This is a genomic window from Haliea sp., assembly GCF_040221975.1.
In the GTDB taxonomy this organism is placed as follows: domain Bacteria; phylum Pseudomonadota; class Gammaproteobacteria; order Pseudomonadales; family Halieaceae; genus Haliea.
On the sequence record NZ_JAVJWR010000026.1, the window covers coordinates 1 to 56157 of the forward strand.

51 protein-coding genes (1 of these 51 only partly in view) are annotated in these 56157 nt (G+C 64.1%); 25 read left to right on the plus strand and 26 right to left on the minus strand.

Annotated elements, in window-relative coordinates; translation table 11 throughout:
* Positions 1 to 172: 172 nt before the first annotated feature.
* A complete protein-coding gene (gene rho / locus RLO07_RS10160) occupies positions 173 to 1441 on the minus strand; it encodes a transcription termination factor Rho (protein ID WP_462292027.1) in 1269 nt (422 codons plus the stop codon).
* Positions 1442 to 1713: 272 nt separating this feature from the next.
* Positions 1714 to 2040 (minus strand): thioredoxin TrxA, encoded by a 327-nt coding sequence (trxA, locus tag RLO07_RS10165; RefSeq protein WP_462292028.1) that lies wholly within the window; start codon positions 2038 to 2040, stop codon positions 1714 to 1716.
* Between the two features lie 119 nt (positions 2041 to 2159).
* Here trxA and RLO07_RS10170 point away from each other — a divergent pair, with 119 nt between their 5' ends.
* Positions 2160 to 2465, plus strand: coding sequence for a GIY-YIG nuclease family protein (locus RLO07_RS10170; protein ID WP_462292029.1), 306 nt, complete (start codon positions 2160 to 2162; stop codon positions 2463 to 2465).
* On the opposite strand, the gene RLO07_RS10175 is transcribed toward RLO07_RS10170, so the two are convergent.
* Positions 2440 to 4347: an ABC-F family ATP-binding cassette domain-containing protein gene (locus RLO07_RS10175; protein ID WP_462292030.1), complete on the minus strand. Its 1908-nt coding sequence runs from the start codon at positions 4345 to 4347 to the stop codon at positions 2440 to 2442. The genes RLO07_RS10170 and RLO07_RS10175 overlap by 26 nt on opposite strands.
* A gap of 51 nt (positions 4348 to 4398) precedes the next feature.
* Here RLO07_RS10175 and RLO07_RS10180 point away from each other — a divergent pair, with 51 nt between their 5' ends.
* Positions 4399 to 4869: a TIGR02444 family protein gene (locus tag RLO07_RS10180; protein ID WP_462292031.1), complete on the plus strand. Its 471-nt coding sequence runs from the start codon at positions 4399 to 4401 to the stop codon at positions 4867 to 4869.
* 94 nt (positions 4870 to 4963) lie between these two features.
* Complete coding sequence (locus RLO07_RS10185) at positions 4964 to 5728, plus strand: FKBP-type peptidyl-prolyl cis-trans isomerase (protein WP_462292032.1); 765 nt, start codon at positions 4964 to 4966, stop codon at positions 5726 to 5728.
* On the opposite strand, the gene RLO07_RS10190 is transcribed toward RLO07_RS10185, so the two are convergent.
* From RLO07_RS10190 to gshA, 3 genes are all read right to left on the minus strand, one after another.
* Positions 5729 to 6214, minus strand: a complete 486-nt coding sequence (locus RLO07_RS10190; protein WP_462292033.1) for an Rsd/AlgQ family anti-sigma factor — start codon at positions 6212 to 6214, stop codon at positions 5729 to 5731.
* A gap of 84 nt (positions 6215 to 6298) precedes the next feature.
* Positions 6299 to 6793 carry a disulfide bond formation protein B gene (locus tag RLO07_RS10195; RefSeq protein WP_462292034.1) on the minus strand — a complete coding sequence of 165 codons (495 nt, stop codon included), beginning with the start codon at positions 6791 to 6793 and terminating at the stop codon, positions 6299 to 6301.
* Positions 6794 to 6912: 119 nt separating this feature from the next.
* Positions 6913 to 8502, minus strand: coding sequence for a glutamate--cysteine ligase (gene gshA / locus RLO07_RS10200; RefSeq protein WP_462292035.1), 1590 nt, complete (start codon positions 8500 to 8502; stop codon positions 6913 to 6915).
* A 139-nt stretch (positions 8503 to 8641) separates the two neighbouring features.
* Between gshA and RLO07_RS10205 the strand changes: the two genes are divergently transcribed.
* Positions 8642 to 10369 carry a BamA/TamA family outer membrane protein gene (locus RLO07_RS10205; protein ID WP_462292036.1) on the plus strand — a complete coding sequence of 576 codons (1728 nt, stop codon included), beginning with the start codon at positions 8642 to 8644 and terminating at the stop codon, positions 10367 to 10369.
* On the opposite strand, the gene RLO07_RS10210 is transcribed toward RLO07_RS10205, so the two are convergent.
* The gene (locus tag RLO07_RS10210; protein WP_462292037.1) at positions 10366 to 11430 is read right to left on the minus strand and encodes a phosphotransferase family protein; all 1065 of its coding nucleotides are present in this window, start codon (positions 11428 to 11430) and stop codon (positions 10366 to 10368) included. The two genes, RLO07_RS10205 and RLO07_RS10210, sit on opposite strands and share 4 nt — an antisense overlap.
* 194 nt (positions 11431 to 11624) lie before the next feature.
* Here RLO07_RS10210 and RLO07_RS10215 point away from each other — a divergent pair, with 194 nt between their 5' ends.
* The 3 genes from RLO07_RS10215 to RLO07_RS10225 all read left to right on the plus strand — a co-directional run bounded on the left by RLO07_RS10215 (position 11625) and on the right by RLO07_RS10225 (position 17000).
* Complete coding sequence (locus RLO07_RS10215; protein WP_462292038.1) at positions 11625 to 12668, plus strand: efflux RND transporter periplasmic adaptor subunit; 1044 nt, start codon at positions 11625 to 11627, stop codon at positions 12666 to 12668.
* Positions 12669 to 12670: 2 nt separating this feature from the next.
* Entirely contained in the window at positions 12671 to 15775 is a 3105-nt protein-coding gene (locus RLO07_RS10220; RefSeq protein WP_462292039.1) for an efflux RND transporter permease subunit, read from the plus strand.
* An 82-nt stretch (positions 15776 to 15857) separates the two neighbouring features.
* Positions 15858 to 17000, plus strand: coding sequence for a PilT/PilU family type 4a pilus ATPase (locus RLO07_RS10225; RefSeq protein WP_462292040.1), 1143 nt, complete (start codon positions 15858 to 15860; stop codon positions 16998 to 17000).
* Between the two features lie 15 nt (positions 17001 to 17015).
* Here RLO07_RS10225 and RLO07_RS10230 read toward each other — a convergent pair whose 3' ends face one another.
* The 4 genes from RLO07_RS10230 to moaA are packed head-to-tail and all read right to left on the minus strand — an operon-like array spanning position 17016 to position 20683.
* Complete coding sequence (locus RLO07_RS10230) at positions 17016 to 17222, minus strand: hypothetical protein (RefSeq protein WP_462292041.1); 207 nt, start codon at positions 17220 to 17222, stop codon at positions 17016 to 17018.
* Between the two features lie 6 nt (positions 17223 to 17228).
* The gene (locus RLO07_RS10235; protein ID WP_462292042.1) at positions 17229 to 18659 is read right to left on the minus strand and encodes a VWA domain-containing protein; all 1431 of its coding nucleotides are present in this window, start codon (positions 18657 to 18659) and stop codon (positions 17229 to 17231) included.
* Positions 18660 to 18678: 19 nt separating this feature from the next.
* The gene (locus RLO07_RS10240) at positions 18679 to 19617 is read right to left on the minus strand and encodes an AAA family ATPase (RefSeq protein WP_462292043.1); all 939 of its coding nucleotides are present in this window, start codon (positions 19615 to 19617) and stop codon (positions 18679 to 18681) included.
* 55 nt (positions 19618 to 19672) lie between these two features.
* The gene (moaA, locus tag RLO07_RS10245; protein WP_462292044.1) at positions 19673 to 20683 is read right to left on the minus strand and encodes a GTP 3',8-cyclase MoaA; all 1011 of its coding nucleotides are present in this window, start codon (positions 20681 to 20683) and stop codon (positions 19673 to 19675) included.
* Positions 20684 to 21579: 896 nt separating this feature from the next.
* Between moaA and RLO07_RS10250 the strand changes: the two genes are divergently transcribed.
* Entirely contained in the window at positions 21580 to 22650 is a 1071-nt protein-coding gene (locus RLO07_RS10250; RefSeq protein ID WP_462292045.1) for an SMP-30/gluconolactonase/LRE family protein, read from the plus strand.
* On the plus strand, positions 22647 to 24026 hold the full coding sequence (locus RLO07_RS10255) for an SLC13 family permease (RefSeq protein ID WP_462292046.1): 1380 nt from the start codon (positions 22647 to 22649) through the stop codon (positions 24024 to 24026). Before RLO07_RS10250 ends, RLO07_RS10255 begins: the two co-directional genes overlap by 4 nt.
* A 55-nt stretch (positions 24027 to 24081) precedes the next feature.
* On the opposite strand, the gene RLO07_RS10260 is transcribed toward RLO07_RS10255, so the two are convergent.
* Positions 24082 to 24561: a redoxin family protein gene (locus RLO07_RS10260; protein WP_462292047.1), complete on the minus strand. Its 480-nt coding sequence runs from the start codon at positions 24559 to 24561 to the stop codon at positions 24082 to 24084.
* A 50-nt stretch (positions 24562 to 24611) separates the two neighbouring features.
* Between RLO07_RS10260 and RLO07_RS10265 the strand changes: the two genes are divergently transcribed.
* A complete protein-coding gene (locus RLO07_RS10265) occupies positions 24612 to 25262 on the plus strand; it encodes a class I SAM-dependent methyltransferase (RefSeq protein WP_462292048.1) in 651 nt (216 codons plus the stop codon).
* A gap of 5 nt (positions 25263 to 25267) precedes the next feature.
* Here RLO07_RS10265 and RLO07_RS10270 read toward each other — a convergent pair whose 3' ends face one another.
* From RLO07_RS10270 to RLO07_RS10280, 3 genes are all read right to left on the minus strand, one after another.
* Positions 25268 to 25930: a TetR/AcrR family transcriptional regulator gene (locus RLO07_RS10270; protein ID WP_462292049.1), complete on the minus strand. Its 663-nt coding sequence runs from the start codon at positions 25928 to 25930 to the stop codon at positions 25268 to 25270.
* Positions 25931 to 25953: 23 nt separating this feature from the next.
* Positions 25954 to 26439: a phasin family protein gene (locus tag RLO07_RS10275; RefSeq protein ID WP_462292050.1), complete on the minus strand. Its 486-nt coding sequence runs from the start codon at positions 26437 to 26439 to the stop codon at positions 25954 to 25956.
* Positions 26440 to 26565: 126 nt separating this feature from the next.
* Positions 26566 to 27237 carry a hypothetical protein gene (locus RLO07_RS10280; RefSeq protein ID WP_462292051.1) on the minus strand — a complete coding sequence of 224 codons (672 nt, stop codon included), beginning with the start codon at positions 27235 to 27237 and terminating at the stop codon, positions 26566 to 26568.
* Between the two features lie 218 nt (positions 27238 to 27455).
* Here RLO07_RS10280 and RLO07_RS10285 point away from each other — a divergent pair, with 218 nt between their 5' ends.
* Together RLO07_RS10285 and RLO07_RS10290 are read left to right on the plus strand one after the other, a co-directional pair.
* Positions 27456 to 28649, plus strand: a complete 1194-nt coding sequence (locus RLO07_RS10285) for an efflux RND transporter periplasmic adaptor subunit (RefSeq protein ID WP_462292052.1) — start codon at positions 27456 to 27458, stop codon at positions 28647 to 28649.
* A gap of 2 nt (positions 28650 to 28651) precedes the next feature.
* On the plus strand, positions 28652 to 31768 hold the full coding sequence (locus tag RLO07_RS10290; RefSeq protein WP_462292053.1) for an efflux RND transporter permease subunit: 3117 nt from the start codon (positions 28652 to 28654) through the stop codon (positions 31766 to 31768).
* 181 nt (positions 31769 to 31949) lie between these two features.
* On the opposite strand, the gene RLO07_RS10295 is transcribed toward RLO07_RS10290, so the two are convergent.
* Together RLO07_RS10295 and hslO are read right to left on the minus strand one after the other, a co-directional pair.
* On the minus strand, positions 31950 to 33527 hold the full coding sequence (locus RLO07_RS10295) for a phosphoenolpyruvate carboxykinase (protein WP_462292054.1): 1578 nt from the start codon (positions 33525 to 33527) through the stop codon (positions 31950 to 31952).
* 128 nt (positions 33528 to 33655) lie between these two features.
* Positions 33656 to 34552, minus strand: coding sequence for an Hsp33 family molecular chaperone HslO (gene hslO, locus RLO07_RS10300; protein WP_462292055.1), 897 nt, complete (start codon positions 34550 to 34552; stop codon positions 33656 to 33658).
* A gap of 208 nt (positions 34553 to 34760) precedes the next feature.
* Here hslO and RLO07_RS10305 point away from each other — a divergent pair, with 208 nt between their 5' ends.
* The 3 genes from RLO07_RS10305 (at position 34761) to RLO07_RS10315 (ending at position 36895) form a co-directional block, all read left to right on the plus strand.
* The gene (locus RLO07_RS10305) at positions 34761 to 35627 is read left to right on the plus strand and encodes a TIGR03619 family F420-dependent LLM class oxidoreductase (protein WP_462292056.1); all 867 of its coding nucleotides are present in this window, start codon (positions 34761 to 34763) and stop codon (positions 35625 to 35627) included.
* A gap of 80 nt (positions 35628 to 35707) precedes the next feature.
* A complete protein-coding gene (locus RLO07_RS10310) occupies positions 35708 to 36583 on the plus strand; it encodes a DMT family transporter (protein ID WP_462292057.1) in 876 nt (291 codons plus the stop codon).
* Positions 36584 to 36619: 36 nt separating this feature from the next.
* Positions 36620 to 36895: a polyhydroxyalkanoic acid system family protein gene (locus tag RLO07_RS10315; RefSeq protein WP_462292058.1), complete on the plus strand. Its 276-nt coding sequence runs from the start codon at positions 36620 to 36622 to the stop codon at positions 36893 to 36895.
* Here the strand turns inward: RLO07_RS10315 and RLO07_RS10320 are convergent.
* Both RLO07_RS10320 and RLO07_RS10325 read right to left on the minus strand, forming a co-directional pair.
* Positions 36888 to 37958, minus strand: coding sequence for a patatin-like phospholipase family protein (locus tag RLO07_RS10320; protein ID WP_462292059.1), 1071 nt, complete (start codon positions 37956 to 37958; stop codon positions 36888 to 36890). The genes RLO07_RS10315 and RLO07_RS10320 overlap by 8 nt on opposite strands.
* Positions 37951 to 38949, minus strand: a complete 999-nt coding sequence (locus tag RLO07_RS10325) for an AraC family transcriptional regulator (RefSeq protein WP_462292060.1) — start codon at positions 38947 to 38949, stop codon at positions 37951 to 37953. The genes RLO07_RS10320 and RLO07_RS10325 overlap by 8 nt, the downstream gene beginning before the upstream one ends.
* A gap of 115 nt (positions 38950 to 39064) precedes the next feature.
* On the opposite strand from RLO07_RS10325, the gene RLO07_RS10330 reads away from it, so the two are divergent.
* Positions 39065 to 40246, plus strand: a complete 1182-nt coding sequence (locus RLO07_RS10330; RefSeq protein WP_462292061.1) for a ferritin-like domain-containing protein — start codon at positions 39065 to 39067, stop codon at positions 40244 to 40246.
* Positions 40247 to 40345: 99 nt separating this feature from the next.
* Here the strand turns inward: RLO07_RS10330 and rpsT are convergent, their stop codons facing one another.
* Positions 40346 to 40615, minus strand: coding sequence for a 30S ribosomal protein S20 (gene rpsT, locus RLO07_RS10335; RefSeq protein ID WP_462292062.1), 270 nt, complete (start codon positions 40613 to 40615; stop codon positions 40346 to 40348).
* 164 nt (positions 40616 to 40779) lie between these two features.
* Between rpsT and RLO07_RS10340 the strand changes: the two genes are divergently transcribed.
* Both RLO07_RS10340 and RLO07_RS10345 read left to right on the plus strand, forming a co-directional pair.
* Positions 40780 to 41454, plus strand: a complete 675-nt coding sequence (locus RLO07_RS10340; RefSeq protein ID WP_462292063.1) for a TetR/AcrR family transcriptional regulator — start codon at positions 40780 to 40782, stop codon at positions 41452 to 41454.
* Positions 41455 to 41529: 75 nt separating this feature from the next.
* On the plus strand, positions 41530 to 42525 hold the full coding sequence (locus RLO07_RS10345) for a tyrosine-protein phosphatase (RefSeq protein ID WP_462292064.1): 996 nt from the start codon (positions 41530 to 41532) through the stop codon (positions 42523 to 42525).
* 11 nt (positions 42526 to 42536) lie between these two features.
* Here RLO07_RS10345 and RLO07_RS10350 read toward each other — a convergent pair whose 3' ends face one another.
* Positions 42537 to 42809, minus strand: a complete 273-nt coding sequence (locus RLO07_RS10350) for a hypothetical protein (protein ID WP_462292065.1) — start codon at positions 42807 to 42809, stop codon at positions 42537 to 42539.
* A 270-nt stretch (positions 42810 to 43079) separates the two neighbouring features.
* The gene (locus tag RLO07_RS10355; RefSeq protein ID WP_462292066.1) at positions 43080 to 43301 is read right to left on the minus strand and encodes a hypothetical protein; all 222 of its coding nucleotides are present in this window, start codon (positions 43299 to 43301) and stop codon (positions 43080 to 43082) included.
* Between the two features lie 166 nt (positions 43302 to 43467).
* On the opposite strand from RLO07_RS10355, the gene RLO07_RS10360 reads away from it, so the two are divergent.
* Complete coding sequence (locus tag RLO07_RS10360; protein ID WP_462292067.1) at positions 43468 to 44637, plus strand: 1-acyl-sn-glycerol-3-phosphate acyltransferase; 1170 nt, start codon at positions 43468 to 43470, stop codon at positions 44635 to 44637.
* The gene (dinG, locus tag RLO07_RS10365; RefSeq protein ID WP_462292068.1) at positions 44631 to 46763 is read left to right on the plus strand and encodes an ATP-dependent DNA helicase DinG; all 2133 of its coding nucleotides are present in this window, start codon (positions 44631 to 44633) and stop codon (positions 46761 to 46763) included. Before RLO07_RS10360 ends, dinG begins: the two co-directional genes overlap by 7 nt.
* A 58-nt stretch (positions 46764 to 46821) precedes the next feature.
* Here the strand turns inward: dinG and nhaR are convergent, their stop codons facing one another.
* Positions 46822 to 47709, minus strand: a complete 888-nt coding sequence (gene nhaR / locus RLO07_RS10370; protein ID WP_462292069.1) for a transcriptional activator NhaR — start codon at positions 47707 to 47709, stop codon at positions 46822 to 46824.
* Between the two features lie 172 nt (positions 47710 to 47881).
* Between nhaR and purE the strand changes: the two genes are divergently transcribed.
* The 5 genes from purE to RLO07_RS10395 are packed head-to-tail and all read left to right on the plus strand — an operon-like array spanning position 47882 to position 51071.
* Complete coding sequence (gene purE / locus RLO07_RS10375) at positions 47882 to 48382, plus strand: 5-(carboxyamino)imidazole ribonucleotide mutase (protein WP_462292070.1); 501 nt, start codon at positions 47882 to 47884, stop codon at positions 48380 to 48382.
* On the plus strand, positions 48379 to 49485 hold the full coding sequence (locus tag RLO07_RS10380) for a 5-(carboxyamino)imidazole ribonucleotide synthase (RefSeq protein ID WP_462292071.1): 1107 nt from the start codon (positions 48379 to 48381) through the stop codon (positions 49483 to 49485). Before purE ends, RLO07_RS10380 begins: the two co-directional genes overlap by 4 nt.
* Positions 49472 to 50425 (plus strand): sodium-dependent bicarbonate transport family permease, encoded by a 954-nt coding sequence (locus RLO07_RS10385; protein WP_462292072.1) that lies wholly within the window; start codon positions 49472 to 49474, stop codon positions 50423 to 50425. Before RLO07_RS10380 ends, RLO07_RS10385 begins: the two co-directional genes overlap by 14 nt.
* A gap of 2 nt (positions 50426 to 50427) precedes the next feature.
* Entirely contained in the window at positions 50428 to 50730 is a 303-nt protein-coding gene (locus RLO07_RS10390) for a P-II family nitrogen regulator (protein ID WP_462292073.1), read from the plus strand.
* Positions 50731 to 50750: 20 nt separating this feature from the next.
* Positions 50751 to 51071, plus strand: a complete 321-nt coding sequence (locus RLO07_RS10395; RefSeq protein WP_462292074.1) for a YqcC family protein — start codon at positions 50751 to 50753, stop codon at positions 51069 to 51071.
* A 38-nt stretch (positions 51072 to 51109) separates the two neighbouring features.
* On the opposite strand, the gene fadA is transcribed toward RLO07_RS10395, so the two are convergent.
* The 3 genes from fadA to RLO07_RS10410 form a co-directional block, all read right to left on the minus strand.
* Positions 51110 to 52285, minus strand: a complete 1176-nt coding sequence (gene fadA, locus RLO07_RS10400) for an acetyl-CoA C-acyltransferase FadA (RefSeq protein WP_462292075.1) — start codon at positions 52283 to 52285, stop codon at positions 51110 to 51112.
* A gap of 26 nt (positions 52286 to 52311) precedes the next feature.
* Complete coding sequence (gene fadB, locus RLO07_RS10405) at positions 52312 to 54459, minus strand: fatty acid oxidation complex subunit alpha FadB (protein ID WP_462292076.1); 2148 nt, start codon at positions 54457 to 54459, stop codon at positions 52312 to 52314.
* Between the two features lie 144 nt (positions 54460 to 54603).
* A protein-coding gene (locus tag RLO07_RS10410; RefSeq protein ID WP_462292077.1) for an SLC13 family permease crosses the window boundary here: on the minus strand, positions 54604 to 56157 show its 3' portion. 306 nt of this gene lie beyond the right edge of the window; only the last 1554 of its 1860 coding nucleotides appear in the window; its start codon lies off the right edge, out of view — the gene reads right to left on this strand; its stop codon occupies positions 54604 to 54606.

Sequence of the window (56157 nt, forward strand, 5' to 3'; positions counted from 1 at the left end):
ACTCAGCGTTGTGCCTCTTGGTAAGGGAGCCACCCTTGCCGGCAAGCCACGCCTTGATTCGCGCCGGCACAGGCGCTCTGAACGTTACCGAATTAGCCGCGCAGCCCACTAGGGACAGTATAACGCGCCGCGTGCACCGGCAACGCCGGCAGCCGCAGCGGTGGGACAGTTTCTATTTGCGCTTCATGGACAGGAAGAATTCTTCGTTGGTCTTGGTGTCCCTGAGCTTGTCCAGCAGGAATTCGATGGCGGGGCCGTCTTCCATGCTGTGCAGCAGCTTGCGCAGGATCCACATGCGCTGCAGCTCGTCCTCGGCAGTCAGCAGTTCCTCGCGCCGGGTGCCGGAGCGGCGTATGTTGATGGCCGGGTAGACGCGCTTTTCCGCAATCTTGCGGTCCAGGTGCAGTTCCATGTTGCCGGTGCCCTTGAACTCCTCGTAGATCACCTCGTCCATCTTCGAGCCGGTGTCCACCAGGGCGGTGGCGATGATGGACAGGCTGCCGCCTTCCTCAATGTTGCGCGCGGCGCCAAAGAAGCGCTTGGGGCGCTCCAGGGCATGGGCGTCGACGCCGCCGGTCAGGACCTTTCCGGAGCTCGGCACCACCGTGTTATAGGCGCGTGCCAGGCGGGTGATGGAGTCCAGCAGGATCACCACGTCGCGCTTGTGTTCGACCAGGCGCTTGGCTTTCTCGATCACCATGTCGGCGACCTGCACATGGCGTGAAGGGGGTTCGTCGAAGGTGGAGGCAACTACTTCCGCGCCGCGGATACCGACGGTGCGCTGCATGTCGGTCACTTCTTCCGGGCGCTCATCGATGAGCAGCACGATGATGTAGCATTCGGGGTTGTTGGTGAGAATCGCCTGGGCAATGCTCTGCATGATCACGGTCTTGCCGGCCTTGGGGGGCGCCACCAGCAGGCCGCGCTGGCCCTTGCCGATCGGTGCCACCAGGTCGATGACCCGGCCGATGAGATCCTCGGTGCTGCCATTGCCCTTTTCCAGTTTCAGGCGCTTGTCGGCGAACAGCGGGGTCAGGTTTTCGAACAGGATCTTGTGCTTGGCGTTCTCGGGCCGGTTGAAGTTGATGTCGCCGACCTTGAGCAGGGCGAAATAGCGCTCGCTGTCCTTGGGTGGGCGGATCTTGCCGGAGATGGTATCGCCGGTGCGCAGGTTGAAGCGGCGAATCTGGCTGGGTGACACGTAGATGTCGTCGGGGCCGGCCAGAAAAGAGCTGTCTGCCGAGCGCAGGAAACCGAAGCCATCCTGCAGGATCTCCAGGACACCGTCGCCGTAGATATCCTCGCCGCTCTTGGCGTGGCGCTTGAGAATGGCGAAGATGATGTCCTGCTTGCGGGACCGGGCCATGTTTTCGAGGCCGATCTCCTTGGCAATATCAATCAGTTCCTGCGTGGATTTGGTCTTGAGGTCAGTTAGATTCATAGAAGAGTGCTGAGTTGTTGTTCGCGGAAGAAATGCAATGCAGACGGACGTGGCGACCGGGAGTACTGGCCAGGACGACGTGAATGCAGCGTAAAATCTTTGGGTGGCAGAGTTATTATTGCGGCACGGGGCCGTGCAACGTTGGGAAATGTAGCACGGTGCGCAGGGGGCGTCTACCGCTTTTTGGCGCCGCTGCCGATTTCCGGAACCTCTCTACGGGTGGCCTTCCCTGGCCACTACCGAACATTGTGCGCGCAGGATCTGACGATTGCTCAGAGAACTTCCTTGATGAAGTCCACCAGCTGGCTCTTGGACAGTGCGCCAACCTTGGTGGCTTCCGCGCTGCCGCCCTTGAACAGGATCAGGGTGGGGATGCCGCGGATGCCGAATTTTGGCGGAATGTCCGGGTTGGCGTCTACATCCACCTTGCAGACCTTCAGCTTGCCGGCATACTCGCTGGCGATTTCATCCAGCACGGGAGCGATCATCTTGCAGGGACCGCACCATTCCGCCCAGAAATCGACCAATACCGGAATGTCGGCGTTGAGGACATCGGCGTCAAAACTTGCATCGCTAACGTGTACGACGTTTTCGCTCATTGTATGCTCCAGTTGGCGGGATAGCCCCGGGCTCAAGGCCGCGGCTGTGCCCTTGCAGTGAAGGCGCAATGATACCATTGGCTGATTGGGGTACAACCGGCGTCCAGGAGTTTTTCGTTATGACCTTATTCCCGGTGGGGGGCACGCAGTGGGTGGTCTACCTGTTGCAGTGCGCCGACGGCAGCCTGTACACGGGAGTGACCCTGGACCTGCAGCGTCGGCTGGCGCAGCACAATGGCGAGCGCACCGGTGGACCGCGTTATACCCGGGGTCGGCGCCCGGTAGCGCTGCTGTGGTGGGAGCGGGCAGCGGATCGCAGTCTGGCCCAGCAACGGGAGGCGGCCATCAAGCGTCTGCCGCGCGCCGCCAAGTTGCAGCTGCGGGAGGGTGACGCGGCGCCTACTCTGCTGCCAGTTCCGCGTTGAGCTCTTCCAGAGTCTGCTGCAACTCCAGCCAGCGCTCTTCCAGTTGTTCTGCCTGTGTTTTCAGCTCGCCCTCCTTTTTCAGCAGCCGTCCCAGCTCTTCCTTGCTGCCATCGGTGTACAGTTCCGGGTCTGCAAGCTGCTCCTGCAGCGTCGCCAGCGCCTGCTCGGCCGCGGTCATGGCCCGCTCGGTCTTGCTGATGTCCTGCTGCAGGGGGCGCAGCAGGGCGCGCTGGGCTGCGGCCTGCTGGCGCTTTTCCTTGCGGCTGACGTCTGCGGCGGGGGCCGCGCCGGCAGCGGGCCTGTCACTGCTTCGATAGCTGGCCAGGATCCACTTCTCATAGGCCTTGAGGTCGTCTTCGTAGTCTTCCACCAGGCCGTCGTGCACCAGCAGCAGTTCGTCGGCGGTATTGCGCAGCAGGTGGCGGTCGTGGCTGACCAGGATCAGGGCGCCTTCATAGCCCTGCAGGGCCATCTCCATGGCGTTGCGCATGTCCAGGTCCAGGTGGTTGGTGGGTTCGTCCAGCACCAGCAGGTTGGGGCGTTGCCAGACCACCAGTGCCAGCGCCAGGCGGGCCTTCTCGCCACCGGAAAACGGCGCGATGGGCCTGGTGGCGAAGTCGCCGCGGAAGTTGAAACCCCCGAGAAAATTGAGGATCTCCTGCTCGCGGGCCTCGGGGCTCAGGCGCTGGATATGCAGGACCGCGCTCGCGCGCAGGTCCAGGGCCTCCAGCTGCTGCTGGTCGAAATAGCCGACGCGGCAGTGCTCACCCGGCGCGCGGGTGCCCGCCAGCAGGGGCAATTCGCCGATCAGGCTTTTCAGCAGGGTGGACTTGCCGGCGCCGTTCTTGCCCAGCAGGCCGATGCGGGAGCCGGGGCGCAACATCAGGCTGACATTGCGCAGAATCGGCGTGCCCGCGTAACCCAGGGTGGCCTCGTCCAGCCGCAGCAGGGGGTCGCTGCTCTTCCCCGCCGGGGGAAAAACGAAATCAAACGGTGAATCAATGTGCGCCGGGGCCAGCTGCTGCATGCGCTCCAGTTCCTTGATCCGGCTCTGGGCCTGGCGCGCCTTGGTGGCCTTGTAGCGGAAGCGGCGCACGAAATCCTCGATGTGCGCGATCCGCACCTGCTGCTTCTCGAAACTGGCCTGCTGATTGGCCAGCATCTCGGCGCGCAGGCGTTCGTAGTCGGAGTAGTTGCCCTTCCAGGCCTGCAGCTGGCCGCCCTCGATGCTGAGGATGCGCTCGCAGGTGGCGTCGATGAAGTCGCGGTCGTGGGAGATCATCAGCAGGGTGCCGGGGTAGCTCTGCAGCCACTGCTCCAGCCACAGGGTGGCGTCCAGGTCCAGGTGGTTGGTCGGTTCGTCCAGCAGCAGCACGTCCGAGGGCGTCATCAGCGCCCGCGCCAGGTTCAGGCGGATGCGCCAGCCACCGGAGAAGTCGCTCACCGGGCGTCTGGCGGCATCATCGGCGAAGCCCAGACCCTGCAGCAGGCGTGCTACCCGGCGCTCGGCGCTGTAGCCGTCCGCATCTTCCATGGCCGTGTGCAGGCTGGCGGCGCGCTGGAAGTCGCCATCGGTTTCCGCTGCGGCGAGGTCCGCGATCAGCTGTGCCAGTCGGGCGTCGCCCTGCAGCACATAGCGCCCCGCGGTCTCGTCGGTGGCCGCGACTTCCTGTGCCATGTGCGCCAGCCGCAGGTTGTTCATCCCCTCGACGGCACCGGCATCGGCCTGCAGTTGCCCGAGCAGCATAGCGAACAGGCTCGACTTGCCGCTGCCATTGGCCCCGATCAGGGCCAGTTTCTGGCCCGGTTGCAGGGTTACATTGGCGCCCTCCAGCAGCAGCTTGCTGCCCCGGCGCAGTTCGATATCGCGTAATATGATCATCAGGCCGCGCATTCTACTCGCAGCCTTGATCGGTAACCAGCTGGAGAGATGATGAGCAATCCGTTGTGGGAGTTCTCGCTGGAGCTTTACGCCCGTCCCGGGGTGGCCGCGGCCTGTATTGCAGCCCAGGACCGCTTTGCGGCGGATGTAAACCTGCTGCTGTACGCGGCCTGGCTGGCGCAGCAGGGCCTCGAACTGAACCGGCAGCAATGGCAGGCGCTGGCGGCCAGTGTGGCGGACTGGCGGCGGCGGGTGATCCAGCCCTTGCGTGCCCTGCGCCGCGACTGGCAGGGTTTGCCAGCTGCGGCGGCCCTGCGTGAGCAGGTCAAGTTGCTGGAGCTGGCGGCAGAGCAGTCGCAGCAGGCACAAATGCTCGCCTGGCACCGATTGCAGGAACCGCAGCCGGCACAGTTGAACAGCCTGGAGCGGGCGTTGTCGGAGCTGCTGGAAACATCTGTCGAGGAGAGAGACAGCGGCGCTCGGGGAGACCTGGTACGACGACTGCTCTCGCTGCTGGCCTAGAGTGCCGGGGGTGGCGCACTGGCGGCCGCCGGTAGTATGATCTGGCACCTGCAAGATGTCCTGCATGTTCACTTACATACCAATGGAACCCGTTATGAAGAAATTCGCCATCCCGCTTGCCCTGGTCGCTACCGTGACCCTGCAAGCCTGTAACCAGCAATCTGCCCCCGAAGCCGACAGCGCCGCCCCGGAAGTGGTGCTGGAGGATTCCACCCAGCGTCTGAGCTACGGCATTGCCTACGGCCTGGGTCAGCGCATGGCTGCCGACGGTGTGCCGATGGATGTGCCGGCCTTCAGCGCCGGTTTGCAGGATGCCCTGGAAGGCGCCGAGCCGCGCATGAGCGAGGAGGAAATCCAGGCCGAAATGATGGCGTACCAGGAGCGCGCCATGGAGGAACAGCAGGCGCTGGCAGCTGCGGCGGCCGAGGCCAATCAGGCCGCTGCGGAGGCCTTCCTGGCCGAGAACGCGGCCCGCGAGGGCGTGGTGGTCACCGAATCCGGCCTGCAGTATGAAGTCATTGAAGCCGGTGAGGGCGCCAGCCCCGGGCCTGAAGACACCGTGGAAGTGCACTACCGTGGCACCCTGGTGGATGGCACCGAGTTCGATTCATCCTACAAGCGTGGCGAGACGGTCACCTTCGGTGTTGGCCAGGTTATTGCCGGCTGGACCGAGGCTCTGCAGCTGATGTCCCCGGGTGCCAAGTGGAACCTGTATATTCCCGCCGACCTGGCCTACGGTCCCGGCGGTGCCGGCAACCTGATCGGCCCCAATGCGGCGCTGGTGTTTGAGGTTGAGCTGATCAGTATCGCCGACGATGAGGACGAGGCTGCGGCGGAAGACTCTGCCGACGAGGGCTGATCAGCCCGCCTGAGCCGGCGCCTGCAACTGGCGCCGGTGTTGATTGTGGAGGCCGGCGATCAGCCGGTCCTCCAGCACAAACCGCGATTCCAGCAGTTCCCCCAGCGCTGACAGATCCCGCCGCAAAGTCTCGGGATAGTGCTCCCCGCGACCATATTTTTCCTCATAGGCCAGGATCACATCCGTGGTATCAGTGATGTCGGGCATGAGGCCGGCGACCAGGGCGTCGCTGTTGTCGCCAAAGACTTCGGCCTCGTTCAGCAGCTCCGCAAATACCTCGAAGTGCCCCGCGGAGATATAGTCCACCAGCAGCTCACACAGCTCGCGCTGACGCCGGGCGAGCTGCGCTGACGCGGGCGCATCGTCAATGGCGACGACCAGCGCGGTGTAGCGGGCCAGCACGGCCCTGCGCTCCTTGAGCCAGCTGGTCAGCAGGCCTTCGACTGCGTTGAATTGTTCGGCGGGGTTGTTACTGCGATGCGGCATTGTGTGCGGACTCCCGGGTCCATTCCCGAGCGACCACTATAGGCGCAGGCCCATCGCGACCGCAAGCGCGGACGCTGGTATCGCTCAGCTCTTGCGCAGTGTCTGCCAGAGGCTCGCAACGGTAATGACCACAAACAGTATCAGGGTTTGTTCCGGGATGCTGAGGCCAAGCAGAGTCCAGTGGGTTTCGGCACAGTTGCCATCACCCATCAGTACCATGCTCAGGGTCTCGCGGAATGGCAGGGTTTCCAGCATGTACTCCAGGCTGGGGCCGCAGGCGGGCACCTGGTCCGGTGGCAAATGCTGCAGCCAGACATGGCGGGCGGCAACGGCGCCGCCGGCAATGGCGCTTGCGGCGCACAGCAGGCCGTAGACCCTGCGTCCCCAGCCGGCGGGATTGTGCAGGAAGGCGGCCAGGGCGACCACGCCGCCGGCGACCACGAAGAGCCGCTGGGTCATGCACAGCGGGCAGGGATTGAGACCCACCTGGTACTCCAGGTACCAGGCAAACAGCATGGCAAACAGGGCCAGCAGCGCGAGTCCGAAATACACCAGGCGAGGGGACAGGGCTTGCAACATGGCGGAGTGGTTCCTCGTGACTGAAGCGATAGTGATGCGGGGCAGTTTACGTTAGGCGGTTTCAGCCTGCCCCGCAAGCGCAATCCGGGCTGGCGCTGGTGGCCCGCGGAGGGCAGTCGTCAGAACAGTGTCCGATACTGGCCGAAAAAGCGCGCCAGGTACTCCTCGAAGTCGATGTCATCCGCGGCCTCGATCTCCTGCTGTGCGAGCATTGACTGCCGGGTCTCCTGTTCCAGGCGCTGGACTGTATCCGCCGACAGGGCGCGCTGGTGAAAGTGACTGGCCCACTGTTCGCTGTAGTTCATGGCCAGGCGAAAGAAAGGCAGGTCCTGTTCGCGCATCTCCTTCAGGACCCGGGCCGAAGGGGTTAGCTCGGCGTCGTCCACCCGCGCCTGCTGCGCCGCCAGGGACTCCCGGTAAAGACCGCTGTCGTGGGCGTCGTCCAGCAGGTTGGCGATGCCGGTCATGGCGGCCAGAAGCTTGCCTGCGAGTTCCGTCATGGACGTGCTGCCGGTGGGGGTCTGCAGCTGCAGGCCGGGCTCGCGGCCGCGGTTGACCACGGCCTCCAGGTTGGCGGCCTGCATGGCCTGTTCGCTATCGTCACAGGCGGGGCTGTCCTCCAGCAGGCAGTACAGCAGGAAGGTGTCGAGAAAGCGGATCTGGCCGGCGTCGATGCCCAGCGGCGTAAACGGGCTCACATCAATACAGCGAATCTCCACATATTCGATCCCGGCGCGGCACAGGGCAGCCAGCGGCGCTTCACCCGGACGGGTGACCCGCTTGGGGCGGATGGTGCTGTAGAACTCGTTCTCGATCTGCAGCAGGCTGTCATTCAGTTGCTGGTAGTCGCCGCCCTGGCCGGCGGGGAAGGCCTGATAGGGTGGGTGGGGGTGCATGATGGCATCGCGCAGGGCCTGCACATAGTTGCCCAGCGAGTTGTAGCAGACCTTGAGCCCCTTCTGGGCTTCGCTGTTATAGCCCAGGTCGCCCATGCGCAGGGCCGTGCCGTAGGGGCGGTGCAGGGTGCGGCTTTTGTCGTCAAACGGTTCCAGGCCATGGCTGTCGCGGCCGCGGAGAAAGCTGGAGCACACCGCGGGCGAGGCACCGAACAGGTAGATCAGCAGCCAGGAATGGCGGTGAAAGTTGCGGATCAGGCCCAGGTAGCGCCCGGTGACATAATCCTGCAGCGGCCCTGGCCGGCCGGCGTCGTCCCAGGCCCGCTGCCAGTATTCGACCGGCAGAGAAAAATTGTAGTGGATGCCGGCAATGGTCTGCATCAGGCGACCGTAGCGGTGGCCGAGGCCATAGCGGTAGACTTTTTTCATCCGCGCCACATTGGCGCTGCCGTACTCGGCCACCGGAATGCTGTCGTCACCATTGACAATGCAGGGCATGCTGGTGGCCCACAGCAGCTCGTCGCCGAGTTTGCTGTAGGTGAAGCTGTGGATGTCGGCCAGGGTCTCGAGGCACTGTTCGATGCTGGTGTGCACCGGGGTAATGAATTCCAGCAGCGCCTCGGAATAATCGGTGGTGATGGAGGGGTGGGTCAGTGCGGAGCCCAGCCCTGCCGGGTGCGGGGTCTGTACCAGCCGTCCCTCCGGGGTGATGCGCAAACTCTCCTTTTCCAGTCCGCGCTGTATTCGCTGCAGCAGTGCGCGGTAACCGGGACCGTCCAGGGTCTGCAACTGGTTCTGCAAATGAGGGGTCAAGCGGAACTCCTTGTTGGGGGTGCGGGCACGCCGGGAATGTCTCCCACCGCCTGGCGGGCCCAAGTTTAGCCGCGTATTGTGAACGAGTACAGATTTCCGGGCATTGTGGTTTTCATGTGCAAACGGCTATCTTAACCACATGAAGTCTATCCCGAATACCAGGTTGTTGGTCCGCGGGCCTCTCGGGCTGTGCCTGCTGGCACTGTTGCTGACGGCCCCCGACACAGGAGCCGCAGCGGATCCCGGGGTTTGTCGCGAGGCGACTCCCCAGGACGCATCCGCCAGTTTCCGCTTCGAGGACTCCCCCGGCCACGACCGGTTTGCCGACTCCGTCCCGGCAGGCGCCCGCATCGGCAGCATCCGCCAGCAGCGCTTCACCGTTTTTGACACCGAGGATCCACGGGAGGACAAGGCGCTCTACCGCTGGGCCAATGACTTGCACAGCGTGACCCGGGACTGGGTGATCAGGGACCACCTGCTGGTGGCAGAGGGAGAGGAGTACAACCAGGCCCGGGTGGATGAGTCGGAGCGCATCCTCCGCGACCTGGGCTTCATCTACGATGCGACCGTGCGGCCGTGGCGGGTCTGCGGTGAGGTGGTTGACCTGGAGGTCATCACCCGCGATATCTGGACCTTCACCCCGATGCTGTCGGTCAGTCGAAGTGGCGGCGAGACCAAATCCGCGTTCGGGTTTCGGGACGCCAACTTTCTCGGCACCGGCAAGCAGATCGTCATCCAGCACGACAGCGACGAGGAGCGCTCCGGCAATACGATCCGCTATTTCGATCCGTCACTGGCGGGTTCGCGCTGGCGCATGCGGCTGTCACTGGCGGACAACGATGACGGCTACGAGCAGGGCGTGGGCTTCGTGCGCCCGTTCTTTTCCGTGTATGAACGCTGGTCCGCAGGGGTCGGCCTGAACCGCATGAAGCTTGAGGAGTCTCTCTGGTTCCGGGGTGATGAAGTCGCTGAATTCGACCACAAGATAGAATTTGCCAACGTCTTTGGCGGTATTGCCGCGGAAGCGCGGGAAGATGAGCGCGTGGGGCGGTGGCTGTTTGGCTATACGGTGGAGACCCACGGCTTCGATTTCAGCGATTCAGCCATCCCCCCGGCGGAACTGCCGGAGGAGCGCGAGTACAGCTATCCCTACATCGGCTACGAGTCCACCCGCGACCAGTTTGTGGAACTGCACAACTTCAACTATCTGGGTCGCACCGAGGATGTCTATGTTGGCGAGCGCTTCTCCTGGGCCCTTGGCTGGTCAGCGGACGCCCTGGGATCCAGTAAGGACCAGGTGGTTCTGCGCGGCAACTACCGCAATACCCTGCTGGTCGACGAGCGCCGCCTGTGGCAGCTGGACACCAACCTCAGCGGTTTCTGGGGTATCGACGACAGTGAGTTCGAGAATTTCTGGTGGACGGCAGAGACTCGCTACCACCACAAGCAGTCGCGGCAATGGATGGTGTTTGGCAGGCTCAGGGTCGACTACACCGAAGGGCTCACCGGTGAGCGCCAGCTCACCCTGGGCGGGGACAATGGCCTGCGCGGCTATGACCTGAACTACCAGGTGGGCGACCGCTCCATGGTGTTCAATCTGGAGCAGCGCTATTACTCCGACTGGCACCCCTTCAGGTTGGTACATGTGGGGCTTGCGGCCTTCATCGATGTCGGCCGGGCATGGTTCGAGGGTGCGGACAACGGCAGCAATGGCGGCGTACTGGCCAATGCCGGTTTCGGCATTCGCCTGAACTCCAGCCGCGCCGAGAAGAGCAGCGTTATCCACATCGATTTCGCCTTCCCTTTCGTCAAGGACGACGATGTCAGCGGTGGCCAGATCCTCTTTACCGTCAAGGACAGATTCTAGCTGAGCCTCTCCATGTGCTTGCGCAATAGCTGGCAGGCAAAATTGCCCTGCACTTCCGCATCCTGCCCCGTCGCGAGCATGATGCGCGACATGATCAGGCCGTAACGCATGGCGGCAAACAGGACGTAGTAGTCATAGTCCGCTACATCGTAGCCAGTGGCCTGTTGCCACTGTGCCACGGTCTCCTCGTAGGACGGCAGCCCCGGCAGGCGCGGCATGCCCAGGCCCTCGGCGAAGGTGGAGTCGATGTAGTTGAACCAGGCCAGGTCCTGCAGCGGATTGCCCAGCGTCGCCATCTCCCAGTCCAGTACCGCTGCCACCCGGTCCAGGGAATCAGCAAAAATCATGTTGCCGATACGTGCGTCACCCCAGCACAGTGCCACCGGTTCCGCGGCCGGCTGGTTGGCGCTCAGCCAGTCCAGCGCCGCCTGGCCGAGCGGGTGGCCCTGGCCCTCGAGGCCCCAGTCCAGGTAGTCCTGCCAGTAGCGCAGCTGCTGCTGCAGCGGTGTTTGCCCTGGCACCGTCAGGTCGGCAAAACCCAGGGCCTGGTAGTCGAGCTGGTGAAAGCGGGCCATGGTGTCCACCGCGGCCCGCCACAGGGCGGCGCGCTGCGGCTCGCTGGTTTCCTGCAGCAGCCAGCCGTCCATGTTGTAGGGGGGCATGTCGGTGGGGATGCGGCCCGGGATATGCTCCATGATGTAGAACTGCACGCCGAGCAGGTCGGTGTCGGTTTCCAGGCCGCGCAGCGGCGGCACCGGGATGTCACTGTGCGCCTGCAGGCGCTCCATCACCCGGTATTGCGGGGCCAGGTCGTAGCTGGGGAACACGGGTCGCGCAATCTCCGGCTGCAGCCGACCGACGCAGGCCTCCTCCCGGGCGCTCCCGTTCTCGTCCCAGTGCAGGGTAAACAGCAGCGTCACGTTGGACATGCCGGAGCTCTCCGGAATCTTGAGGCTGGAAACGGTCACCGGGTACCCGCGACGTTGCTGGAACCACTGTTCCAGCTTGCGGCGTGTACCTTCAATATCTTCCAGCAACGGAGTGGGGCGAGTGTTGTCCACGGATTGGCTCCTGTTCTGATCGTTTTCAGCTAGTGTAGGGGAGCCGGCGGCGAGTGACTACTATTCGTTAGTTCGAGTAAAAAAATGTAATTTCCCTGTTGTCACCGGGCGGGGTTCCTATAATGGCTCCGCCGCCGGTTTGCGGGTCTCCGAACCTGCCAGCTGGTTGCCAATGGCGTCGAGTGGAGTGCGGCATGAAAAAAGTGTGGGTATTGCTGGTGATTCTCGGCCTGGGTGGCTTGCTGGCGTGGCAGCTGTCGTCCCCGGGAGAGACGCCGGCGCCGCGCACACGTCCACCGGTGCCGGTAACCGCTTACACTGTGGTACCCCAGCCCTTCAACGACGAAGTCCAGGCCCTCGGCACCCTGCGGGCGTGGGAATCGGTGGATATTACCGCCAGCGTGTCGCAGATCATTGAATCGCTGGAGTTCGACGATGGCCAGCAGGTAGAACAGGGCGTGCTGCTGGCCCTGCTGCGCCAGGACGCGGAACAGGCGAGCCGGCGCGAACTGCAGGCGACCCTGGCAGACGCGGAACGCGAGGTGCGCCGGCTGGAAAATCTCGCCCGCCAGAATCAGGTGGCGCAGAATGAGCTGGATCGCGCCCGCACCCTGGTGGCCGTGACCCGTCATCGCATCGAGGAAGTGGAATCGCGGATCGCCGACCGGACCATCGTGGCGCCCTTTGCCGGCACCCTCGGCCTGCGCCAGGTCAGCGAGGGCGCGCTGGTCACCGCGGGCCAGCGCCTGGTCACCCTCGACGACCTGTCGCGCATGCGCCTGGACTTCACCGTCCCGGAGCAGGACCTGGGCTTCCTGCGGGTAGGCCAGGCCGTCGCCGCACACACCCCGGCCTTCACCGAGGCCTACACCGGCACGGTCACGGCCCTGGACAGCCGCGTGGACCCGGTTGCCCGGTCCATCACCGCCCGCGCCGAGCTGATCAATCCGGAGCAGCGTCTGCGCCCGGGCATGTTGATGGAAGTGGTTGTCAGCGGGCCGGAGCGGCAGGCGCTGCTGGTGCCGGAGGAGAGCCTGCAGTCGCGTTCCACCCAGCACTTCGTCTGGCGCCTGGATACTGCGGCAGAACAGGCAGTGCGGGTCGAAGTGGATATTGGCGGACGCCGTCCCGGCTGGGTGGAAATTGTTGCCGGCCTCGAAGCGGGCGATCGGGTGGTCCGCGACGGCGTGGGCCGGCTCTCCGGTGAGAGTGCCGGGGTACGGCTGGTGGAGCACTAGCGGTGCTGTTGTCCGACGTCTCCGTCCGGCGGCCGGTGCTGGCCGTCGTCGCCGCGGCACTGCTGTTCGCGTTCGGCATTCTCTCCTTCGACCGGCTCCCCCTGCGGGAATACCCGGACATCGATCCGCCGATTCTCAATATCACCACCCTCTACCCCGGGGCTTCCGCCGCGGTGGTGGAAAACCGCGTTACCGAGGTCATCGAAGACAGACTGGCGGGCCTGGAGGGCATCAAGACCATGGCCTCCAGCAGCCTGGACGGGCGCTCCAACATCACCCTCGAGTTCGAGCTCGACCGCGACATCGACAACGCCGCCAACGATGTGCGCGACCGGGTTTCCCGAATTCTCGGCAACCTGCCGGATGAGGCCGAGCCCCCGGAAGTACGCAAGAGCGCCAGCGATGAGGAGGTGATCTTCTGGGCTCACCTGGTGGCGCCGGGCATGGATGCGCTGGAGCTGACCGACTACGCCCGCCGCTATCTGGAAGACCGGTTCTCGGTACTGGAGGGCGTGGCCCGGGTGCGTATCACCGGCGAGCAGGTCTACGCCATGCGCATCTGGCTGGACCGCAATGCCCTGACGGCGCGGAATCTGACAGTGACGGATGTGGAAGCGGCGATACGCGCCCAGAACGTGGAGTTGCCGGCGGGAACTCTCAAATCCCTGGAGCGGGATTTCATTGTGCGGGTGGAGCGGGGCTATGAAACCGCCGCGGATTTCCGTCAGCTGGTACTGCGCCAGGCTGACGACGGCTATCTGATTCGCCTCGGCGATGTGGCCCGGATCGAACTGGCCAGTGCCGAACACCGCAGCCTGTTTCGCGGCAATGGCGAGCCGATGGTGGGCCTGGGTGTGATCAAGCAGAGTACCGCCAACGCGTTGTCGGTGAGCGATCTTGTGTGGCAGGAAGTCGAGCAGATCAACCGCCAGCTGCCACCCGGCATGGAGCTGATCGCCAGTTTTGACAACTCCATTTTCGTCCGTGCCGCGATCCAGGAGGTGTATACCACCCTGTTCATCGCGGCGCTGCTGGTGGTGCTGGTGATATTCCTGTTTCTCGGGGATCCCCGCAGCCTGCTGGTGCCGGCCATCACGGTGCCGATCTCCCTGGTGTCTGCTTTTGCAGCGCTCTGGGTGATGGATTACAGCATCAACCTGCTGACCCTGCTGGCGCTGGTGTTGGCGATCGGACTGGTGGTGGACGACAGTATCGTGGTGCTGGAGAACGTCCACCGGCGCCTGCTGGAGGGCGAGACGCCGCTGGTGGCGGCTTTCCTCGGCACCCGCCAGGTCGGTTTTGCGGTGGTCGCGACCACCCTGGTGCTGGTGTCGGTGTTCGTGCCCATCACCTTCCTCGAGGGCGATATCGGCCGTCTGTTCGGCGAATTCGCCATGACCATGGCGATGGCGGTGATTTTCTCCAGTTTCATTGCCCTGACGCTGGCGCCGGCGCTGTGCAGCAAGTTGCTGGATCGGGAGCATATCTCCAACCGCATGGCAGACGCGGTGGAAGCGTTGAGTGAACGTCTGGAACTCGCCTATCAGCGCGCCCTGGGCGCCGTCTTGCCCCACCGCTGGCTGACCCTGTTGGTGTTGCTCGCGAGCGTGGGGGCAACCGCGTGGGCCTTCCAGACGGTGCCCCGGGAGTACGCTCCGGCAGAGGACCGTGGCATCCTGTTCCTCGGGGTGAGTACGCCGGAGGGCTCGTCTTTCGAGTACACCGTTACCCAGATCGAGGAAGTCGAGCGGCGGCTCTTGCCATTGGTGGAGGCCGGGGATATTCGCCGTCTGCTGATACGCGCACCTTCATTCGGCGGTGGCGAGGCGTTCAATGCGGGCTTTGCCCTGATGGTGCTGGCGGACTGGGACAGTGGCCGCCGGTCTACCGCGGAGATCCAGGCCGATGCCCGCCAGCGCCTTGAGGATATCGCCGGCGCGCGCGTATTCATCCGCGGCGGCGGCGGCCTTGGTCGCGGCAGTGGCGACCCGGTGCAATTCGTGGTGACCGGCGACAGTTTCGAGGAGCTGGCGCAGTGGCAGGACCTGCTGCTGGACCGCATCGCCGACAACCCCGGCCTGGTCGGAGTGGATACCGACCTGCAGCCAACCAAGCCCCAGCTGCGCATCAACATTGACCGCAATCGTGCCGGCGACCTCGGCGTCAGTCTCGCCGAGGTCAGCCGCACCCTGGAGACGCTGCTGGGTGCGCGCCGGGTCACCACGTTCATTCTCGGCGGCCGCGAGTACGACGTGATCGTTGAGGGTGAGCGCGAGAACCAGCGCACCCTCGACGATCTCAACAGTATCTATGTGCGCTCCGCCGCCAGCGGTGATCTGGTGCCCCTGGGCAGCCTGGTGACGGTGCGCGAGCAGGCGGATGCCGGCAGCCTGAACCGCTACAACCGCGCGCGGGCCCTGACCATTACCGCGGGCCTGGCCCCGGGTTACGCGCTGGGTGACGCCCTGGTGTACCTGGAGGATCTGGTGCGCACCGAACTGCCCACCAATGCCAACTTCGACTACAAGGGCGAGTCCCTGGAGTACCAGAGCAGCAGCAACGCGGTGGTCTTTACCTTCCTGCTGGCGCTGCTGGTGGTGTATCTGGTGATGGCGGCCCAGTTCGAGTCCTTCGTCCATCCGGCCATTATCCTGCTTACCGTGCCCCTCGCGCTGGTCGGTGGTCTCGGCGGGTTGTGGCTGTTTGGGCAGACGCTGAATATCTACAGCCAGGTGGGCATGATCATGCTGGTGGGGCTGGCGACCAAGAACGGCATTCTTATCGTCGAGTTCATCAACCAGATGCGCGATGGCGGCTGCGAGTTCATGGAGGCGGTGCAGCGTGGCGCGGCGCGAAGGCTGCGGCCCATCATCATGACCGCGTTTACCACGGTGGTGGGCGCGGTGCCGCTGGTGGTGTCCAGCGGGCCGGGGCACGAGGTGCGCACCGTGATCGGGGTGGTGGTCATGTGCGGCGTGACGGTAGCGACGCTCATCACCCTGTTCCTGATTCCGATGGCCTATGCGTTGCTGGCGCGCGGCACCGGGTCACCCCGGGCAACCAGCCAGCAGCTGGACAGGGAACTGGCGCCGGCGCCGGTGGAGTAGCGATTTGTGTACTGGTTCCTTGTCAGTTTCTTTCAGAATGCTAGAGTGAGCCATCTTTGATGCGTTGCCAAAGGGGATCACTGTGCGCATTACCGAATGGCTGAAAACGCTCGCGGCCGAGGGCGGCTCCGACCTCTACCTGAGCACCGGCGCGCCGCCCTGCGCCAAGTTCCAGGGCCAGTTGCGCCCCATTGCCAGTGAGCGACTCAAACCCGGCGAGATCAAGGAGATTGCCTACGAGCTGATGGATCCTACCCAGCAGGCGGACTTCGAGCAGGAACTGGAGATGAACCTGGCGACCTCCATCCCCGGCTCCGGCCGGTTTCGGGTGAATATTTTCATGCAGCGCAACGAGGTCAGCATCGTGGCGCGCAATATTGTCGCCGAGATTCCCAACTACAAGGATCTGCGCCTGCCGGAGATCCTTACCGAGGTCATGATGCGCAAGCGCGGCCTGGTGCTGTTCGTGGGCGCCACCGGCTCCGGCAAGTCCACCTCGCTGGCGGCGCTGATCGACTACCGCAACAGCAACAGCGCCGGCCATATTGTCACCATCGAAGACCCGGTGGAGTATGTGCACAACCACAAGAAATCCATTGTCAATCAGCGCGAGGTGGGGGTCGATACCCGGAACTGGCACAACGCCCTGAAGAATACCCTGCGCCAGGCGCCAGATGTGATCCTGATCGGCGAGATCCGCGACCGCGAGACCATGGAGCATGCGATCGCCTTCGCCGAGACCGGCCACCTGTGTATCTCCACCCTGCACGCCAACAATGCCAACCAGGCCCTGGATCGCATCATCAACTTCTTCCCGGAAGAGCGCCGGCCACAGCTGCTGATGGACCTCTCGCTGAACATCCAGGCCTTTGTCTCCCAGCGTCTCATTCCGACCGTGGATGGCAAGCGCTGCGCCGCCATCGAAATCCTGCTCGGTACCCCCATGGTCGCGGACCTGATCCTCAAGGGTGATATCGACGGCATCAAGGAAGTCATGGCGAAGTCGGAAAACATCGGCATGAAAACCTTCGACGGAGCGCTGTTCGATCTCTATCGGGAAGGCCTGATCAGCGAAGACGAAGCATTGCGCAACGCGGATTCGCCCAACAATGTGCGCCTGAAGATCAAGTTTGCCAAGGAGGGCGGGATACGTGCACCGGATGGGTCACTCAGTCTCAGCCTGGAGAGCCTGGACGACGAGGATGAACCACCGCGGGCCTTTTGAGGGGCCAGTGGCCCACTAGGACAGCAGCCTGGACAGCAACAGCCCGGCAAATACCGCCCACAGCGCAATCAGCACTGCAAGCTGCAACTTGCGCGACTTCGGTTCCGCTTGCTGTAGCTCGCCGATGCCGACGTGGATGTCGAATGAACCACAGGCAGGGCAGCTGCCCGCCGGACTCAGTTTATTGCCCCGATAACTGCATTCCCGACAGTGGTAGCGCATGCCTGTTCACCGATTCAATTTCAGCAATTGGTCCACGACCCGCTCCAGCTGTACAAGATTATTGCACTCTGCGGCAAAATGACAGGCACTCTGGTAGCGCAGCATCTCCGAATCTCCCGTGCCCCAGGCCCGCCGTGATTCCGGGTTGAGCCAGATCACCCGCCGGCTGCGTTGGTAGATGCTGCGCAGAATGTCCAGTCGCGGCTCGCCATTGTTGTTGCGGGCATCGCCGAGAATGATCACCGTGGTGTTGCTGTTGATATCATCCAGGGCCAGTTTGGCAAAATCCTGCAGACTGCTGCCGTAGTCGGTGGCGCCGCCATAGCGCCAGTTCACCAGCTCGATCGCCTTCTCCACCGGGTGCTGGCTGAACAGCTCGCTGACCTCACCGAGGTGGCTGGAAAAGGCAAAGCTGCGCACGCGCGGCAGCACGTCCTGCAGGCTGTAGAGGAACAGCAACAGGAACTTGGCATAGGCCGCCACCGAGCCGCTGACATCGCAGATTGCCAGCAACTGCGGCTTGTCCTTGCGCACCCGGCGCCAGTAGGTGTTGAACATGACGCCGTCGTTGGCGATGCCACGGCGCAGGGTCTTGCCCATGTCCAGCCGGCCGCGCCGAAACAGCCGGCGCTTGCGGGCGTGGCGTTCCGCCAGCTTGCGCGCCATGCGCCGCACCAGCTCCTGCACCCGGTGCATGTAGCGCTGCTCCAGGTGGCTGAGTTTGGTGGTACTGAGGATTTCATCCATGAAGCGGGCATTGTCGCCCTCGGCCTGCAACAGGTACTGGCGGGCTACATAATCGCGTACCTGTTCCCGCAGAATGTCGCGATAACGTTTCAAAGGCTCCAGCGCCGGGCTCTGGCGCTGTTCCAGATCGGCGATGGCGCGCCTGATCTGCTCTTCACCCATGGCATCAAGCATGCGTCGCAGGTACTGGCCCTTCTGGGTGAACATCTGGATCTGGCTTAAGCCCACGCCGGCTGCAGCCTCGCCCATGGCTAGATTCAACGCGGTGCGATCATTGTCGCGCAGCTGCCGCAACAGCTCACCATCCAGCAGCGCCTGCAGCCCGGCATCGTCGGCCGCGGCCTCCTCCAGCAAGCTGTCATCGGGGCTGGCCCGGCCGGCTGCTTCCGGCTTTTCCCCCTGGCCTGAGTCAGGCGGCGTCTCCGGCTCATCCTGCAGCGCGTCGCGCTCCTCCCGGGTGCTGGCAAAGTCCGCCAGTTGCTGGTCGAAAAAGCGGTCGAAGCAATGCTGGAACACCGCTTCCTCCGCCGGCGTTTTTGCCAGGGCCGTGGCCAGCCCGTCCCGCAGTCGCTCGCGACGGGCGTAGCCCAGGGTGACAGCGACATCCATGGCATCCAGTGTTTCCGCCGGTGAGATGCGTACATCGTGGCTGCGCAGCAGGCGAATAAAGCTGACCAGGTGGCTTTGCACGGTGGCCCGAGGCGCTCCGTCAGGCCGTGCGGCGGGGCAACAGCTCCCGCAGGCCGGCACTGGCCACGTCGATATCGTCCTCGAATTTGAGCAGCACGTTGAGTGTGCTGTGGACGGTATCCGCATTCAGTTCGCGGGCGTGCAGCAGCAACAGGCTGCGGGCCCAGTCGATGGTCTCGGAAATGGCCGGTGCTTTCTTCAGGTCCAGGTCGCGCAGGGAGTGGACAAACGCCACCAGCTGGTGGCGCAGCTGCTGGTCGATGTCCGGGACCCGGCTGAGCACGATCCGCTCCTCCAGCTCGACGCTGGGGAAGGGAATGTACAGGTGCAGACAGCGGCGCTTGAGGGCGTCACTGATGTCGCGGGTGTTGTTGCTGGTCAGGAATACCATCGGCGAGACGCTGGCCTTGACCGTGCCGATTTCAGGGATGGATACCTGGTAGTCCGAGAGTATTTCCAGCAGCAGCGACTCGAATTCGTAATCGGACTTGTCCACCTCGTCGATCAGCAGGATTGCGCCGCGCTCCTGCTGCATGGCCTTCAGCAGCGGCCGGGGCTCCAGAAACTGTTCCGAGTAGAAAATATCGCCGAACTGATGCAGGCGCTCCACCGATTCCGCCAGACCCTGGGCGCCCTGCAGCAGGTCCCCCAGTTTTTCCTTCAGTACCTGGGTGTACAGCAATTGCTTGCCGTATTTCCATTCATACAGGGCCTTGGCTTCGTCCAGGCCCTCGTAGCACTGCAGCCGGATCAGCGGCACATCCAGCAGCATGGCGGTGGTTTTCGCCAGCTCGGTCTTGCCCACTCCCGGTGGTCCCTCGACCAGGATGGGCTTGCGCAGCTGGAAGGCGAGGAACACTGCGGTCGCGATCTTGGGGCTGCAGATGTAGCCGAAGGACTCAAAGCCCTGCTCGATGGCCTCGATGGAGGCCAGCTGTGGAAAATTCTGGGTATGCAAGTGGTTACCTCTTCGGGCCAGCTATGGCTGGTCGGGGACGCCCAGTCGGGGGCGCCTAACCGCCGGTCATGTTCATGAAGCGCAGGATCTCGGGTTCCTCGCCATGGGTAAAGTGGTGCTTCTCCGGCTTCAGCGCCATCGCCGCGACGATGGCGCGCTCCAGTTCCACCCGGCTGGAACCGGGAGCGCGCAGCACCGGGCGCAGATCCGCCGAGTGCTCATTGCCCAGGCACAGCAGCAGGCGCCCCTCCACCGTGATCCGCACCCGATTGCAGAGGTGGCAGAAGTTGTTGCTGTGGGGGGAGATAAAACCGACCCGGCTGGGGCTGTCGGCCATGCTGAAGTAACGGGCAGGGCCGGCGCTGCCGTCCGGTTCCCCCAGTGGCTGCAGCGGATAGTGGCTGCCGATACGCTGCTCGAGCTCGGCGCTGCTGCAGAAGCTCAGCGCCCGGCTGTGCTCGTCAATCTGCCCCAGCGGCATTTCCTCGATAAAGGCGATGTCGATCGCGCGCTGGCGGGCAAACTCCACCAGCTCCAGCACCTCGTCGTCGTTGCGCCCCCGGAGGATCACTGCGTTGAGTTTGATCCGTTCGAAACCCGCGGCGACCGCGGCATCCACGCCCGCAATCACTTGCGCCAGGTCGCCGAAGCGGGTCAGCTCGCGGAAGCGGTCCGGGCGCAGGCTGTCGAGGCTGATATTGACCCGGCTGACGCCGGCGTCGCGCAGCGGCGCTGCCATTTCCGCCAGGCGTGACCCGTTGCTGGTGAGCGCGAGTATCTCCAGCCCGGGCAGCAGGCCCAGGCGCTGTACCAGGGACAGGATGTTGTTGCGGATCAGCGGCTCACCGCCGGTGAGGCGGATCTTGCGCACCCCCAGCCCCACCGCAGCCTCGGCTACCCGGTACAGTTCTTCCAGGGTCAGGACCTGGGGCTTGGGTACGAACTGCATGTCCTCCGCCATGCAGTACACGCAGCGGAAGTCGCAGCGGTCGGTGACCGACAGGCGCAGGTAGCTGATCCGGCGCTGGAAGGGGTCGACCAGGGTGGCGGGGAAGTCGTCTTTCATCCGGGAAGTGTACTGCCTGTGGCGCTTTGGCTCTAGTGCCGGGCTGCTGGCCGCTGGATTGCTCCGTGTTCCCTTCGTTCCAGTGGCAGCCTGGCGGCTGCAGCGTCGCTCCGGCACGGGAAGATCCTTTTGCTCCATTCCGGGCGCATGCGGCGCGCGCTCCCTCAATAATCTTGCGCTGCCGTCTGGCCGCGCACGGTGTGAGCCGTACTGGCACTCGGCATGGCTGTGGCAGTTCTGGAGCTGGCCTGTTCCCACTTTCAGTGCTGCAGGTTGGCAGCCACTAAGTGTGGGGCAGTGGGCGCGCCGACGCCCTGCAAGTCCGCAAAAGGACATTCCCGCACCGGATCAACGCGGCGGGTAGACTGGAGCCACGGTACGCTGTCAGAGGAGAGGGGGCAGAGGGCGAGATTCAGGCTGCAATGCCGTGTGCGGGCATCCCAGTGGCGAAGTCATGAGCGATGGCCCCTGCACCCCGCGTTGATCCGGGGGGCGGGTGCTTGTTTGCGGACTTGGAGGGCGTCGGTGCGCCCGCTCAATCGTCTTAGTGGCTGCCAGCCCCCAGCCCTGTAAGTGCGAACAGGCCGTCTATAGCACTGCCTCCGCCATGCCAGATGCCAGCCCCAATCACAAAGTGCGCGGCCCGACGGCAGCGCAAGAGCGCAGCAGGCACGCGCGCCGCATGCGCCCGGAATGGAGCAGGCAAGTACCCGGTTCCCGGAGCGACGCAGCGGCCGCAAGGCCGCCACTGGAACGAAGCGATCCGGGACGCGCAGCTCCGGACTCCGCGTCCCGGACTCCGCGTCCCGGACTACGCGTCCCGGACTACGCGTCCCGGACTTTACAGATCCCGCGCGGCTGGGCAGGATGCAAACCTGGTTCAACGAGGATTGATAATGCCAATAAAGCCGCTCCTTGCCCTCACCCTGCCCCTGCTGCTGGCAATGTCCCCCACCCTTGCAGTGGCCTCGGTGCCCTGCGAAGAAATCGACGGCATCCACTCCATCTGTGGCCTGGCAGCACCGGAGGACCTGGTGCCTGCGCCCAACGGCCGCGACCTGATCTTTGGCCAGATGGCTGAACCCGGTGGCTTGTTCCTGCTGGATATTCGTGACGACAGCGTGCGCCCGCTGCTGCCTGAGGGCCCCGTGCCGGTGCCGGCGGAGTTCTGGGGGCAGGCGGATTGCCGCCAGCCAAGCAGCTGGCTGGGGGCCCACGGCCTGGATCTGCGGCAGCGGGCCGACGGCCGCTGGCAGCTGCTGGTGGTCAACCACACGGAGCGGGAATCGGTGGAGTTTTTCGAATTGCTGGACGCCGAGGCTGAGCGCCCGAGGGCGGTGTGGCGCGGCTGTGCGATTGCGCCGGAGGAGGGCAACTTCAATGATGTCGTCGGGCTGGCGGACGGCAGCCTGCTGGTCACCCACATGGCGGACCGGCGCCGGCAACTGTGGTCGGCGCTGCTGGCGGCGTTTGGCCGCGATACCGGTTTTGTCTACCGTTGGACACCGGTGTCCGGATTCGTCCCGCTGCCCGGGACCGAGGGCGCGCACCCCAATGGAATACTGCTGGCGCCGGATGAGCAGAGCTTCTACCTGAACATCTACTTCGGTGGCAGTGTGCGCCGACACGCGGTAGACAGTGGCGAGCTGTTGGCCAAGGTGGCGGTGGAAAAACCGGACAATTCCAGCTGGGCCGATGATGGCAGGCTGCTGGTGGCTTCGCACCAGGCTTCCCTTTGGCAGCTGTTCCGCAGTCTTGAGCAGGATCACAGCACACCCAGCCTGCTGCCTTTCACTATCGTAGCGATAGATCCCGCAACCATGGTCGCGGAGCCGCTGCTGCAGCGCGAGGGTCCGCCGATGGGGGCCGGTACTGTCGCCCTGCAGCGCGGGAACGACCTCTACATCGGCTCTTATGTCGGCGATCGCATCATTCGTCTGCCGCTGCCTGGAGCTGCCAGCGAGTGACGGTCTGGCGCGGGCTGTTGCTCTGGGGTACGCCGCCGCTGGCAGTGGCACTGGCCCTGTTGTTGCTGCAGGCGGGCTACAGCGAGGATATCGCCATCGTCGGCATGGTGGCGATCTGGTGCGTACTCTGGTGGGTGTTCGAGCCGGTGCCAATCCCGGTCACCTCACTGCTGCCCATCGCCCTGCTGCCGTTGCTGGGGGTACTGACCCCGGCACAGGTTGGGCAGGCCTACGGCTCGCCGCTGATCCTGCTGCTGCTGGGCGGCTTTCTGCTGTCCAAGGCGATGGAGCACTCCGGCGCCCACCGCCGCATCGCCATTGGCATGGTGCGACTGGTCGGCGCCAACAGTGGGCGCCGGCTGGTACTGGGATTCATGATTGCGGCTGCCGTGCTGAGCATGTGGATTTCCAATACGGCGACCACGCTCATGCTGCTGCCGGTGGCGCTGGCGGTACTGGAGGCAACAGACCGGCGGCGGGAGCTTGCGGTACCACTGTTGTTGGGGGTTGCCTACGCAGCCAGTGTCGGTGGTATCGGTACCCCGATCGGTACCCCGCCCAACCTGATCTTCATGCAGATCTACGAGCAGACCACGGGCGCCGCGATCAGCTTTAGCGGCTGGATGGGCTGGGCACTGCCCGTGGTGCTGGTGATGATTCCGCTGATGGCGCTGCTGCTGACCCGCAATCTGTCCGGGCCCATTGCCGTGGAGCTGCCCGCTACCGGCCACTGGCGCAGCGAAGAGAAGCGGGTGCTGCTGGTATTCGGGTTGACCGCTCTGGCCTGGGTGACCCGCAGCGAGCCTTTTGGCGGCTGGCAGGCCTGGCTGGACCTGCCCCAGGCCAACGATGCCTCGGTGGCGCTGCTGGCGGTGGTGGTGATGTTCGTGCTGCCCAACGGCAAGGGCGCGCGCCTGCTCGACTGGGAGCGGGCCAGCACCATCCCCTGGGGGGTGCTGCTGCTGTTTTCCGGTGGCATCTGCCTCGCCAGCGGCTTCGTGGCATCCGGTCTCAGTGATGTCATGGGCCAGTGGCTGGCGGGAATGACGGACATGCCGGTGTGGCTGCTGTTGCTGCTGATCTGCCTGGTGGTGACCTTCATGACCGAGACCACCTCCAACACGGCCAGCACAACCCTGCTGATGCCGGTACTGGCGGCGGCGGCGCTGGCGGCGGATATCCCGCCAGAGCTGATCATGGTACCGGCGGCGATGAGCGCGAGTTGCGCCTTCATGCTGCCGGTGGCGACGGCACCGAACTCGGTGGTCTATGGCAGCGGCCTGATAACCACCGCGCAGATGGCGCGAGAGGGCTTCCTGTTGAACCTGCTGGGGGCGCTGGTGATCAGCACCCTCTGTTACATCCTGGTGGCGTGAACCGCGGCGGCCTGAACTCCGGCAGCGGGGGGGCAGCCCCGCTGCCGGACAGCAGCTACAGCAGCGCCAGCATGGTCTCGGCGGAGCTGACATCGACGCCGGCGCCGGGCTCCACGTTCAGGTGGGTCACGGTGCCGTCGTCAACGATCATGGCGAAGCGCTGGCAGCGTTTGCCGAGGCCGAAGCCGGTGCCGTCCAGTTCCAGGCCCAGCGCGGCGGTAAAATCGCCATTGCCGTCGCCCAGCATCAGCAGTTCCTCGGCGTTCTGGGACTTGCCCCAGGCGTCCATGACAAAAGCGTCATTGACGGCCATGCAGGCGATGGTGTCCACGCCCTTGGCCTTGATTTTGTCGGCGTTGACCACGTAGCCGGGCAGGTGGGTGATGCTGCAGCCCGGAGTGAACGCTCCCGGTACCGCGAACAGCAGGACCTTCTTGCCCTTGAAGATGTCGTCGGTGCTGATGTCGACCGGGCCTTTTTCGCCCATGGTCTTGAGAGTTGCTGCGGGGATCTTGTCTCCGGCCTTGATCGTCATGTTAGTCTCCTTGGTCGTGGGGGTTGCCCGTGGAGCGAGGATAATAACAGATGAGCCGCAGTATGCACTGCCCTCTCTGCGCTGGTCCCGGCAGCGACTTTCACCGGGATCGGCGGCGCGCCTATCTGCGCTGCGGGCGCTGCCTGCTGGTGTGGGTACCGGCGGACTTCCTGCTGTTGCCGGAGCAGGAGAAAGCGGAGTACGACCTGCACCGGAACAGGCCTGACGACCCCGCCTACCGCGGTTTTCTGGGTCGGCTTGCGATGCCACTGCTGCAGCGCCTCGCCCCCGGCAGCAGCGGCCTGGAGTTCGGCTGCGGTCCCGGTCCGGCGCTCGCGGCGATGCTGCGCGAGGCCGGGCACCGGGTGACCCTCTACGACCCGTTCTATTTCCCCAACCCCGGGGCCCTGGAGGGCTGTTATGACTTCATCACCGCGACCGAGGTCGTGGAGCATCTGCACCGGCCCGGCGCCGAATTGCAGCGGTTGTGGACGCTGCTGCGGCCGGGAGGCACCCTGGGCATCATGACCAAGCTGGTGCGGGACCGGGAAGCCTTCACCACATGGCACTACAAGAATGATCCGACCCATGTCTGCTTTTTCAGCCGCGACACCTGGTACTGGTGGGCGCAGTGCCATGTCGCCTCTGTAGTATTCCCGCAAGCCGATGTCATCCTGCTAACGAAAAGTGCCACAGCCTGAGCTGTTCAGTCCGGTTTCGTAGCGCCGATCATGTTCTCGAAAATGAGCTGGCAGTCGCGGTAGAAGCGGAGCTGGGCGTCGCCCAGGTAGGGTGCGACCATGGTCAGCAGCTGCAGTACCCCCTGGTGGATGATGACCTGCGGAGCGCGGGGTTCGTGCAGCAACTGGTCGTAGCTGAACCAGTAAGTGAGTGCCAGGGTCATGTTGTCGACCAGGCTCAGCAGCTGCTCCTCACCGGTATCAATGACTGCCTGCTCCAGCAGATTGTGGCAGATGGCCAGCAGGGCCGAGCGCTGCAGTTGCAGCAGGCGTCGAAAGCCCTTGCGCACGGGCGGGTAGCGCTGTAACAGGTCGTCAAGATTGTGATAGAGGAAGCGATACTGCCACATCTCCTCCAGCACCACGTACAGGTAGTACCAGTTGTCTTCAACCCGGTCCGGCTCGGGGCTCAGCGGGCCCTCCAGCGGTGCCCGCAGCGTGTCACTCAGGGCCAGTTCGTACTGCTGGAACAGTTCGCCAATGATCTGGTCCTTGCCCTTGAAATGGTAATAGAGGTTGCCCGGGCTGATATCCAGCTCGTTGGCGATATCGATGGTGGTGGTGTGCGCCTCACCCTCCTCATTGAACAGGGCGAGGCTGGTGACAAGGATGCGGTCGCGGGTTTTCAAGTCAGCCTGGCCGGAGTCGCGAATCAGGCGGGCTTCTTGGCACCGCTCCTGCTGCGACTCGTGGCCGCCTTGGTCTTGGCCGTTACCCGGCGGCTGGCGGCCTTCTTCTTGGCGGCGGGCTTGCGGCTGCCCTGGATCGCCAGCGCCGCGCTCAGGTCATCCACCTTCCGCGTCAGGCGATCGATTTTCTCGTGCAGTGCCAGCAGGTCTTCGCCGCGGGCGGGCAGCTGCAGCTGGAAGCTTTCCCGCACGCGGTGGATGCGGTCCTCCACCGAGGCACGTGCTGCCTTGCTGCTGGAAATTCCCTTGCGGGCCTCATCTTCGAGTGCCGCCCCGGCCTTGACCAGGTCGCGAAACAGTTTCGGGGTTTCCATGCCGGCCTTCTCCATCCTGTCCTGGGCCTCATCGACTGCCCGACCGTAGGCGCCCACGCCTGCCAGCCAAATATTGCGGGCGATCTCGCTCGCCTTGTCGGTGACTTTGCTCTTGTCGTTCTTATCGTCGCTCATAAGCTGTCCTCCACGCCGTAGACAGGTGCTGTCATCCGGCCGGCCATTTAACCAGAAACAAAAAAAAGGGGCCACATGGTGGCCCCGAAAAGAGTCCCTGCCTGGCAGGGCGCAGAAAAGTGGTGCTCAGGCAGCTGAGCGCAGACCGACAGAGGAACGCAGCTCGTCGATGCGGCTGCGGACCTTGGCCATCCTGGCTTCCAGCTTCTTGCGATCGGTCAGGGAATCCAGCTCCAGACGCGGCAGGTCGATATCGTTGATCAGACCCCTGGCGTCTTTCTCGACCTTGCTGCCGCGCTTGACCAGCTCCGCGTAAGCGACATTGGCGGCCTTGCCGCGGGCATCCAGGCGGGCCTGCAGCTTGTCCAGGCGAGCCTGCATTTCGTCATAGGCCTTGCCGTAGAAGCCGAGGCTGGCGAGAAAGGCATTGCGGCTCACGGTGCGGGCGCGGGTGGCCAGCTTGTTGGCGGCCTTTTCCGCTTCACGCTCGTAGGTATTGGCGGTCCTGGTGGCACGACGCTTGTACGTACGAACCTTGGCTTCCACCTGCTCTACGGTTTTCACCGTGGCCGATTTACTGGCAGCACGTGGCCGGCCGGGACCCCGGCGAGGCGTAGTGGTCTTGCTCGCCGCGGTGGTTTTCGGTGCGGCTTTCGCGGCCGTCGCCTTGCGCTTCGCTACAGCCTTTTTCGGTGCGCTTTTGGCGGCAGCCTTGCGCTTCGCTGCAGTTTTTTTCGGCGCGGCAGTCGTGTCTATCGCCGTGGTCTCTGTGCTGGTAGTGGTGTTTTCGTCAATCATCTCAATACTCCTCATCTGGCCCTATCGGTGCAAAGCAACACCGGACGCAGCCACCTTAGGGAATAAAATTAGAATGTTCCTACTAGAAGTGACAAATTCCCGTTTCTGCCATCCGCGCACTCAGACCCTGCGTATTTCCATCCGACCCCGGTATGATAGCGTTGTCCGGGAAGTGATTCGTCCCGGTTCTCTGCAAGCTCTGAATAGTCAGGTGTCCCATGCCCTTGAAAATTTCGCGTTCATTGCTGGCGACAGCCGCGGTTACCGGGCTGGGGCTCGCGCTGTCCTGGGGTTTGCTGGTGGGCAAGCCGGAACCGGTACCGGAAGCCCTGCCCTCCGCAACTGTGCCGCTGGTGGATGTGGTCAATGTCGAGCCGCAGTCGCTGGCCCTGGATGTCGTCACCCAGGGCACTGTGCGGCCGGTGCTGACAATCGATCTGGTAAGCCGGGTCGCCGGGCGGGTGGAATCTGTAGCAGCGGATTTCGCCGCTGGCAGCTTTTTTCGTGAAGGTGCAGCCCTGGTCGCCATCGAGGATGCCGACTACCGCTTCGCCATTGCCCGCGCCCGGTCCCAGGTGGTGGCGGCGGAGCAGCGTGTGGCCGAAGAGGAGGGCAGGGCATTGCAGGCCCAACGCGAGTGGCGCGACCTGGGCAATCCCGCCGCCAATGCCCTGTTCCTGCGCGAGCCGCAGCTGGCCTCTGCCCGGGCTGCCCTGAAAGCGGCGCAAGCGGACCTGGACGCGGCGCAACTGGATCTGGAGCGCACCCGAATTACCGCGCCCTTCAATGGCCGCATCAGTGAAAAATTTGTCGACATCGGCCAGTACGTCACCCCCGGTACCCGTATCGCCAGGGTCTATGCCACGGATGCAGTCGAAGTCAGGCTGCCACTGACTGACCGCCAGGTGGCGCTGCTGGATCTGCCGTTGCACTACCGCAGTGACGACAGCGCGCTGGAGCTGCCCGCGGTTACCCTGCGCACCACCTTTGCCGGCCGCGACTGGGAATGGCAGGGCAGGATCGTGCGTACTGATGCCAGTATCGACGAGAACAGCCGCATGGTGTACGCGGTCGCCGAAGTCCAGGAGCCCTTTGCCCGCGGCCCCGAAGGCGAGAGGCCACCGCTGGTGCCGGGCATGTTCGTCAGCGCCACCGTCGCCGGCCGTACGCTGGAGGCCGTGACCCGCCTGCCCCGCTCGGCGTTGCGCAGTGATGCCGCAGTGATGCTGGTCGACAGCCGCCGACAGGTGGTGGAGCATGCAGTCAGTGTGCTGCAAAGCGAGGGCGGTCAGGTCTGGGTACACGGCCTGCAGCGCGGTGACCGGGTCATTGTTCGCGAGCCCACGGTCACGGTGGCCGGTATGCGGGTAGAGGTCAATGAAGTGGCGCGTGTCGCCGGTGCGGGTCACTGAACGTGGGCGGCCCGGTACGCTGGTTTATCCATAACCCCATCGCCGCCAACCTGCTGATGCTGTTTCTGCTGGTGGGCGGCGTGCTGGGTGTGCCGGCACTGGAAAAACAGTTTTTCCCAACCTTTGAGCTCAATCGCGTGAGCATTGCTCTCGCCTACCCCGGAGCGGGGCCGCGGGAGGTCGAGGAACAGATCTGTATCCGCATTGAAGAGGCCATCCACGATCTCAGCGGCATCAAGGAGATCCGCGCCAGCGCCCGCGAGGGTATCGGCACCGTCGTGGTGGAGGCCGAGCCCGGGTACGACATGCAGCGGCTGACGGCGGAGATCAAGACCCGGGTCGATGCCATCAATACCTTCCCGCTGGAAGCGGAACGTCCGATCGTGACCGAGCTGGCGTTCCGGCATTACATGGCGGCGGTGTCACTGGCGGGCGATCTCGGCGAACGGGACCTCAAGCGCCTCGGCGAGCAGCTGCGCGACGACCTCGCAGCGCAGCCCAACGTGTCCGTGGTAGAGCTGGCGACACCCCGGCCCTATGAAGTATCGGTGGAAGTGTCTGAATACACCTTGCGCCGCTATGGCCTGACCTTCGGTGAGGTGGTTGCGGCGATCCGTGGTTCGTCACTGAACCTGCCGGCCGGTGCAATCAAGGATGCCGGCGGCGACATCCGCCTGCAGACCCGGGGCCAGGCCTACGACCGCTTCGAGTTCGAACGCATTCCCGTCCTCACCCGGCGTGACGGCACCCAGGTGCTGCTGCGGGACGTGGCCACGGTGGTCGACGGGTTCGAGGATATGGATGTCCGTACTCGCTTCAACGACAAACCCTCCCATACCCTGCATGTATTCGTGACCACCAGCCCCAACACCCTGGCGACCAGCGATACCGTCCATGCCTGGGTGGAGGAAACGCGCAAGCGCCTGCCACCGGGGGTCGAGTTGTCGGTGTGGCGGGATTCTTCGGTGCCCTTCAAGGGCCGGGTGGACACCCTGCTCAAAAACGGGCTCGGCGGGCTGGCCCTGGTATTCCTGGTGCTGGTGCTGTTCCTGCGCCCGCGGCTGGCAATGTGGGTGTGCGTCGGCATAGCGGTGGCCTTTGTCGGCACCCTGTTCATACTGCAGTACACCGGCACCAGTCTCAACATGATCTCGCTGTTTGCCTTCCTGCTGATCCTGGGGATCGTGGTGGACGACGCCATTATTGTCGGCGAGTCCATCCACGCCCGCCAGGCGGCCGGGGAGCGTGGTGTTGCCGGCGCGCTCAGCGGTACCCAGGCGGTGATCAAGCCCGTGATCTACGCGGTCGTCAGTACCATGATTTTTTTCGTACCCATGTTCTTCATGCCGGGCGACATGGCACAGGCCGCGATTGCCATTCCCACGGTGGTCATCATCGCCCTGGCGCTGTCGCTGGTGGAGAGCCTGCTGATTCTGCCACCACATCTCGCCCACATGCCGCCGGTCAAGCCCAGCCGGTTCGCCTTCCTGCGTCGGGTGGAGACCCTGCGCCTGCGCTTTGCAGACGGCATGACCCGCTTTGGCAAACAGCGCTATCGGCCCTTCCTGGCCGCCTGCCTGCGCCACAACCTGCTGGTCATGGCGGTGTTTTTCAGCCTGCTGCTGATCAGTCTGGCGCTGTACGGCGGCGGCTGGTTGCGCGCGGCGTTCTTTCCCTCCATCAACTCCGATTATGTGATCGCCGAGATCGAGTTGCCCGAGGGTGGCGCCTTCAGCGACACGCTGCGAGTGCTGCGGCAGGTGGAGTCGGCGGCCCTGCAGGTCAAGCGGGAATACAACGAGAATCCGAAGCTGACAGTTCTCGGTCCCGCTGTTGGCCATATCGACTCCAGTGGCGAGGCCAACAAAATCAGGGTGATCATTGAGACCATCTCCGACGAAATCGACACCCGCGAACTCGCGGACCGCTGGCGCGAAGCCATAGGCGAACTGCCGCCGGTGCAGGATTTCCAGATGGACTACACCATCAACGAGATGGGCAAGCCCATATGCCTGGTCGCCGCCGCGGCGTCCCTGGATGACCTGGTCGCCGTTGCGGCCGAGGTGCGGCGGGTACTGGAGACCTGGCCCGGGGTCTACAACATCAACGATACCCTGCAGGATCCCCAGCAGGAAATCGTGCTGGGGCTGAAGCCGGCGGCGGAGAATCTGGGTATCACTCTGGCGGACCTCGCCCGCCAGGTGCGGGAGGCCTTCTACGGTGCCGAGGTGCAGCGCATCCCCCGTACCCGTGAGGATGTGCGGGTCATGGTGCGCTACCCCGAGGCCGAGCGCCTGTCTGTGGACAACCTCAACGAGATGCGGATACGGACCCCCGCAGGGGATGAAGTGCCGTTCGCGACCGTGGCCGCGATCAGCTACGAACCGGGCTACCTCAGCATTGATCGTCTGGATCGCAAGCGCACCCTGGAGGTATCCGCCGAGGTGGTGCCGGGCAGCGTGGAACCGCGTGCCGTGGTCAATGCCATTCTGCGCGAGCACCTGCCGGGGTGGCAGCAGCGCTATCCCGGACTCACCCTGGCCCTGGACGGGGAACTGCAGGAAGAGTCGGATTTCATGAATGCCATGCTCAAGTACCTGGTGCTGGCAATGCTGGTGATCTATGCCCTGATGGCAATACCGTTCCGATCCTACTTCCAGCCCCTGTTGGTACTCACGGCGGTCCCCTTCGGCATTATGGGAGCGATCTTTGGCCACCTGATACTGAACTGGCAGGTGAGCATGTTCTCTTTTCTGGGGGTGATTGCCTGTGCCGGGGTGGTGGTCAATGACAACCTGGTGTTGATCGACCGCATCAACCAGCTGCGCGCAGCCGGGCATCCGCTGCTGAAGGCGCTGCTGCAGGGCGGCGAGGATCGCTTCCGCCCCATCATCCTGACCTCACTGACCACCTTCGTCGGCCTGCTGCCGATCATGGCGGAGACCAGTGTCCAGGCCCAGTTCCTGATCCCCATGGTGACCTCCCTGGCCTTCGGCGTCCTGTTCGCCACCGGCGTCACCCTGCTGCTGGTGCCCAGCCTGTACCTCGCGGGCGAACAGCTGGGCAACCGCTTCCTCCATCGCAAGCAGCGCCTGCAGGACCTGATCGAAACCACCTGAACCGCCGCCGATTCTTGCTTTGGGAGTTCATGTACCCCTTGGTCGTGGGCGCGGTGGCATATGGACGGGAGTGAAGTTACCGACCGGCCATGTGCCACCTCGTCGGGCGACCCACTCGCCGGTGACCTACCCCGCCCCCAGCGCTGCGTAATGCCGCATCGGGGCGCCGGGCGGGATCTGCTCAGCCGACCTGCGGACCGGCGGCGACGATGGCCGGGGAGACATCGAACTTCTTGATGTTTTCCTGGAACAGGGTCGCCAGTTTGGTGGCCTGCTCGTCGTAGGCGGCAATATTGCCCCAGCTGTTGCGGGGGTTGACGTAGCGGGGGTCGACGCCGGGAATGGCGGTGGGGAAGTCCAGATTGAGGATGTCGAGGTGCTCGCGCGGGGCGTTGAGCAGAGCACCGCTCTGGGCCGCCGCGACGATTGCCCGGGTGACGGGAATCGGGAAGCGGGAGCCGGTACCACCGGGTGCGCCCGAGCCACCGGTCCAGCCGGTGTTGATCAGGTACACCTGGCTGCCGAAATCGTCGATGCGCTTCATCAGCAACTCGGCGTAGTCGCTGGCGGGACGCGGCATGAAGGGCGCGCCGAAGCAGGTGGAGAAGGTGGGGTGGATGCCCGCGGCGGCGCCCAGTTCGGTGGAACCGACCCGCGCGGTATAGCCGCTGAGGAAATGAAACGCGGCCGCCTCCTTGGACAGGATCGAGACCGGCGGCAGCACGCCGGAGACGTCGCAGGTCAGGAAGATTACGCACTTGGGCTCGCCGCCGGCGTTGGATTCGGTGCGCTTGGCGACATGCTCCAGGGGATAGCAGCAGCGGCCGTTCTCGGTCAGGGAGGTATCGCTGTAATCGGCGTGGCGCTGGTCGTCCAGGACCACGTTTTCGATGATGGCGCCGAAGCGGATGGCGTCCCAGATCACCGGCTCGTTTTTCTGGCTCAGGTCGATGGTCTTGGCGTAGCAGCCGCCCTCGATGTTGAACACGGAACCCTTGGCCCAGCCGTGCTCGTCGTCGCCGATCAGGTACCGGTCCGGATCCGCCGACAACGTGGTCTTGCCGGTACCGGAGAGACCGAAGAACAGGGTGGTGTCACCGTCCTCGCCGACGTTGGCAGAGCAGTGCATGGACATGACGTCCTTCTCCGGCAGCAGGAAGTTCTGTACCGAGAACATGGCTTTTTTCATTTCCCCGGCGTAGTTCATGCCGGCGATCAAGACCTTGCGGCGGGCAAAGTTCAGCACCACGATGGCGTCCGAGTTGGTGCCGTGATCTTCCGGAGCGCAGACGAAGCCGGCGGCGTTCATCACTGTCCACTCGGGCTTGCGGCCGACGTTGTACTGCTTGGGACGGATAAACATGTTGCGGCCAAAGAGGCCGTGCCAGGCCGTTTCGGTGACAACCTTTACCGGCAGGTAGTGATCGCTGTGCTCGCCTACATGCAGGTGGGAAACAAAGCGATCGCGCTCACCCAGGTAGGCTTCGACTGCGTCCCACAGGGCGTCGAAGCGCTCGCTGTCGAAGGGACGGTTGACCGCACCCCACTCGATGTGGTCCTCGGTGCTGGGCTCGCGGACGATGAAGCGGTCGGCGGGGGAGCGGCCGGTGCGGTGACCGGTGGTGACCAGCAGGGCGCCGCTGTCCGCCAGGATGCCTTCATCGCGCTTCAGCGCTTCTTCAACCAGCTGCGCGATACCCAGGTCGATGAATTCCCGTGGGGTATTGATATCAAGGGTCATGGTGTGTCCTGTCTTCATGCTGCTGATTGCAGCCCGCCATTGAGGGCGGAGTTGCCTCTGTGGGACTTTCGGGGGGCGCCATTATGTCAGAATCGCCCCCTGATGCGAACCAGAATGGAGAAAAAATCGGCGATCTCCGCCGAGCTTCAATGCAGCGTCGGCGCCGGGCCCGCACGCAGCAAATCGGCCAGGTCCTCGCGCTCGAACCGGTACTGCTGGTTGCAGAATTCGCAATCCACGGTAATGGCGCCCTGCTCCCGGAGAATGTCCTCCAGCTCGGCGCTGGCGATGGCCGACAGGGCATTGCGACTGCGCTGCAGCGAGCAACTGCACTGGAAGGCCAGCGGACGCGGGTCAAACAGCCGTACCGGGTCCTCGTGGTAGAGCCGGTAGAGCAGGTCCGCGGGGGGCAGCTGCAGCAGCTCGGTGGGCGTCACGGTCTCCCCCAGGGTGCAGACATGCTGCCACTGCTGCTCGCGCAATTGCGGGTCGCGGCTAACCTGGGCCGGCAGCTGCTGCAGCAGCAGGCCACCGGCGGACCGGCCGTCACAGGCCAGCCAGAGGCGGGTATGCAGCTGTTCGGATTGCTCGAAGTAGGCGTCCAGGCTGGCGGCCAGCGAGTGCCGGGACAGGGGCACGATGCCCTGATAGCGCTTGCCCCGCAATGGCTCAACGGTGATGGCGAGGGTGCCGTCCGCCAGCAACTGGTCGAAATCCCAGGATGTCGCCAGCTGCGCGCCCCGGGCAATGCCGCGGATCTGCAGGTCACTGCTGCACTCCGCCATCAGCAGCGGAACCTCGCCGTCGCTGCGAGCCTGCAGGATCAGTCGGCCCTCGAACTTCAGGGTAGTGCTCAGCAGGGTGGCGGCGGCCAGGAATTCCCCCAGCAGGCGCTGTACGCCGGGAGCGTACTGATGCACGGCGAGCATATCGCGCAGGCTGGTGCCCAATTGGGCGATTTCACCGCGGATGTCGGCCTGCTCGAACAGGAACCTGCGGCTACTGTCGGCAGCCGGGTTGGCAGCGTGGTTGTCAGCACTCATGGGGCAATTGTAATCCATTCAGGTGGATGGTTGATCCCGCGACGGCAGCGGGACGTATGCTGGTGCAGGGCAAGGTTCAGTATTTGAGGCCAGCAGGGGCTATTTTCAACCAGGCGATGACCCCTGTTCGCAGGGGGGGTACAGTGATGGCATTGACAGCAGCGGGCGCCTCCAGGCGGCCGATCAACTATTAGACAGGAGCGAAAGCATGAGATTCAGCTATCAGATCGGAATGAGTGACGCCGACCACTACCTGCCCCTGGTGCAGGCGGCCGAAGCGGCGGGGTTCGATGGCATTACCATCCCGGACAGCATCTGCTACCCGCAGGAGGCGAGCTCCAAATACCCTTACAACAAGGATGGCAGCCGCGAGTTCCTGGAAAGTGTGCCTTTCCTGGAGAGCCTGATCGCTGTCGCGGCAATGGCCGCGGTCACCGACAAGATTCGCTTTGCAACCTTTGTCTACAAGCTGGCAGTGCGCCAGGTGGCGGTAGTGGCGAAGCAGGTTCAGAGCATCCAGGCGCTTTCCAGCAACCGCTTTGATTTTGGGGTCGGCATCAGTCCCTGGGAGGAGGACTTTGTGGTCTGCGACGTGCCCTGGGAGAAGCGTGGCCTGCGCCTGGATGAGCAGATTGATATCCTCCGCGGCCTGGAAACGGGCGAGTTCTTCGGTTACGAGGGCGAGATCCACAAGCTGCCGGCCATCAAGATGTGCCCGGTGCCGACAGCACCCACGCCCATTCTGGTGGGTGGGCACGCCGAGCCGGCGCTGCGCCGGGCGGCGAAGGTCGGGGACGGCTGGATGTGCGCAGGCGCCGACATGCAGCAGCTGGAAGGCTACATCCGCCGCCTGCACGAGCTGCGCGCCGAATACGGTACCAGCGACAGGACCTTCCGGGTCTACACCACCGGCCAGGACGCATTTACCGAGGCCGGTATCAGCAAGCTGGAAGAGATCGGTGTCACCGATGTGATAATCGGCTTCCGCAACGTCTATGAAATGGAGCCGGACAAGCCGCTGGACGAGAAGATTGCCATGCTCAACTGGTACGCGGGCGAGTTTATCAAGCGTTGATGCGGCAGCGGAGCTCGCCGCCGGCATAGGCCCGGACCCGCGGATGCGCTAAAGTGCGCGCTTTGCGCCGGGCGCTGCCGATGAACAACCTGCTGCTTTATACCATCACGGTGGTGATCTGGGGTTCCACCTGGATCGCCATCAAGTTCCAGCTCGGCACCGTGGCGCCCATGGTGTCCATCGCCCACCGCTCGCTGCTGGCCGCTCTGCTCATATTTCTCTACCTGTTATTGCGCCGGCGCCTGTCGCCGCTGTCGAGGCGGGATCATGTCATGGTCTGCTTGCAGGGACTGTGCCTGTTCAGCGGCAACTACATTTTTATTTACCATGCCACCGCGGAGCTGGCCAGCGGTCTGGTGGCGGTGGTGTTTTCCACCATGGTCATCCTGAATATGATCAATGGCGCCATTTTCCTGCGCCTGCCGGCGAGCAAGATGGTGGCCCTGGGGGCGGGCATCGGCCTGGTCGGCATGGTGGCGGTGTTCCTGCCCCAGCTCGAGAGTTTCAGTCTCACTGACGCCGGCTTTCGCGCCCTGCTGTTGTGTTTTCTCGGCACCTGCCTGGCCTCCTTCGGCAACATCTTCGCTGCCCGCAACAGCCGCGACGGTCTGCCGGTCCTGGTATGCAACGCCTGGGGCATGCTCTACGGCGCCCTGGCACTGTATGGGTTCGCTTTACTGACGGGCACCCCCATAACACTGGACCAGGATTTCGTCTACCTCGGCTCCCTGTTCTACCTGGCGGTGTTTGGTTCGGTGGTGGGGTTCTGGGCCTATGTCACCCTGATCGGCAATATCGGTCCGGACCGGGCCGCCTACAGCTCGCTGTTGTTTCCGGTGGTCGCCCTGCTGATCTCGACCCTTTTTGAGGACTACCAGTGGACGCTGCTGGGCCTGGCCGGCTTTGGCCTGGTGCTGGCCGGGAACTGGCTGGTCATGCGCCGGGGTACGGGCTAACCTGTGCACTGTTGAACTTGACAGGCACAGGCGACCATGGCGGGATTCCGGCTGACCAAACCCTATACCATGCCCAAGGAGGAATTGCGGCAGGCGGCGCAGCGGCTGGCGGAACGGCTCCAGGATGAGCACGGCGTGCGCTCGCGCTGGGAGGGTGACAGCGTGCACATCAAGGGTGGCGGCATCGATGGCCTGCTGTCCTTCCACGATGGGGTAGTCGATGTGTCGGTGCGTCTGGGCCTGCTGGCCTCGGCTTTCCAGCGGCCCCTCAAGGCCGAAGTAGAGCGTTATCTCAACGAGATGATCAGCTGAGTACAGTGACCCCTGCCAGCGGGTCCGGGCTTGCCAGCAGGGCCGCGAAATCCTCCGCCAGGGCCCGGCTCCGTTCCATGCACTCGCGCCAGTAGGCAGTCCGCGCATTGGTACCCAGGCGCTTGAAGTCGGTGCGGTCCGGGATTTTGCGCTGCGGCAGGGAGGCGACGAAGTCACGGCTGGGGCACAACAGCACGAGGTCATCCAGAAGCCGGATATTGGCCTTGCGCCAGGGCAGGAACTTGTCGAACCAGCCCGGGGTGATATCGGCGCGAAAGTGCGGGTACAGGAGCAGGCCTTCGCCACGGTACTGCGGAAGGTCAAAATGGTAGTCTATGATGCCGCCATCCCAGTACTGTCCCGCGGGAGCGCCCGCGATATCCCGCTCCCCCCTCAGAACGAAGGGAATCGAGCCACTGGCGTGCAGGGCAAGAGGCACGGTGGCCGGGCGCAAGGGCGTATAGGCCGTTGCAAAGTCCGTCAGGCTGAACTGGGGTGCCGGTGCGGTGCCGCTGTGGAATACCACGCGCTGGAACGCCAGGTTGAGCAGGCGCCGGTGCAGCGAGTTGCCGACCGCGGCAGCGCCCATGGCGGCGGCCAGCAGCGCGGGCTGCGTGGTGCCCGCCGCACCGCGGCCGCGGGCGGTAACGATGTGGGTGCGGAAGCGAGGATGGGAGGCGATGGCGTCGGCCCCGTCGTCTCCCAGTATCTGTTCAAGCATGTCCGAGCTGGCCGCGCTGATTTCGGCGGTGGTCGGTCGTGGGGAATAGGCCTGACCCAGATAAGCCTGCTGGAAACGGTCCAGCGCCGCTACCGGGTCCGCTTGTGCCAGGCAGGCGTGCCGCCAGGCGCCGATGGATGAGCCCAGCAGGGACAGTTCGCGCTGGCCGCGGGCGAGGAAATCGCCGAACAGCACCCTGTCGAGCTGCCCCAGAATGAGCCACTTGGGGCCCCCGGATGCGCCCAGCAGCAGGCTGAACAGATCCGGGTGCCAGCCCTGTTCGGCGATGCTCGCCGCTGCCCGCTTGCCCAGGTAAACCGACAGCGCCCCGGTACTACTCACCCCGCATATCCCGCGGCGCGCGCCCGGTCCACTTGTGATAGGCCCTGCGAAAGTTGGAGGCGTCGTTGAAGCCGACCAGGTAGGCGATGGTCGACAGGGGCAGGCGGCTGTTCTGCAGATAGCGGGTGGCATGCTCTGCCCGCACCCGGTCCAGCAGCAGCTGGTAGGCGGTGCCCTCCTGTTCCAGGCGCCGGCGGTAGGTGCGCGGGCTGAAGTTCAGCATTTGCGCCACCTGTGGCATCTGCGGGTACTGCCCCTCGAGCTTGCGCAGCAGGCGCAGGGTCTGCTCCGCCACTGACTCGCCCTCCTCAAGGTCCGCCAGCAGGCGGGCGCACTCTTCCTCGTACAGGGAGCGCAGAGCCGGGTTGGACAGGGGCAGGGGGGTGCTCAGCAGCGCGGCGTCGAAGGAAATCCGCCCCAGCGGGCAGTTGAAGTGCACATCCCCGCCAAAGACGTCGTAGTAGATCTGTTCGTGAACCGGGGGTGGATAGGGCAGCTCGACGCGCAGTTGCAGGTCGTTCCTGCCCAGCAGGCCGCGCAAGGTGTTGAAAATGGCGGCGTACATGACTTCGCTGGCAAATTCCACCGGGTTGTCCCGCGGTGCACTGACGGTAGTCAGCACACAGCGATCATTGATGACATCCTGCTCCAGATGTAGCGTGGGGGAGGACAGGAGGTGGTAGTAGCGCAGGAACAGCTCCATCACCTGGCCGAGGTCGCGGCAGGTCATGAAGGCCTGGCCCAGAACGGCGTGTGCGCCCAGGTTCAGGCGCAAGCCCAAGTGCAGGCCCAGGGCGGTGTCGCCAGTCAGGTCGAAGGCGTTGCTGACCAGGCGGCTGAAATCTTCCTCACTGACCCGGGCACCGATCCCGGTCAGGCCGGACTCCGCCAGCGTGGTGCCCGCCAGCAGGCGATCGCGCGCGTAGCCCTGGCTCTCGACCATGTCGATAAGGATAAGAACGTACTGGGCGGGGGCGCTGGCTCTGGGCATTGAACCATTTGGCCACAAATGACCCTATTTTGACAAGACTTTACCTTGTTGACCCCGGCAGGTTCTCCCATAGTATCGCCACATAACTGCCATAAGCCTTCAGGAGAGCATGGTCATGAAAGTAGAATGGACTGGTACCCCCCGCAAGATCCAGCGTTTTGCCGGCGCCGATTACCCGCACGAAAACCCCGATCTTGAGGAGCTGCTGACCGAAGGCGATGTCGATCACATCGCAGAGATTTTCAATACCCCGCTGACCGGTTCCTATAACTGGGACTACAAGGTGCAGGACGACCGCATCAAGAAACTGTACGACCTGGGCAAGCAGCTCAACTGGGATCCGGAGATGGATATCAACTGGGACCGTCCCTGGCCGGAGCAGGACCGGATGCCGGAGCTGATGAACCTGCACACCTACCAGCCCTACCTGGACATGGACGAGGCGACCCGCAAGGAATTCTGGCTGCACATGAACGCCTGGAGCCTGTCGCAGTTCCTGCACGGCGAGCAGGGTGCCCTGCTGGTAGCGTCGCAGCTTTGCTCCTGCGCCCCGACGCTGAACGCCAAGCTGTACGCTGCCTCGCAGACCTTCGACGAGGCTCGCCACGTCGAGGTGTTCAACAAGTACCTGCAACAGCGTATCGGCGTGATGTATCCGATCAATACCCACCTCAAGGCGATCATTGACAAGATCCTGACCGACGCGCGCTGGGACATGAAGTTCATCGGCATGCAGCTGGTGATCGAGGGTCTGGCCCTGTCGGCTTTCAACACGACCCGCGAAACCACGCCGGATCCGGTCCTCAAGGATGTGGTCTACCTGGTGACCCGCGACGAGGCCCGTCACGTGACCTTCGGGGTCAACTACCTGGAGGAGTTCGTCAAGTCGCTGACTGACGAAGAGCGCGAAGAGCGTGCCCAGTTTGCGTACGAGGCCTGTGTCGTCAGCCGTGAGCGCCTGGTCGCAACGGACGTATTCGCCCACTTTGGCTGGGATGTGGAAGAGGCCCGTCTGCAGGTGCTGGAAGGGTTTGTGATGTCCACTTTCCGCAACCTGCTGTTCCAGCGCGTTATTCCGAACCTGAAGCGCATTGGCCTGCTGACCGACAAGGTCCGGCCCAAGTTCGAGGCGCTGGGGATTCTGGAGTTCGAGAACCTGGCAACCGATGGCGATATCGACTGGGCGCTGCTGGAGCGTCCGCTGGATACCGAGGAGGCTCAGGGCTACGAGCAGAGCATGCTGGCCGAGTTCCACAAGATCAACGAAGAGGGGGAAGCTCCGCGCAAGGCAAGCTGAAGGGAGAGGGCTGGGGGTTGCCCTCAGCCCTCCCATTCCAAGCAGGCACAAAAAAGCCGGCGTAGCGCCGGCTTTTTTGTGGAATTCAGGTCTGCAGGGTCAGGCGGAAGCCAGAGCCTTGATTTGCGCGTTCAGGCGGCTTTTGTGCCGAGCAGCCTTGTTCTTGTGGATGATGCCCTTGTCGGCCATCCGGTCGATCACCGGCACCGCGCTGTCGTAGGCGGCCTTGGCTTGTTGTGCGTCACCGGTGCCGATTGCAGCGATGACTTTCTTGATGTTGGTACGCACCAGGGAGCGCAGGCTGGCATTGTGTGTGCGGCGTTTCTCGGCCTGGCGAGCGCGTTTTTTGGCTTGTGGGGAGTTGGCCACTATAGGATCCTCGTGGGTCGGCAAAATTCAGGAGGCGAGATTATTCACATTGGGCCGCTGCTTGTCAACCAGAGAAGGTGTTTCCGGAGGCCGCGGTGATTCATGATCCGGGTGTGCTGCGGTATACTGCCCTACTGTCTTGCTTACACACGGTGTCGCCTTATATGGCCTTGACCAAAGTACCTGTCCGGGAGCCCGCCGCGACCACGCCGGAACGCGTTCTCGATGCAGCAGAGGATCTGTTCGCCCAGAAGGGTTACAAGGGCACTTCCCTGGGTGATGTCGCCGAGCGTGTCGGCATTCGCTCCCCCAGTCTTTACAATCATTTCCGCAACAAGGAGGCGCTCTACCGGGCCGTGCTGGGGCGACTGCTGGATGACTTCGCGGCACCGATGGAGGAGCTGACCAGGGGGCCGATCAGTGACCAGCGGCTGCAGGACTGGCTGGAGACCATAGTGCGGAAGCACCACGCCAACCCCAATCTGGCGCGGCTGCTGCAGCACGCGGCACTGTCCGGCGGTCCCGGTACCAACGACCTGATCGAGCGTTTTTTCCAGCCCATGTTTGGCACCGACGAAGGGCTGGCACAGCCGGGGCTGCGGGCGCTGGGGGAGGCGGGCCTGCAGCCCTGGGCGGTCATGGCGTTCAATAACCTGGTCATGTCCTATGTCACCATGGCGCCCATGTACCGCGATCTGCTGGGGCAGGACCCGTTCAGTGAGCAGGCGCTGGAGCGCCAGCTCGCGCTGGTGAAAACCCTGTTGCGGGCGGTGCTTGCCCTGCCCGCGGGCCCGGCCAGTAGCGCCGGGGCACCCGCGACAGAGACTCCTGCCGCTTAGCGCTTGGGTGCCTCCGAGTGAGGTGCCCCCGGCTGAGGCGCCCCCACTCACACATTCACTGACCAGAGAGAAGCTATGCCCCTGATTTCCGATGCGGTTCAAATCTGGCGCGCCGCTGAAGGCGACTATCACATAGAGTGGGCGGCAAGCCATCCGGACACGCAGGTGCGGGTCGACCCGCTGGGTGGCCACGGCCAGGTACAGGCCCATTATGACGAGGCGGCTCCGCGCGCTCGCATTGCGGGTCTGCCTGCGGCGCGACGCCACCAGTTCCGCCTGAGTGACCAGCACGGTAACGAAGTGCTGGCCATGGAGCGCAAGCTGGGCATGCAGGGGACACCCAACTTCCGCGACTTCGGCGGCTACCGCGGTGCCGACGGCCGCCGCGTGCGCTGGGGTTACCTGTATCGTTCCGGCCAGCTGTCGGGACTCACGCCACAGGACCTGGAACTGCTGGACAGCCTGCAACTGGACCTGGTGTGCGACTTCCGTCGCGAGGACGAGCAGCAGAGCAGTCCCAGCCGCTATCCCGAGGCGCGACAGCCACAGGTCGCCAGCCTGCCGATCACCCCCGGCAGCAATGCCGCTGCTTTCACCGAGGGGCGCCTCGACCTCGGCGGACGGCAGCCGATGTTCGATTTCATGGTGGAGATCAACCGCGACTTCGTCGAGAGCCAGGGTCCCATTTACGCGCGCATGTTCCGCGAAATTCTGCAGCGCCAGGACACCCGGTTTCTGGTCCACTGCGCCGCCGGCAAGGATCGCACCGGCTTTGCCGTCGCCGTGATCCTGTTGGCGCTGGGAGTGTCGGTGGACCAGGTCATGGAGGATTACATGCTCACGGCGCGCTTCTACCATCCACAACAGGAAGTGGACCGCCTGCGGGCGAAATACGGACTGGAGTCGGTGCCGGAAGAGGCGATTCTACCGATGCTGGAAGTGCACGAGGCCTATCTGGCGCGTGCGCTGGAGGCCATTGAGGATTATGGTGCGGTGGAGACTTACCTGGAGGAAGTGCTGGGGGTCGGTAGCGCCGAGCGCGAAGAGCTGCGCCGGCGCTACCTGGAGTAGCCGCTGGTTCTTCAGGCGGCGTCGCAGGCTGCCTTGGCGGCCTTGATCTGTTTGCGCTCGCACTGCTCATTCAGCTCGTTGCCCGCGCACCAACGACGACGGTTTTCCCAGGCGGTCATGGTCGCAGTCTTGCCATTGGAGCACTTGACCAGGTATTCGGTGTAGGCAGTTCCGTCGGCGGTTTCCTGGTTGCCCTGGAATACGATGCTGGTGGGCTTGGCGGCGAAGGTGCCGGCGGACAGGGCCAGCAGCGCCGAGGCGGCAACGATCTTGGCAAATTTCATGGGGAGTTCCTTTCTGCGAGTGACGGGTTGGGTGAAAGCCTGGGGCCGCTGTGGCGCGGCGTCGACCAGATTCAAATCAGGATACCCGCTGTTTACGCGTGTAGAACAGTTACGGTTTTGTAAGCTTATGGGAAATTGAGTAACAAGCGGAATATGTTGAGGGGGGTCGGAAGCGCTAACACCTTGTTTCCAATGGATAAATCAGCACGGGTGTGGCCCGGGTGGCAGAAGGTTACAAATGTTTAATGCACGGTAGACCTGCGGAGCGGATCAGGCCATCCAGATCAAAATCACCCCGATGAGCGCCAACAGTATTGCCTGGCCCGCCTTGTCCAGCCGAAACAGGCCGTACAGGTAGGCGAAGGGCGGCAGGATCAGGGTGCAGAGACCCCAGGCGTAGTCCTCTTTCCAGGACTGGATCAACAGCAGCACCCAGCTGACGAGCAGGGCTGCGATACCAAAGGTGAGCAGTGATGCAGAAGTCGCTTCCATGATTCCTCCAAAGGGCGCATGACTGTCGCAGGGCCGGAACGCAGATTAGCAGAACACCGGGTTGCTGTCAGCGCTGCGCCGTGTCCCGATGTGGCCGGATTGGGCGGATGACGGCGTCGGCGAATTTGGGTATCGTGTGCCGCTTCTTGAATCCGAGGATGCCTGCTTGAGTGACCCCTTTGCCGATATCCGCCCCTACCGTGATGCAGAGGTGCCAGCGGTACTGAGGAGCCTGCTGGGCGACCGGGAATTGCTGGATGCCATTGCCCGCCTGAGCCTGGGCAAGGTCGCGGCGCTGGCACCTGTGCTTTGCCGTCCGGCGGTTCGCTGGTATCTGGGGCGCCAGCTGCGTGACGTCAGTGATGTCCACGGCATGCAGATGGTGATCAAGCACTATGTCGAGAAAGTCATCACCGACACCACCTCGGGTTTCTCGGTATCCGGCCTCGATGACCTGGACCCCTCGCGTCCGTGGCTGTTCATGAGCAACCATCGCGATATCGTGATGGACCCGGCGTTTACCAATTACGCGCTGCATCGCGGCGGCCACCAGACGGTCCGCATCGCCATTGGCGATAACCTGCTGACCAAGCCCTGGGTCTCGGACCTCATGCGGCTCAACAAGAGCTTTATCGTCAAGCGTTCCCCCGGCAGTGGCCGTGAATTGCTGGCGGCTTCGCGTCATCTGGCCAACTACATCCGGATGTCATTGCAGGAAGAGCGGGCGCCGGTATGGATCGCGCAGCGCGAGGGCAGGGCCAAGGACGGCATTGACCGTACCGAGCCGGCGGTGATCAAGATGCTTGCCATGAGCCGGGACAAGCAGGCCGAGAGCTTCAGCGAGGTGGTCAACGCGCTCGGCATTGTGCCGGTATCGATTTCCTACGAGCTGGATCCCTGCGACGGGCTCAAGGCACGGGAGTTGTATCTGCGCCAGACTACCGGAAGTTATGCCAAGGCTGAACAGGAGGATGTGACGTCGATCGCGCGCGGTATTGCGGGCAGCAAGGGCAGGGTACATGTCGCCTTTGGCACCCCGCTGGCCGGGGAGTTCGCGGATGCGGACCAGGTGGCGAAGGAGATCGATCGGCAGGTGGTTGCACTCTACTGTCTCCACCCTACCAACCTGTATGCCTATCGCATGTTGCACGGGGATGCGGTCAGTATTCCCGGTGACCTGACACTGGAGGAGGGGAGCTGTTCCCGGGCCCGGTTCGAGGCCAGGATCGAAGCGCTGCCCGCAGCCCATCGGCCCTTTGCACTGGCGATCTACGGCAATGCAGTAGCCAGCAAGCTGGCCCGGACCGGCGCCGGGGCCTGCGCGCCGTCTTGTTAAGCGACGCTCTCAAGGAGCAGATCCGCGAAGCCTACGCCGCGATCATGACGGGCAAGGGACTGAGCCCGCGTTGGGGGCAACGGCAGATGATCGCGGAGATTGCCAATGCCCTGGCGCGTATTGTCCCTGCCAGCGGCCGCGCCGACCCGGAAACCCCCGCAGTCTGCGTGATCGAAGCCGGCACTGGCACCGGCAAGACTATCGCCTATGCGGTCACCGCGATTCCCCTGGCGCAGGCCCTGGGCAAGCGCCTGGTGGTGGCTACCGCCACCGTTGCCCTGCAGGAGCAGTTCGTCAACAAGGACCTGCCGGATATCCGTCATCACAGCGGGCTGGAATTCAGCTATACCCTGGCCAAGGGCCGCCGACGCTATGTCTGCCTGTCGAAGCTGGACCGCGAGCTGGCCGGCAGCGGCGCCGGCGACGTGCTGCCCCTGTACCCCGACGAATTTCGGGCGCCGGAGGCCGCCGAAGCGCTGCCGGTGTACAGCGCCATGGTCGAGGCCCTCGGTCGCGGTGAATGGGATGGGGACCGGGACAACTGGCCCGGGCAGGTACCGGAGGAGATCTGGTTCGGCGCCACCACCGACCACAGCCAGTGCAGCGGCCGCCGCTGCCCCAACATCAGCCAGTGCAGTTTTTTCCGGGCCAGGGAGCAGCTGCAGTACGCCGATGTGATTGTCGCCAACCACGACCTGGTGCTGGCGGACCTGGCCCTCGGCGGGGGTGCGATCCTGTCGGCGCCGGAGGACAGCATCTATATTTTTGACGAGGGCCACCATTTGCCGGACAAGGCCCTGTCGCACTTTTCCAGTTTCTGTCGCCTGCACACCACCGGCCAGTGGTTGCAGGAGAGTCGCAAACTGCTGGCCCAGGCCGCCTCGGTGTTGGTGCCGTTGACCGACCTGCAGCGTACTCTGCAGTCGCTGCCCGGAGTGATGGATGAGGCCCAGGCCGGGCTGCAGGTCGCCGAGCAGACCGTCGCCACCCTGTTCGCGGAGCGTCCCCCGGGCAATGGCCGCGGTGACGACCAACAGCTGCGCTTGCCCCACGGGCACGTCCCCGAGGTCCTGCAGCCCCTCGCTGCCGGCCTGGTAGTGCAGTTTCAGCAGCTCGCCACGGGGCTCGCAAGAATAGAGAAGCGGCTGGAAGAGGCCCTGGAAGAGGACGATGCCGGGCTCGACAAGAACGAGATTGAAACCTGGCACCTCAGTCTGGGGGCCTTGCTGAGCCGTGCCGAGTCTACCCTCGCCCTGTGGCAGGAGTACGCGGTCAGTGGTGAAGATGACGTTCCACCCAAGGCGCGCTGGATCACGCTGCTCGACAGCGGCGGCCAGTTCGGTTTCGACCTGCGCTGCAGCCCGATCCTCGCGGCCGATATCCTCGAGGAGTACCTGTGGTCGCGGGCCGCCGGTGTGGTGGTGACCTCCGCAACCATCACCGCGCTGCGCTCCTTCGAGCGCTTTATCCTGCACTCCGGTGTGCCCCGGGAAGCGGCTTTCAAGGTGGTGGCGAGCCCCTTCGACTATTCCCGCGCTACTCTGCACGTGCCGGCCATGGACTGCGATCCCGGCGATGCGGAAGCCCACACCGCGGCCATTGTGGCCCGGTTGCCAGGCCTGCTGGATCGCGGCGAGGCCAGCCTGGTGCTGTTCTCTTCCCGGCGACAGATGCAGGAGGTCTACGAGGGCTTGCGCGACGGTCTGGGAGCAATGATCCTGATGCAGGGTGACGGCAGCAAACAGGAGATCCTGCGCCAGCACCGGGAGGCAGTGGATGCCGGCCGCGGCAGCATCATTTTCGGCCTGGCCAGCTTCGCCGAAGGGGTGGATCTGCCCGGTGCCTATTGCCGCCACGTGGTGATAGCGAAGATACCTTTTGCGGTACCTGACAGCCCGATCGAGGCGGCGCTGGCGGAGTGGGTCGAGGCCCAGGGGCGCAACGCCTTCATGGAGATCAGCGTCCCGGACGCGGCACTCAAGCTGGTCCAGGCCAGTGGGCGCCTGCTGCGCAGTGAACAGGACTCCGGCAGGGTAACCCTGCTGGACCGGCGCATCCTGACCCGCCGTTACGGCCAGGCTATCCTCGATTCCCTGCCGCCCTTCCAGCGCGATCTCGCGAGGTAAAAAAAGCGGGGCGCGGACAATGGAGGGCAGGTCTCGCGCGGCAGTATTGCACGGCAAGCTACAGTGTGAGCCCCGACTCCATGATCTCCAGGGTGGCCGGGTGCTGCAGGCGCCGTTCCGGCGAGACCACGTAAAACACATCGACGAACTCCTGTGTGCGTCCGATCACCGCAACGCCGTACTGCGACATGACATAGTCTTCGATGATACTGGGGGCGGCGAATATGCCGAGGCCGGCCTGGCCGAAGGATTTCAGCAGGGCGCTGTCATCGAATTCGGCAATGATGTTCGGTGCCAGGTCGTGTTTCTCGAACCAGGCCAGCAGGAACGAGCGAATACTGGCCTTGCGCCCGGGGGCCAGGAAGGGCTGCCCGGAGAGGCTGTCCGGAAAATTGCTGTTGCAGCTGGCAGCGAGCTCGGGCACCGCAAAAAATGTAAAGCCGCTATCGAGAATTCGATAGTTCCAGGCCTTGATGTGGCTGCCGGACTCCAGCGGCTGGTCGGTGATGATGCAGTCCAGCCGGTTTACCGCAAGCTCCGCCAGCAGGGTCTCCTGGTCGCCCTCATGACAGACCAGCCGCATGGCACCCGGCCGCTGCAGTATGGGTTGCAGCAGGCGGTTGGCAAGGATCTTGGGTATGACTTCGGTAATGCCGACCCGGAACACTTCGGCAGCGCCGCTGTCTGTCTGCAGCATCTGGCGAATCTCGCTGCCCAGCTGGAATATGGTCTCGGCGTGGCCATAGATCTGCCGGCCTTTTGCGGACAGGCGCAGGCGCCGGCCTTCGCGGCGAAACAGCTTGGTGCCCAGGTGCTCTTCGAATGCGGCAATCTGCCCGCTGATGGTCTGCGGGGTCAGGTTCAGGCGTGCGCTGGCGCGGGTGATGCTGCCGTCTGTGGCAACATGAAAAAAGTAGTATAGATGATTGTAGTTGAGCGGTGTCATTTCAGGTTTTCTCGAATAGAATTACCAATAAAATCGAATGTATCATAGCCTGGGCTTTCTGTAGCATGCGTGCCTCCCAAAACGCCCCAACCCTGATTGCAGCGAGGATAACCATGTCACCAGGTACTTCCGCGGTTCCGCCACTGGCAGCAGCTCTCGCGGGGTGTGGACAATGACGGCACCGCTGGTGGGTATCGTCATGGGTTCGCGTTCGGACTGGGAAACACTGGAGGGTGCGGCGGAGGCCCTGCTGGCCCTGCAGGTGCCGCATGAAGTGGAAGTGGTATCGGCCCATCGCACCCCCGACAAGCTGTTCGCCTACGCCGAAGCGGCGGAGCAGCGGGGTTTGAGGGTCATCATCGCCGGCGCCGGTGGCGCTGCGCACCTGCCGGGAATGATGGCCGCCAAGACCCTGTTGCCGGTGCTGGGAGTGCCGGTGCAATCCCGTGCCCTGAACGGCATGGACTCGCTGCTTTCGATCGTGCAGATGCCGGCGGGGATTCCGGTGGGAACCCTGGCCATTGGCAGCGCCGGGGCGGTCAACGCGGCGTTGCTGGCGGCGGCCATTCTTGCCGGCGATGACCCCGAGCTGCGTGAGCGTCTGCGACAGTACCGGGCGCAGCAGTCGGACCGTGTGCTGGAGCACCCGGATCCGAGGCAGTCGCTGGCGTGAAGATTGGTATTCTCGGCGGCGGCCAGCTGGCGCGGATGCTGGCACTGGCGGGACATCCGCTGGGCCTGCAGTGTGTATTCCTGGAGCCCGCCGCGGAGGCCTGTGCGGCAGCTGTTGGCCGGCTGCTGCACGCTTCGTTCAAGTCGGAGGACGCCCTGGCGACCCTGGCGGCCGAAGTCGAGGTGGTGACGACTGAAGTCGAGCACGTGCCGTTGGCGGCGCTTGAGTTTCTGGCGCGGCAGCGGCCGGTACTTCCCGGCAGCCGTGCCATCGCCCTGGCCCAGGATCGCCTGCTGGAGAAAAACCTGTTCCGTCGCCTGCAACTGCCCACCGCGCGCTTCGTCGCCGTCGACAGCCTTGAGGACCTGATCAGCGCTATCGAGACCACCGGGCTGCCAGCCATACTGAAAACCCGCCACATGGGGTACGACGGCAAGGGACAGGTTGTTCTGCGGGATGCTGGTGACGCTGCCGATGCCTGGCGTGCGGTGGGTGGTGTGCCCTGTCTGCTGGAAGCCATGGTTCCCTTTGACCGGGAAGTCTCGGTCATCGCCGTGCGCAGTCGTGCGGGCGAGTGCCGGTTCTGGTCCTTGACCGAGAACCGGCACGACAAGGGTATCCTCAGTGTGTCCCGGGTGCTGTTGCAGGACCCGCTGCAGGCGCTTGCGGAAGACTACTGCCGGCGCCTGCTGGAGACCCTGGATTATGTCGGAGTGCTGGCGCTGGAGTTGTTCCAGGTCGGGGACAGCCTGCTCGCCAACGAGTATGCGCCCAGGGTGCATAACAGTGGCCACTGGACCATAGAAGGCGCGGTGACCTCCCAGTTTGAAAACCATCTGCGCGCGGTCGCCGGGTTGCCCCTGGGCGCCACCGCTGCGCGCGGGCCCGCGGCCATGGTCAATTTTGTGGGCCAGACGCCGGCGCCGCGCGAGGTACTTGCGGTAACAGGCGCCCATCTGCACCTCTATGGCAAGCGTCCCGCCCCCGGCCGCAAGCTCGGTCATGTGACCCTGTGCGCCAGCAGTTCTGCGCTACTGGAGCCTGGTCTGGAGATATTGTTGCAACTCGCCCAGCGCCGCGAAGAGGAGCATGTCCTTGATTGATCCGGTGGTCATGTTCTTCCTGCTCGGGATCGTCGCCGGCGTGCTGCGCTCCGAGTTGAGGTTGCCGGTCCAGGTCTATGAGCTGCTCAGTATCCTGTTGCTGCTGGCCATAGGCATGAAAGGCGGGATGGAGCTGGCGCGGCAACCCTTCCTGACCCTGTTGCCGCAAATGCTGGCCGTCATTGCCATGGGTTTTGCCCTGCCCCTGCTGGCCTACCCGGTGCTGTTGTATCTCGGGCGCCTGCCGCGAACCGATGCGGCCTCCGTTGCCGCTCACTACGGCTCCGTCAGTGTGGGTACCTTCGCGGTTGTCGTGGCGTATCTGGCGGCGCGCGACATCAGTTATGAAGCCTACATGCCGGTGTTCGTGGTGTTGCTGGAGATTCCGGCGATTCTGGTGGGTATTGTGCTCGCGAAGGGCCTGGGCAGCGGCGCCAGCCTGCGTCGCTCCGCGCATGAAGTGTTGCTGGGCAAAAGTATCGTGCTGCTGGTGGGCGGCCTGCTGATTGGCTGGGCAGCGGGGGAGGAGGGTCTGCAGAGCCTGGCGCCGCTGTTCTTCAACCCCTTCCAGGGTCTGCTGGCGCTGTTTCTGCTGGAGATGGGCCTGGTCACTGCGAGCCAGCTTGGCACCCTGCGACGCTATGGCTTGTTCCTGCTTGGCTTCGGGGTGCTGGCACCCGTGGTGGCTGCCGTTTGTGGCCTGACGCTGGCCTGGGTCCTGGGCCTCTCGGTTGGCGGCGCCGTGGTGCTGGCAACCCTGGCGGCGAGTGCCTCCTATATCGCGGTGCCGGCCGCGATGCGCATATCCTTGCCCGAGGCCAATCCCGCGCTGTCCCTGGCGGCGTCACTCGGTGTTACCTTTCCGTTCAATGTGGTTCTGGGTATTCCGTTGTATCATTGGCTGTCACGCCATGCCTATGCCATCTTTGGAGGAGGCTGATCATGCATCAGCATCAGCGCCGCCTGCTGACAATCGTCACCGAGTCCGCGGTCGAGTCCCGTATTCTGCGCGACATGGAGCGCTGGGGTGCCCACGGCTATACCATTACCGAAGCTCGTGGCAAGGGCGCACGCGGGGTCAGGGAGGGCAATTGGGAAGCGAACCGCAATGTGCGCATAGAAGTGGTCTGCGACGAGAGCACCGCGGAGCGTATAGCGGCAGGGCTGCGCGAGCACTACTACGATAATTACGCGATGATTCTCTACCTCAGTGACGTCGATGTGCTGAGGCCGGAGAAGTTCTGAGGACCGAACCGGGGAACCTGATGCGAACGGAAGTGGCAGCAACCCTGATTGATATCGAAGCCCAGCTGCGGCAGTTGTCGCTGTGGGAGCGGGTGCCGCCATCGTCCCGGGCGCTGGCCTCGGTGGAGCCGTTCTGCGTGGATACCCTGAGCTTGCCCCAGTGGCTGCAGTTCGTGTTCCTGCCGACCCTCTACCGGCTGCTGGAAGAGGACGCCGCGCTGCCGGAGCGCTGTGCGATCACACCGATGGCGGAGGAGTTTTTCCGCGGCTCGCAGCTGGCAACCGCGGAGTTGCTGGCGTCGCTGCGGCGTATCGACAGGCTGCTGAGCGGCGCCCCGTAGGAGCGCGGTCTCCGCGCGATCGCCCGCAGAGCGGGCTCCTACAGGCGCTCCACCACCGTGGTAATGCCCTGGCCGAGGCCGATGCACATGGTGGAGATTCCCATGGTGAGGTCGCGGTCCTGCATCACGGTCAGCAGGGAGCCGGTAATGCGGGTGCCGGAGCAGCCGAAGGGGTGGCCGAGGGCAATGGCGCCGCCATGGACGTTCACCTTCTCTTCCATGTCATCGAGCAGGTCCAGGTCCTTCAACACCGGCAGGGCCTGGGCGGCAAAGGCCTCATTCAGCTCCACCATCTCGATATCCTTGATGCTCAGACCCAGCTTTTTCAGGGCCTTCTGCGTCGAGGGCACGGGGCCGTAACCCATGATGGAGGGGTCGACTCCGGCCAGGGCCATGCCCCGGATACGGGCGATGGGCGTCATGCCCAAGGCCTGTGCCCGCTCTGCGGACATCACCAGCATGGCTGAAGCACCGTCGGAGATCTGCGAGGAACTGCCCGCGGTGACCGTGCCGCCCTGGGGGTTGAAGGCGGGCGGCAGGCCTGCCAGGCCCTCCAGGGTAGTGTCCGGGCGGATGGTTTCGTCCCGTTCGATCAGGGTCAGGGCGCCGGATTCATCGTGGCCCTCAACCGGAATGATTTCGCGCGCGAACTTGCCCTCCTCGGTGGCCTTGTGGGCGAGTTGGTGCGAACGCAGGGCCAGCTTGTCCTGCTGTTCCCGGCCGATGCCGTGGAGCAGGGCCAGGTACTCCGCTGTCATGCCCATCATTCCCGCCGCCTTGGCCACGTTCAGGCCCAGCTTCGGGTTGATGTCGACGTCCTCGGTCATCGGCAGGTGGCCCAGGTGCTCGACGCCACCGACCAGGTAGACATCACCCACCCCTGCCATGATATTGGCCGCCGCGGTATGCAGGGCGGACATGGAGGAACCACACAGGCGGTTCACCGTCTGCGCGGGAATGGTGAAGGGCAGCTGGGCGCGCAATACCAGCAGGCGGGCCAGGTTCATGCCCTGCTCGCCACGCTGCAGCACACAGCCCCAGATCAGGTCGTCGATTTCATTGGCATCGAGTTTCTCGTTGCGCGCCAGCAGCCCCTGGATCACGGCCACCGACAGGTCATCGGCGCGCACATTGCGGAAGCAGCCGTTCTTGGAGCGCCCCATGGCGCTGCGGGCGAAATCGACGATAACGGCGTCTCTTGGATTCAGACTCACAGTAATTCTCCTCAGTTCACCCGTACTCAGTAATAGGTCTCGCCGGCGGCGAGTTTGGCCTGCATGCCCTCGGTAAGCTCGTAGGACTTGCCCAGGTGAGCAAACTTCTTCGAGGCCTCGGCCATATAGTCGAGACCGACGGTATCGATCCAGCGGAATATGCCGCCGCGGAAGGGCGGGAAGCCGATGCCGTACAGCAGTGCCAGATCGGCCTCGCTGGCGGTGCCGACGATGCCCTCTTCCAGGCAGCGGGCCAGCTCGGTGGCCATGGGCAGCATCATGCGGGCGATGATGTCATCGGCCTCGAATTCCTTGCGCTCGCCGGCAACTTCCTCGAGCAGCCGGTAGGTCTCGTCGCTGCTGGTCTTTTTCGGCTTGCCGCGCTTGTCCTTCTGGTAATCATAAAAGCCCTTGCCGTTCTTCTGGCCGTAGCGCTCGTGCTCGAACATCACTTCGGTCGCGGTCTTGAAGTCCAGCTTCATGCGGTCCGGGAAGCCCTCCGCCATCACTTCGGCAGCGTGCACCCCGGTGTCGATGCCGACCACGTCCATCAGATAGGCCGGACCCATGGGCCAGCCCCAGCGCTCCATCACCTTGTCCACGGCCTGGAAGTCGGCGCCGTCGCGCACCAGTTTGGAAAAGCCGTCGAAGTAAGGGAACAGGACCCGGTTGACCAGGAAGCCGGGGCAGTCCTTCACCACCACCGCCTTTTTTCCCATCTTGTTGGCGTAGGCCACGGTCCGGGCCACGGCCTTGTCCGAGGTCTTTTCGCCGCGGATCACCTCGACCAGGGGCATGGCGTGCACCGGGTTGAAGAAGTGCATGCCGCAGAAGTTCTCCGGCCGCTGCAGGGCTTCCGCCAGGTGAGTGATGGAGATGGTTGAGGTATTGGAGGCCAGGATGGCGTCCTCTGCAATCTCCTTTTCGGTTTCCGCCAGCACCGCGTGCTTGACCTTGGGGTTCTCGACCACGGCCTCGACCACAATGTCGACCTTGTCGAAGCCTGAGTAGGTCAGGGTCGGGTCGATGCTGTTGAGCACATCGCCCATCTGCGCCGCGGTCATCTGCCCGCGCTCCACACGCTTGGCCAGCAGCTTGCCCGACTCTGCGAGGCCCAGGTCCAGACCCTCCTGGTTGATGTCCTTCATCAGGATGGGCACGCCCTTGTAGGCGGACTGGTAGGCGATGCCGCCGCCCATGATGCCGGCGCCGAGTACCGCGGCCCGCGCCACCTTCTTGTCGGCCTTCTTCTCCCAATCCTTCGCTTTCTTGCCCAGCAGCTGGTCGGAGAGGAATACCCCCACCAGCGCCGCGGCCACGGGCGTCACGGCCAGCTCGGCGAAGCCCTCGGCCTCGACTTCGAGGGCGTCCTCAAGCCCCATGCCCCGGGCCTTCTCGATGACCTCCACGGCTTTCACCGGAGCCGGATAATTGCGGCCCGCCTGTTGCTGGACCATGGATTTCATGGTGAAGAAGGCCATCGTGGCCTCGGTGTCGTTCAGTGGCAGCGGGCTGCTCTTGGTATCGCGGCGTCCGGCATAGTCGAGCTTGCCGGCGATGGCGTTGTTGAGGGTGGTCAGGGCCACGGCGCGCAGTTGATCGGGTTCCGCCACGGCATCCACCGCGCCGGCCTTGAATGCCTTGTCGGCGCGCTGCTCGGAGGCCGAGGCAATCCAGGTCGCAGCCTCGTCGACACCGATGATCCGCGGCAGTCGCACGGTGCCGCCCCAGCCCGGCAGGATGCCGAGTCTGGTTTCCGGCAGGCCGACTTTCGCGGCACTGCTCATGACCCGGAAATCGCAGGCCAGGCAAATCTCGAAGCCGCCGCCCAGGGCGAAGCCGTTGATCGCCACGCAGCTGGGGTAGGGCAGGGCCTGGAGACGATTGAGATTGGCATTGTTGGCGGCGGTGAAACCCTTGATCTCCTCGGGGCCGGCGCCAAAGATGCCGGTAAATTCGGTAATGTCGGCACCGACGATAAAAACCGGCTTGCCGCTGGTGACCAGCAGGCCCTTGAGGTTGCTCTCTGCCTCCAGCGCGTCCAGGGCGGCGCTCAGGCTGCTGACGGTGGCCTGGTCGAACTTGTTGACGGATTCTCCCTTGAGGTCGAAATGCAGCTCGGCGATGTCGCCTTCCAGGCGGGTCACGGTGAGTGCGTCACTCTGGTAGATCATGTCGCTGTCCTGTGTCAGTGGATTGAGAGTGCCTGCGAAGCGGAGGTAGCTGGCACCTGGTTGGCTGGATGATTGTACCGGGGTCTGGGGCCCGCGTGAACTGCCATCAACCGCCGCCCCCCCCGGCGGCCGCAAGTGGCGCGGCTACAGGGGCCAGACCAGGAGCAGGAGCGGGATGCTGATCGCTGTTACCAGGACCTCCAGCGGCAAGCCCAGGCGCCAGTAATCGCCGAAGTGGAAACCCCCGGGCCCCAGGATCAGAGTATTGTTCTGGTGACCGATGGGGGTCAGAAAGGCGCAGGACGCACCGATTGCCACCGCCATCAGGAAGCTGTCCGGATTGACGCCCAGCACGCCCGCTGTTCCCAGGGCAATCGGGCACATCACCGCGGCCGTTGCCGCATTGTTCATCAGGTCGGAAAGGAACATGGTGACCACCAAAATGAGGGCCAGTACCGCGACCGCGTTGCCCTGGGCTACAGTGGTTAACAGAAAGTTCGCGATCAGATCCGCGGTCCCGGTCGACGCCATTGCCCCCGCCACCGGGATCAGTGCCGCCAGCAGGACGACCACTGGCCAGTCGATCGCGTTGTAGACGCTGCGCGGCGGCACCGTCCGCAGCGCCATCGAGGCGAGGACCCCGAGGGCAAAGGACACGGCGGCGGGCAAGAGGCCGAAGGCAGCACCGCCAATGGCGAGCACCATCACCCCGCTCGCCAGCAGCGCTTTGCGCTTGTTGGGAATGCGCAGTTCCCGCTGCGCCAGCGGTACCAGGCCGAAATCGCCGGCAAACTCTCCGGTGCCCTCGGCCGGGCCCTGCATCAGCAGCAGATCCCCCGGGCGTATGGACATGGTGCGCAGGCGGGTGCGGGCGCGGGAGCCCTCGCGGGACACGGCCAAAAGATTCAGGCCGTAGCGGGTGCGCAGCTGGATATCACTGGCTGAGCGCCCCGCCAGACTTGAAGCCGGTAGTACCACCAGTTCAGTCAGCACGACTTCGTCCCTTCCCGGCCGGTCGGACTCCTGTTCCCCGGATTCCTCTTCCTCTGCACTCTCCTGTTGCGCGGGCACTGCCGGATCCGCCATTGCGTCCCCGTCCTCCGTGCGCTCCGGCTTGATTGATTCTTCCAGCTTCAGGCCCAGCCGCGACAGGACATCACCGAGGGCGTCGACTTCCGCTTCAATCACCAGGATGTCGGCTGTGCAAATTCGCCGCGCCGAGTGCGGCGCCGTCAGGTGCACTTCATTGCGCACCAGGCCGATAACCTGCGCTCCGGCTTCATCCAGTGACGACTCCAGCTCGCCCAGGGTCATGCCCGCTGCCTTGCTGCCCTCAACTACCCGTGCCTCGGTCAAGTAGGCACTGGTTTCAAAATCTCCGGCCCCCTGCAGCGTGCGTCGAGGCACCAGCTTCCGTCCCAGCACTACCACAAACAAGACGCCAGCCGCGGCGACTGCGAGGCCAACCGGGGTGAAGTCGAACATGGCAAAGCCGTTGCCGCTGGCTTCGGCGCGAAACCCGGACACGATCAGGTTGGGGGGGGTGCCGATCATGGTGGTCATGCCGCCGAGGATGGTGCCGAAGGCGAGCGGCATCAGAACCTGCCCTGGAGGCATTTCGTGGCGCTTGGCCATTTGTATGGCAACGGGCATCAGCAGCGCCATGGCGCCGACATTGTTCATGAATCCGGACAGTGC

What these genes read in the sequence shown, in the direction of transcription:
- rho (WP_462292027.1), bottom strand. Translation starts at nt 1,441, where the DNA reads ATGAATCTAACTGACCTCAAGACCAAATCCACGCAGGAACTGATTGAT.
- trxA (WP_462292028.1), bottom strand. Translation starts at nt 2,040, where the DNA reads ATGAGCGAAAACGTCGTACACGTTAGCGATGCAAGTTTTGACGCCGAT.
- RLO07_RS10170 (WP_462292029.1), top strand. Translation starts at nt 2,160, where the DNA reads ATGACCTTATTCCCGGTGGGGGGCACGCAGTGGGTGGTCTACCTGTTG.
- RLO07_RS10175 (WP_462292030.1), bottom strand. Translation starts at nt 4,347, where the DNA reads ATGATCATATTACGCGATATCGAACTGCGCCGGGGCAGCAAGCTGCTG.
- RLO07_RS10180 (WP_462292031.1), top strand. Translation starts at nt 4,399, where the DNA reads ATGAGCAATCCGTTGTGGGAGTTCTCGCTGGAGCTTTACGCCCGTCCC.
- RLO07_RS10185 (WP_462292032.1), top strand. Translation starts at nt 4,964, where the DNA reads ATGAAGAAATTCGCCATCCCGCTTGCCCTGGTCGCTACCGTGACCCTG.
- RLO07_RS10190 (WP_462292033.1), bottom strand. Translation starts at nt 6,214, where the DNA reads ATGCCGCATCGCAGTAACAACCCCGCCGAACAATTCAACGCAGTCGAA.
- RLO07_RS10195 (WP_462292034.1), bottom strand. Translation starts at nt 6,793, where the DNA reads ATGTTGCAAGCCCTGTCCCCTCGCCTGGTGTATTTCGGACTCGCGCTG.
- RLO07_RS10205 (WP_462292036.1), top strand. Translation starts at nt 8,642, where the DNA reads ATGAAGTCTATCCCGAATACCAGGTTGTTGGTCCGCGGGCCTCTCGGG.
- RLO07_RS10215 (WP_462292038.1), top strand. Translation starts at nt 11,625, where the DNA reads ATGAAAAAAGTGTGGGTATTGCTGGTGATTCTCGGCCTGGGTGGCTTG.
- RLO07_RS10230 (WP_462292041.1), bottom strand. Translation starts at nt 17,222, where the DNA reads ATGCGCTACCACTGTCGGGAATGCAGTTATCGGGGCAATAAACTGAGT.
- moaA (WP_462292044.1), bottom strand. Translation starts at nt 20,683, where the DNA reads ATGAAAGACGACTTCCCCGCCACCCTGGTCGACCCCTTCCAGCGCCGG.
- RLO07_RS10250 (WP_462292045.1), top strand. Translation starts at nt 21,580, where the DNA reads ATGCCAATAAAGCCGCTCCTTGCCCTCACCCTGCCCCTGCTGCTGGCA.
- RLO07_RS10260 (WP_462292047.1), bottom strand. Translation starts at nt 24,561, where the DNA reads ATGACGATCAAGGCCGGAGACAAGATCCCCGCAGCAACTCTCAAGACC.
- RLO07_RS10265 (WP_462292048.1), top strand. Translation starts at nt 24,612, where the DNA reads ATGAGCCGCAGTATGCACTGCCCTCTCTGCGCTGGTCCCGGCAGCGAC.
- RLO07_RS10275 (WP_462292050.1), bottom strand. Translation starts at nt 26,439, where the DNA reads ATGAGCGACGATAAGAACGACAAGAGCAAAGTCACCGACAAGGCGAGC.
- RLO07_RS10280 (WP_462292051.1), bottom strand. Translation starts at nt 27,237, where the DNA reads ATGATTGACGAAAACACCACTACCAGCACAGAGACCACGGCGATAGAC.
- RLO07_RS10285 (WP_462292052.1), top strand. Translation starts at nt 27,456, where the DNA reads ATGCCCTTGAAAATTTCGCGTTCATTGCTGGCGACAGCCGCGGTTACC.
- RLO07_RS10295 (WP_462292054.1), bottom strand. Translation starts at nt 33,527, where the DNA reads ATGAAGACAGGACACACCATGACCCTTGATATCAATACCCCACGGGAA.
- hslO (WP_462292055.1), bottom strand. Translation starts at nt 34,552, where the DNA reads ATGAGTGCTGACAACCACGCTGCCAACCCGGCTGCCGACAGTAGCCGC.
- RLO07_RS10305 (WP_462292056.1), top strand. Translation starts at nt 34,761, where the DNA reads ATGAGATTCAGCTATCAGATCGGAATGAGTGACGCCGACCACTACCTG.
- RLO07_RS10310 (WP_462292057.1), top strand. Translation starts at nt 35,708, where the DNA reads ATGAACAACCTGCTGCTTTATACCATCACGGTGGTGATCTGGGGTTCC.
- RLO07_RS10315 (WP_462292058.1), top strand. Translation starts at nt 36,620, where the DNA reads ATGGCGGGATTCCGGCTGACCAAACCCTATACCATGCCCAAGGAGGAA.
- RLO07_RS10325 (WP_462292060.1), bottom strand. Translation starts at nt 38,949, where the DNA reads ATGCCCAGAGCCAGCGCCCCCGCCCAGTACGTTCTTATCCTTATCGAC.
- RLO07_RS10330 (WP_462292061.1), top strand. Translation starts at nt 39,065, where the DNA reads ATGAAAGTAGAATGGACTGGTACCCCCCGCAAGATCCAGCGTTTTGCC.
- RLO07_RS10340 (WP_462292063.1), top strand. Translation starts at nt 40,780, where the DNA reads ATGGCCTTGACCAAAGTACCTGTCCGGGAGCCCGCCGCGACCACGCCG.
- RLO07_RS10345 (WP_462292064.1), top strand. Translation starts at nt 41,530, where the DNA reads ATGCCCCTGATTTCCGATGCGGTTCAAATCTGGCGCGCCGCTGAAGGC.
- RLO07_RS10350 (WP_462292065.1), bottom strand. Translation starts at nt 42,809, where the DNA reads ATGAAATTTGCCAAGATCGTTGCCGCCTCGGCGCTGCTGGCCCTGTCC.
- RLO07_RS10355 (WP_462292066.1), bottom strand. Translation starts at nt 43,301, where the DNA reads ATGGAAGCGACTTCTGCATCACTGCTCACCTTTGGTATCGCAGCCCTG.
- nhaR (WP_462292069.1), bottom strand. Translation starts at nt 47,709, where the DNA reads ATGACACCGCTCAACTACAATCATCTATACTACTTTTTTCATGTTGCC.
- purE (WP_462292070.1), top strand. Translation starts at nt 47,882, where the DNA reads ATGACGGCACCGCTGGTGGGTATCGTCATGGGTTCGCGTTCGGACTGG.
- RLO07_RS10385 (WP_462292072.1), top strand. Translation starts at nt 49,472, where the DNA reads ATGTCCTTGATTGATCCGGTGGTCATGTTCTTCCTGCTCGGGATCGTC.
- RLO07_RS10390 (WP_462292073.1), top strand. Translation starts at nt 50,428, where the DNA reads ATGCATCAGCATCAGCGCCGCCTGCTGACAATCGTCACCGAGTCCGCG.
- RLO07_RS10395 (WP_462292074.1), top strand. Translation starts at nt 50,751, where the DNA reads ATGCGAACGGAAGTGGCAGCAACCCTGATTGATATCGAAGCCCAGCTG.
- fadB (WP_462292076.1), bottom strand. Translation starts at nt 54,459, where the DNA reads ATGATCTACCAGAGTGACGCACTCACCGTGACCCGCCTGGAAGGCGAC.